The 57,671-nt window shown below is 62.7% G+C and carries 48 protein-coding genes (1 of these 48 running past the window's edge); 15 read left to right on the forward strand and 33 right to left on the reverse strand.

The features are described 5' to 3' along the window. A partial coding sequence (locus HHL24_RS30445) for an IS3 family transposase (protein WP_169489046.1) occupies positions 1-265 on the forward strand: 265 nt, incomplete at its 5' end. 216 nt (positions 266-481) lie between these two features. Here HHL24_RS30445 and rpsT read toward each other — a convergent pair. Continuing rightward, complete coding sequence (gene rpsT / locus HHL24_RS30450; RefSeq protein ID WP_054034306.1) at positions 482-760, reverse strand: 30S ribosomal protein S20; 279 nt, start codon at positions 758-760, stop codon at positions 482-484. A 566-nt stretch (positions 761-1,326) separates the two neighbouring features. On the opposite strand from rpsT, the gene murJ reads away from it, so the two are divergent. Both murJ and HHL24_RS30460 read left to right on the forward strand, forming a co-directional pair. Next, complete coding sequence (gene murJ / locus HHL24_RS30455; protein ID WP_169489047.1) at positions 1,327-2,877, forward strand: murein biosynthesis integral membrane protein MurJ; 1,551 nt, start codon at positions 1,327-1,329, stop codon at positions 2,875-2,877. Between the two features lie 5 nt (positions 2,878-2,882). Then, entirely contained in the window at positions 2,883-3,725 is an 843-nt protein-coding gene (locus tag HHL24_RS30460; protein ID WP_169489048.1) for a SirB1 family protein, read from the forward strand. A 179-nt stretch (positions 3,726-3,904) separates the two neighbouring features. Here the strand turns inward: HHL24_RS30460 and HHL24_RS30465 are convergent, their stop codons facing one another. From HHL24_RS30465 to lpxK, 5 genes are all read right to left on the reverse strand, one after another. Then, complete coding sequence (locus tag HHL24_RS30465; protein ID WP_169489049.1) at positions 3,905-4,663, reverse strand: 3-hydroxyacyl-CoA dehydrogenase; 759 nt, start codon at positions 4,661-4,663, stop codon at positions 3,905-3,907. Positions 4,664-4,979: 316 nt separating this feature from the next. After that, positions 4,980-5,645, reverse strand: coding sequence for an adenylate kinase (gene adk, locus HHL24_RS30470; protein ID WP_169489050.1), 666 nt, complete (start codon positions 5,643-5,645; stop codon positions 4,980-4,982). A 213-nt stretch (positions 5,646-5,858) separates the two neighbouring features. Further along, the gene (kdsB, locus tag HHL24_RS30475; RefSeq protein WP_169489051.1) at positions 5,859-6,659 is read right to left on the reverse strand and encodes a 3-deoxy-manno-octulosonate cytidylyltransferase; all 801 of its coding nucleotides are present in this window, start codon (positions 6,657-6,659) and stop codon (positions 5,859-5,861) included. A gap of 155 nt (positions 6,660-6,814) precedes the next feature. After that, positions 6,815-7,018, reverse strand: a complete 204-nt coding sequence (locus HHL24_RS30480) for a Trm112 family protein (RefSeq protein ID WP_006050060.1) — start codon at positions 7,016-7,018, stop codon at positions 6,815-6,817. After that, entirely contained in the window at positions 6,999-8,015 is a 1,017-nt protein-coding gene (gene lpxK, locus HHL24_RS30485) for a tetraacyldisaccharide 4'-kinase (protein ID WP_169489052.1), read from the reverse strand. Before lpxK ends, HHL24_RS30480 begins: the two co-directional genes overlap by 20 nt. A 581-nt stretch (positions 8,016-8,596) precedes the next feature. On the opposite strand from lpxK, the gene xseA reads away from it, so the two are divergent. Both xseA and HHL24_RS30495 read left to right on the forward strand, forming a co-directional pair. Beyond that, positions 8,597-9,976, forward strand: coding sequence for an exodeoxyribonuclease VII large subunit (gene xseA / locus HHL24_RS30490; protein WP_169489053.1), 1,380 nt, complete (start codon positions 8,597-8,599; stop codon positions 9,974-9,976). A 219-nt stretch (positions 9,977-10,195) separates the two neighbouring features. Continuing rightward, on the forward strand, positions 10,196-10,774 hold the full coding sequence (locus HHL24_RS30495; protein ID WP_074282384.1) for a superoxide dismutase: 579 nt from the start codon (positions 10,196-10,198) through the stop codon (positions 10,772-10,774). Positions 10,775-11,078: 304 nt separating this feature from the next. Here the strand turns inward: HHL24_RS30495 and HHL24_RS30500 are convergent, their stop codons facing one another. Both HHL24_RS30500 and HHL24_RS30505 read right to left on the reverse strand, forming a co-directional pair. After that, positions 11,079-14,648 carry an efflux RND transporter permease subunit gene (locus HHL24_RS30500; protein WP_169489054.1) on the reverse strand — a complete coding sequence of 1,190 codons (3,570 nt, stop codon included), beginning with the start codon at positions 14,646-14,648 and terminating at the stop codon, positions 11,079-11,081. A 257-nt stretch (positions 14,649-14,905) separates the two neighbouring features. Next, entirely contained in the window at positions 14,906-15,196 is a 291-nt protein-coding gene (locus tag HHL24_RS30505; RefSeq protein ID WP_169489055.1) for a hypothetical protein, read from the reverse strand. 359 nt (positions 15,197-15,555) lie between these two features. Between HHL24_RS30505 and HHL24_RS30510 the strand changes: the two genes are divergently transcribed. Then, a complete protein-coding gene (locus tag HHL24_RS30510) occupies positions 15,556-16,134 on the forward strand; it encodes a glycine zipper family protein (RefSeq protein ID WP_169489122.1) in 579 nt (192 codons plus the stop codon). Positions 16,135-16,426: 292 nt separating this feature from the next. Next, entirely contained in the window at positions 16,427-18,223 is a 1,797-nt protein-coding gene (locus HHL24_RS30515) for a PQQ-binding-like beta-propeller repeat protein (protein WP_206003087.1), read from the forward strand. 118 nt (positions 18,224-18,341) lie between these two features. Here HHL24_RS30515 and HHL24_RS30520 read toward each other — a convergent pair whose 3' ends face one another. Both HHL24_RS30520 and clpP read right to left on the reverse strand, forming a co-directional pair. Then, the gene (locus HHL24_RS30520; protein ID WP_169489056.1) at positions 18,342-19,772 is read right to left on the reverse strand and encodes an NYN domain-containing protein; all 1,431 of its coding nucleotides are present in this window, start codon (positions 19,770-19,772) and stop codon (positions 18,342-18,344) included. 167 nt (positions 19,773-19,939) lie between these two features. After that, positions 19,940-20,587 (reverse strand): ATP-dependent Clp endopeptidase proteolytic subunit ClpP, encoded by a 648-nt coding sequence (gene clpP / locus HHL24_RS30525; RefSeq protein ID WP_169489057.1) that lies wholly within the window; start codon positions 20,585-20,587, stop codon positions 19,940-19,942. A gap of 380 nt (positions 20,588-20,967) precedes the next feature. Here clpP and HHL24_RS30530 point away from each other — a divergent pair, with 380 nt between their 5' ends. Further along, entirely contained in the window at positions 20,968-21,942 is a 975-nt protein-coding gene (locus tag HHL24_RS30530) for a sigma-70 family RNA polymerase sigma factor (protein WP_169489058.1), read from the forward strand. Here the strand turns inward: HHL24_RS30530 and HHL24_RS30535 are convergent. The 3 genes from HHL24_RS30535 to HHL24_RS30545 form a co-directional block, all read right to left on the reverse strand. Next, on the reverse strand, positions 21,898-23,172 hold the full coding sequence (locus tag HHL24_RS30535; protein WP_169489124.1) for an EAL domain-containing protein: 1,275 nt from the start codon (positions 23,170-23,172) through the stop codon (positions 21,898-21,900). The genes HHL24_RS30530 and HHL24_RS30535 overlap by 45 nt on opposite strands. A 440-nt stretch (positions 23,173-23,612) precedes the next feature. After that, the gene (gene mdtD, locus HHL24_RS30540) at positions 23,613-25,082 is read right to left on the reverse strand and encodes a multidrug transporter subunit MdtD (RefSeq protein ID WP_169489059.1); all 1,470 of its coding nucleotides are present in this window, start codon (positions 25,080-25,082) and stop codon (positions 23,613-23,615) included. 106 nt (positions 25,083-25,188) lie between these two features. Continuing rightward, positions 25,189-26,607 (reverse strand): aminotransferase-like domain-containing protein, encoded by a 1,419-nt coding sequence (locus HHL24_RS30545; RefSeq protein ID WP_169489060.1) that lies wholly within the window; start codon positions 26,605-26,607, stop codon positions 25,189-25,191. A 216-nt stretch (positions 26,608-26,823) separates the two neighbouring features. Between HHL24_RS30545 and HHL24_RS30550 the strand changes: the two genes are divergently transcribed. Next, positions 26,824-27,129, forward strand: a complete 306-nt coding sequence (locus tag HHL24_RS30550) for a DUF2917 domain-containing protein (RefSeq protein ID WP_169489061.1) — start codon at positions 26,824-26,826, stop codon at positions 27,127-27,129. Positions 27,130-27,257: 128 nt separating this feature from the next. Here HHL24_RS30550 and HHL24_RS30555 read toward each other — a convergent pair whose 3' ends face one another. Continuing rightward, positions 27,258-28,493 carry a citrate/2-methylcitrate synthase gene (locus HHL24_RS30555; protein ID WP_169489062.1) on the reverse strand — a complete coding sequence of 412 codons (1,236 nt, stop codon included), beginning with the start codon at positions 28,491-28,493 and terminating at the stop codon, positions 27,258-27,260. 125 nt (positions 28,494-28,618) lie between these two features. On the opposite strand from HHL24_RS30555, the gene HHL24_RS30560 reads away from it, so the two are divergent. Continuing rightward, positions 28,619-30,010, forward strand: coding sequence for a CoA transferase (locus HHL24_RS30560; protein WP_169489125.1), 1,392 nt, complete (start codon positions 28,619-28,621; stop codon positions 30,008-30,010). A 151-nt stretch (positions 30,011-30,161) separates the two neighbouring features. On the opposite strand, the gene HHL24_RS30565 is transcribed toward HHL24_RS30560, so the two are convergent. Next, entirely contained in the window at positions 30,162-30,908 is a 747-nt protein-coding gene (locus HHL24_RS30565; protein WP_169489063.1) for a GntR family transcriptional regulator, read from the reverse strand. A 217-nt stretch (positions 30,909-31,125) separates the two neighbouring features. Here HHL24_RS30565 and HHL24_RS30570 point away from each other — a divergent pair, with 217 nt between their 5' ends. After that, entirely contained in the window at positions 31,126-31,971 is an 846-nt protein-coding gene (locus HHL24_RS30570) for an aldo/keto reductase (protein WP_169489064.1), read from the forward strand. An 82-nt stretch (positions 31,972-32,053) separates the two neighbouring features. Here the strand turns inward: HHL24_RS30570 and HHL24_RS30575 are convergent, their stop codons facing one another. The 12 genes from HHL24_RS30575 to HHL24_RS30630 all read right to left on the reverse strand — a co-directional run bounded on the left by HHL24_RS30575 (position 32,054) and on the right by HHL24_RS30630 (position 46,477). Further along, positions 32,054-32,548, reverse strand: a complete 495-nt coding sequence (locus HHL24_RS30575) for a hypothetical protein (RefSeq protein ID WP_169489065.1) — start codon at positions 32,546-32,548, stop codon at positions 32,054-32,056. A 333-nt stretch (positions 32,549-32,881) separates the two neighbouring features. Next, positions 32,882-33,796, reverse strand: coding sequence for a hypothetical protein (locus HHL24_RS43665; protein WP_206003088.1), 915 nt, complete (start codon positions 33,794-33,796; stop codon positions 32,882-32,884). A gap of 439 nt (positions 33,797-34,235) precedes the next feature. Beyond that, on the reverse strand, positions 34,236-36,416 hold the full coding sequence (locus HHL24_RS30585; RefSeq protein ID WP_169489066.1) for an ABC transporter ATP-binding protein: 2,181 nt from the start codon (positions 36,414-36,416) through the stop codon (positions 34,236-34,238). Then, positions 36,413-37,291 (reverse strand): ABC transporter permease, encoded by an 879-nt coding sequence (locus tag HHL24_RS30590; RefSeq protein WP_169489067.1) that lies wholly within the window; start codon positions 37,289-37,291, stop codon positions 36,413-36,415. Before HHL24_RS30590 ends, HHL24_RS30585 begins: the two co-directional genes overlap by 4 nt. Next, positions 37,288-38,298, reverse strand: a complete 1,011-nt coding sequence (locus tag HHL24_RS30595; protein WP_169489068.1) for an ABC transporter permease — start codon at positions 38,296-38,298, stop codon at positions 37,288-37,290. The genes HHL24_RS30590 and HHL24_RS30595 overlap by 4 nt, the downstream gene beginning before the upstream one ends. 120 nt (positions 38,299-38,418) lie before the next feature. Further along, positions 38,419-40,083 carry an ABC transporter substrate-binding protein gene (locus tag HHL24_RS30600; protein ID WP_169489069.1) on the reverse strand — a complete coding sequence of 555 codons (1,665 nt, stop codon included), beginning with the start codon at positions 40,081-40,083 and terminating at the stop codon, positions 38,419-38,421. A 334-nt stretch (positions 40,084-40,417) separates the two neighbouring features. Beyond that, positions 40,418-41,437 carry a HoxN/HupN/NixA family nickel/cobalt transporter gene (locus HHL24_RS30605; protein WP_169489126.1) on the reverse strand — a complete coding sequence of 340 codons (1,020 nt, stop codon included), beginning with the start codon at positions 41,435-41,437 and terminating at the stop codon, positions 40,418-40,420. 18 nt (positions 41,438-41,455) lie between these two features. Next, positions 41,456-41,971: a cupin domain-containing protein gene (locus HHL24_RS30610; protein WP_097390236.1), complete on the reverse strand. Its 516-nt coding sequence runs from the start codon at positions 41,969-41,971 to the stop codon at positions 41,456-41,458. Positions 41,972-42,185: 214 nt separating this feature from the next. Then, positions 42,186-44,291 carry an elongation factor G gene (fusA, locus tag HHL24_RS30615; RefSeq protein ID WP_169489070.1) on the reverse strand — a complete coding sequence of 702 codons (2,106 nt, stop codon included), beginning with the start codon at positions 44,289-44,291 and terminating at the stop codon, positions 42,186-42,188. Between the two features lie 313 nt (positions 44,292-44,604). After that, the gene (locus tag HHL24_RS30620; RefSeq protein WP_169489071.1) at positions 44,605-45,111 is read right to left on the reverse strand and encodes a DUF192 domain-containing protein; all 507 of its coding nucleotides are present in this window, start codon (positions 45,109-45,111) and stop codon (positions 44,605-44,607) included. 145 nt (positions 45,112-45,256) lie between these two features. Next, positions 45,257-45,454 (reverse strand): hypothetical protein, encoded by a 198-nt coding sequence (locus HHL24_RS30625; protein WP_074282411.1) that lies wholly within the window; start codon positions 45,452-45,454, stop codon positions 45,257-45,259. Positions 45,455-45,907: 453 nt separating this feature from the next. Beyond that, on the reverse strand, positions 45,908-46,477 hold the full coding sequence (locus HHL24_RS30630) for a pseudouridine synthase (RefSeq protein WP_169489072.1): 570 nt from the start codon (positions 46,475-46,477) through the stop codon (positions 45,908-45,910). Positions 46,478-46,816: 339 nt separating this feature from the next. Between HHL24_RS30630 and icd the strand changes: the two genes are divergently transcribed. Both icd and HHL24_RS30640 read left to right on the forward strand, forming a co-directional pair. Beyond that, a complete protein-coding gene (gene icd, locus HHL24_RS30635) occupies positions 46,817-48,073 on the forward strand; it encodes an NADP-dependent isocitrate dehydrogenase (protein WP_169489073.1) in 1,257 nt (418 codons plus the stop codon). 302 nt (positions 48,074-48,375) lie between these two features. Further along, positions 48,376-49,188: a hypothetical protein gene (locus HHL24_RS30640; RefSeq protein ID WP_169489074.1), complete on the forward strand. Its 813-nt coding sequence runs from the start codon at positions 48,376-48,378 to the stop codon at positions 49,186-49,188. Between the two features lie 122 nt (positions 49,189-49,310). Here HHL24_RS30640 and HHL24_RS30645 read toward each other — a convergent pair whose 3' ends face one another. Then, positions 49,311-49,517 (reverse strand): cold-shock protein, encoded by a 207-nt coding sequence (locus HHL24_RS30645; RefSeq protein WP_007180614.1) that lies wholly within the window; start codon positions 49,515-49,517, stop codon positions 49,311-49,313. A 554-nt stretch (positions 49,518-50,071) separates the two neighbouring features. On the opposite strand from HHL24_RS30645, the gene clpS reads away from it, so the two are divergent. Then, the gene (gene clpS / locus HHL24_RS30650) at positions 50,072-50,386 is read left to right on the forward strand and encodes an ATP-dependent Clp protease adapter ClpS (RefSeq protein WP_028197902.1); all 315 of its coding nucleotides are present in this window, start codon (positions 50,072-50,074) and stop codon (positions 50,384-50,386) included. Then, a complete protein-coding gene (clpA, locus tag HHL24_RS30655) occupies positions 50,383-52,680 on the forward strand; it encodes an ATP-dependent Clp protease ATP-binding subunit ClpA (RefSeq protein WP_169489075.1) in 2,298 nt (765 codons plus the stop codon). Before clpS ends, clpA begins: the two co-directional genes overlap by 4 nt. Before the next feature lie 129 nt (positions 52,681-52,809). Here clpA and dut read toward each other — a convergent pair whose 3' ends face one another. The 5 genes from dut to ileS form a co-directional block, all read right to left on the reverse strand. Beyond that, a complete protein-coding gene (gene dut / locus HHL24_RS30660) occupies positions 52,810-53,256 on the reverse strand; it encodes a dUTP diphosphatase (RefSeq protein WP_169489076.1) in 447 nt (148 codons plus the stop codon). A 7-nt stretch (positions 53,257-53,263) separates the two neighbouring features. Beyond that, positions 53,264-54,295: an LLM class flavin-dependent oxidoreductase gene (locus HHL24_RS30665; protein WP_169489077.1), complete on the reverse strand. Its 1,032-nt coding sequence runs from the start codon at positions 54,293-54,295 to the stop codon at positions 53,264-53,266. Positions 54,296-54,370: 75 nt separating this feature from the next. Next, a complete protein-coding gene (gene coaBC, locus HHL24_RS30670) occupies positions 54,371-55,585 on the reverse strand; it encodes a bifunctional phosphopantothenoylcysteine decarboxylase/phosphopantothenate--cysteine ligase CoaBC (RefSeq protein WP_169489078.1) in 1,215 nt (404 codons plus the stop codon). Positions 55,586-55,804: 219 nt separating this feature from the next. Then, positions 55,805-56,311, reverse strand: coding sequence for a signal peptidase II (gene lspA, locus HHL24_RS30675; RefSeq protein ID WP_169489079.1), 507 nt, complete (start codon positions 56,309-56,311; stop codon positions 55,805-55,807). Beyond that, positions 56,311-57,671: the 3' end of an isoleucine--tRNA ligase gene (gene ileS / locus HHL24_RS30680; protein ID WP_169489080.1), read on the reverse strand. Its footprint extends 1,477 nt past the window's final position; the window shows 1,361 of its 2,838 coding nt (coding positions 1,478-2,838); its start codon lies off the right edge, out of view; it ends in the stop codon at positions 56,311-56,313. The genes lspA and ileS overlap by 1 nt, the downstream gene beginning before the upstream one ends.

Consider the following 57,671-nt stretch of genomic DNA (forward strand, 5'->3'; position numbering starts at 1 on the left):
GATGCGCGCTTACCAGGCACTGCTCTCAGAGCGCAACCTGCCGCAAAGTATGTCGCGCAAAGGCAACTGCCATGACAATGCCACCATGGAAAGCTTCTTCGGCACCCTTAAATCTGAGTTCTTCTACCTGAACCGGTTCGAGAGTGTCGAGGCGCTGCAGGCTGGCATCAAAAAGTACATTCACTACTACAACCACGATCGCATCAAGATGAAGTTAAACGGGCTGAGTCCTGTCATGTACAGAACCCAGCCCTCTCGGCCCTAGCCGAAAATCGTCCAACTTTCCGGGGTCAGTTCAAGCAGCGGGTTTTTTTACGGCTGAGGTCGAGGCCTCAGTGAGCAGTCCGTCATTACGAGCGCAACGCGACAAGTGACGCGGTTCAGTGCGGATCTGTCAGTTCCAAGCAAAAAAGCCCGCCGAAGCGAGCCTTTCTGTTGCAGCGGAAACAGGAGGTAGCCCGCCGAAGCGGGCTGACCGAATTTACTGCGCTGCGGGCGCCTGCAGACCCTTGAGGGCTGCAGCCAGACGGCTCTTGTTGCGAGCTGCCTTGTTCTTGTGAACGATTTTCTTGTCGGCAATGATGTCGATGGTCTTCGACGATGCCTGGAAGATCTCGACGGCCTTGGCCTTGTCGCCGGCTTCGATTGCCTTGCGGACAGCCTTGATAGCCGTGCGGAACTTCGAGCGCAGTGCCGAGTTGTGCGAGTTTGCCTTGGCGGCCTGGCGGGCGCGCTTGCGTGCTTGTGCGGAGTTAGCCATGACGGTTCCTTATCCTGTTCCTGTTTCCAGTACCTGACCTTCAAGTGGTGAGGTGCTGCTTTTAGATCGAACTCTTGGAAGCGATTGCCCAAGAGCGCAAAAGTGTCGAAATAATCGATCGGACTACGCGAAGGCGGGCCCGTGTTCCGGTGTTTTTCGAGGCTGGTTGGCGCTTCAGTACGGCCTGCGCGCTGCTGGAGCGACGCTTGCATACTGCGTGCCTGAACCCCGTCCGAAAATTGAGCGAGCTTCGAAACCGGCGATTATAGCAACAAAATCAGGCACGTGGCAACGGAGAATCGCCAATTCTGATGCGCCGGGTTGTCGCGCAAGGTCCAGGATTCTGTCAGCCCTAACGGCGAAGGGGCCGGGGAAGGGGCGGCCTGCGGACGTACCGGCAACTGCGCAACGGCCGGGCGCACGGCGGCCTCGGTACGCAAGGCGTGCGGCAAGCAACAAAAAACGGTCCGATCCACTCATCCGAACGAACGTCTGCCGCGCAAATCGGTCCGATTCGCGTTTCGGCTCGTCGTCCGCGCCTGCGGCACCCGTATAATAAGCGCCCCATGAATCTATTCCGAGCCCTGCTGACGGTCAGCGGCTTCACGCTGCTGTCGCGCGTGACCGGTCTGGCCCGCGAAACGCTGATCGCTCGCGCGTTCGGCGCCAGTCAATATACTGACGCGTTTTACGTCGCCTTCCGCATTCCGAACCTGCTGCGGCGCATTTCCGCCGAGGGGGCGTTCTCGCAGGCGTTTGTGCCGATTCTCGCCGAGTTCAAGAACCAGCAAGGACACGACGCCACCAAGGCGCTCGTCGACGCCACGTCGACCGTGCTTGCCTGGGTATTGGCGGTGCTGTCGCTGATCGGGGTGGTGGGAGCGTCGGGCGTGGTGTTTATCGTCGCGTCAGGGCTTGCGCATGAAGGCCAGGCCTATGCGCTCGCGGTCACGATGACGCGCATCATGTTCCCGTACATCATTTTCATCTCGCTGACGTCGCTGGCGTCCGGCGTGCTGAATACGTACAAGAACTTTTCGCTGCCCGCGTTCGCCCCGGTCCTGCTGAACGTTGCTTTCATCGTCGCGGCGGTGTTCGTCGCGCCGCGCCTGCAAACGCCGGTTTATGCGCTCGCGTGGGCGGTGATTGCTGGTGGCGTGCTGCAATTCATCGTGCAACTGCCAGGTCTGAAGAAGATCGACATGCTGCCGCGCATCGGCCTGAATCCGCTAAAGGCGCTCGCGCATCGCGGCGTAAAGCGAGTGCTATCGAAGATGGTGCCGGCGATGTTTGCCGTGTCGGTCGCACAGATCAGCCTGATCATCAACACCAATATTGCGTCGCGCATCGGCCCGGGCGCCGTCTCCTGGATCAACTACGCCGACCGGCTGATGGAGTTTCCGACCGCGCTGCTCGGCGTCGCACTCGGCACGATCCTGTTGCCGAGCCTGTCGAAGGCACATGTGGACGCCGATCCGCACGAGTATTCGTCGCTGCTCGACTGGGGGCTGCGCGTCACCTTCCTGCTGGCCGCACCGAGCGCCGTTGCGCTATTTTTCTTCGCTCAGCCGCTCACCGCGACGCTGTTCCACTACGGCAAGTTCGACGGCAATTCGGTGGTGATGGTCGGCCGCGCGCTGTCGGCCTACGGCATCGGCCTGATTGGCCTGATTCTCATCAAGATCCTCGCGCCCGGTTTCTACGCGAAGCAGGACATCAAGACGCCGGTGAAGATCGGCGTCGGCGTGCTGATCGTCACGCAGCTGAGCAACTACCTGTTCGTGCCGATTTTCGCGCATGCTGGCCTCACGCTGAGCGTCGGGCTCGGCGCTTGTGTCAATGCGCTGTTCCTGTTCCTCGGCCTGCGCAAACGCGGCATCTATATGCCGTCGAGCGGCTGGCTGAAGTTCTTCGTGCAGTTGTTCGGCGCCTGTCTGGTGCTGGCCGGCACGATGCATTGGCTCGCGATCAGCTTCGACTGGATCGGCATGCATAGTCGGCCGGTTGACCGCATCGTGTTGCTAGGGGCGTGCCTCGTGCTGTTCGCCGCGCTATATTTCGGTATGCTTTGGCTGATGGGCTTCAAGTACGCGTATTTCAAAAGGCGAGTGAAGTGATCACGATGACGCGAGTTCTCGACTATTTCAGCACGCTGGTTGCCGACGATGACAGCCTGCCGCTGACCGAGGCGGCGCTCTCGCTCGCGCAGGACGCTTATCCCGATCTCGATTTGCAAGGCACGCTGGCTGAGATCGACGAGTTGGTCGTGCGTTTGCAGCGCCGCATGCCGGACGATACCGACATCAGGCAGAAGGTCGGCATTCTGAACCGGTTCTTCTTCCGCGAGCTGGGTTTTGCCAGCAACCTCAACGATTATTACGATCCCGACAACAGCCATCTGAATGTGGTGCTCAAACGGCGCCGCGGCATTCCGATTTCGCTGGCGGTGCTATATCTGGAGATGGCCGAGCAGATCGGCATTCCGGTGCGCGGCGTGTCGTTTCCAGGCCACTTCCTGTTGCGCGTCACAACACCGGATGGCGACGTGATGCTCGATCCCACCAACGGGCATTCACTGTCCGAATCGCAAATGGTGGATATGCTGGAGCCGTATGTGGCGTCGGCGGGCGAGTCGGTGAGCAGGGCGCTGCGCATGTTGCTGCAACCGGCCACGCGCCGCGAGATCATCGCTCGCATGCTGCGCAATCTGAAGTCGACCTATCTTCAGACGGAACGCTGGCAGCGTCTGTTGGCGGTGCAGCAGCGTCTCGTGATTCTGTTGCCGGAAAGTATCGAGGAAGTGCGCGATCGCGGTTTCGCCTATGCGCGGCTCGATTATCTGCGCCCGGCGCTCGAGGATCTCGAACGATATCTCGGCGACCGGCCGGATGCGGAGGACGCGACGGTGGTGGAGTCGCAGTTGCATGAACTGCGTCAACGCACCCAGTACGACGACCGCGACTAAAAGCGCTTTGTCAGCCAACGGATCGGGCTCGTAGCGCCAGCAGCGACGGCAAGGAATGAGCGGCGGCGTCCAGCTACGGTTGATGAGCACAAACCGCTCAAAACAGAACGCCTGCACGTGACTCACGCGCAGGCGTTTTCATTTGGCGCAGCCGCGTAAGCGGCACGCTGGATACCCCGTTACTTCGGCTGCATCCGGATCGCGCCGTCCAGACGAATCACTTCGCCGTTGAGCATCGGATTGTCGAAGATCTGCTTGGCCAGCATCGCGTACTCTGCCGGTTTGCCGAGACGCGGGGGGAACGGCACCATCGCGCCGAGCGCATCCTGCACTTCCTGCGGCATGCCGAGCAGCATCGGCGTTTCGAAGATGCCCGGTGCGATCGTCATCACGCGGATCGCGTTGCGCGACAGGTCGCGTGCGATCGGCAACGTCATGCCGACCACGCCGCTCTTGGATGCCGCATACGCAGCCTGGCCGATCTGCCCGTCATACGCAGCCACCGATGCCGTGTTGACGATCACGCCACGCTCGCCATTCGCATTCGGTTCGTTCTTCGACATGGCCGCGGCCGCGAGCCGGATCATGTTGAAGGTGCCGATCAGATTGATGGAGATGGTGCGTGCAAACGACTCGAGCGGATGCGGACCGTCTTTGCCGACCGTCTTGATGGCGGGCGCAACGCCCGCGCAGTTGACGAGGCCGCGCAGCGTGCCGAGCTTCGTGGCGGCTTCGACTGCTTGCGTGGCGTCGTCTTCGCGGCTCACGTCGCATTTGACGAACACGCCGCCGAGTTCCTTTGCGAGCGCTTCACCCGCATCCACATTCAGGTCGGCGAGCACCACCTTGCCGCCGTTCTCGACGAAAAGGCGCGCTGTGGCCGCGCCGAGGCCCGATGCACCGCCGGTGATCAGGAATACGTTGTCACGAATCTCCATGTCTTCTCCTTTGCTTCAGTTCAGTAATGTATCAATCGAATATTTTTTCGATGATCGATTGTAACGGCTGTGCTGCAGCGCGGAAAGCGAAGTGACGGGTGGGGCGGCGGTAGGGCGTGGCGCGGCCTTCCGCCTGTAAACCGCTACGGATGGCTAAGCAATATTGAAACTGGCGGAAAAAGGAGAGCGCGCAAGAACACGCAAGAACACGCAAGACGGGCAATTGCGCCCAAGAACGCGCGCCGTGCGACGCGCCATAAAAAAAACCCGCCGGAATCAGGCGGGTCTTTCGAACAACCAACGCTGATGCGGCGAATTACTTCAACGCATCAAACGCGCGGTCGCGAATTTCGTCGACCGTGCCGAGGCCCGAAATGCGGCGATATTGCGGCGCCGTCAGCGGGGTCGACGCATCGCCGTTTTGCGCCCAGGTGTTGTAATACTCGATCAGCGGCTTGGTTTGCGCAACATACACATCGAGGCGCTTCTTGACCGTTTCTTCCTTGTCGTCGTCGCGCTGGATCAGCGGTTCGCCCGTCACGTCATCCACACCTTCAACCTTCGGCGGGTTGAACTTGACGTGGTACGTACGGCCCGACGCCGCGTGCGAGCGGCGGCCGCTCATACGCAAGATGATCTCGTCGAACGGCACGTCGATTTCCAGCACGTAGTCGATCGCGACGCCCGCCTGCTTCATGGCTTCAGCTTGCGGAATGGTGCGCGGAAAACCGTCGAACAGGTAACCGTTCGCGCAATCCGGCTGCTGCAGGCGTTCCTTCACCAGGTTGATGATCAGTTCGTCCGTGACCAGTTCACCGGCATCCATGAAGCGCTTGGCTTCAAGGCCGAGCGGCGTGCCTGCCTTAACGGCTGCACGCAGCATGTCACCGGTGGAAATTTGCGGAATGCCGAATTTTTCCTTGATGAAGGTCGCCTGAGTGCCCTTGCCCGCGCCGGGTGCACCCAAAAGGATCAAACGCATGTGATATCTCCAGATCTATGTGAATTCTATGGCTGCGCTGCAGCCATCCCACGATGCGTCGAGGGACCCGCATCAGCCGCCGTTTCGGTCTCGCGCTGCACGTCGAAAACGACGGCGCTGCAAGGCGAACACGGCGCGACCGGGGCAAACCCTGACTCTCGCATTTAACGGGAGGCGCGCACAACCGTCTGATTATGCCATGGGTTTTTACGCTCAAGCCCCGAATAAAGCCTGCACGCGCGCGAGATCGGCGGGCGTGTCGACGCCGGGCAGCGGCGCATTCTGAGTGACGAGCACCGCGATTCGCTCGCCATGCCACATGGCGCGCAGTTGTTCGAGCGCTTCGACCTGCTCGATCGGCGAGATCGCGAGACTCGGATACGTGCGCAGGAATTGGGCGCGATACGCGTACAGGCCGATATGCCGGTGGACGACTGCCGGGGCCGGCGGCGTGGGCATCGACGCTACGTCGGGCCAATGCGGCTGATACGCGTCGCGTGCCCACGGAATCGGCGCGCGCGAGAAATACAGCGCGACGCCGCGCGCGTCGAGCACGACCTTGACGACGTTCGGGTTGAAAATTTCCGCGGGCTCGGTGATCGGATGCGCGGCGGTGGCGATCGCGCAACCGCGGCTTGAAGCGAGGTGCGACGCCACGCCGCACACGAGCGCCGGGTCGATCAGCGGCTCGTCGCCCTGAACGTTCACCACGATCGTCTCGTCGCTCCAGCCGAACTGCGCCGCCACTTCAGCCAGACGGTCGGTGCCCGACGGATGATCGGCGCGCGTCAGCACGGCTTCGAAGCCGTGCTCGCGGGCCACATCCAGCACCGCTTGCGCGTCCGAGGCGATCAGCACCTGTTGCGCGCCCGATTCGCGTGCGCGTTCGGCGACCCGCACCACCATCGGCTTGCCGCCGATGTCGGCGAGCGGTTTGTTGGGCAGACGTGTCGAGGCGAGCCGGGCCGGCACGACGGCGACGAACGGGGGAGTGGTGGCGTTAGCGTTGGTCATCGGAAAGACGAGCGGCGATGAAACCGGAAGAAAGCGCTCGCAGGTGCACTGCGGGCGCTGATGGGAAAGACGGCAAATGCGGACGGCAAATGCGGATCAGAGAGGCGAGGCGCGCCGAATGGTCCCGCACCCGCCTCGCATCGGGCAAAGCTGACTCAGGCGACGGAGCCCGGATTCAGATCGACCGGCGTGCCTTCCACAGTCTGCCGTGCCTCGTCGACCAACATGACGGGAATGCCGTCGCGGATCGGATAGGCAAGCTTGTCCGCGTTGCAGATCAGTTCCTGCGCAGAACGGTCGTAGCTGAGCGGGCCCTTGCAGATCGGGCAGACGAGAATTTCAAGCAGGCGAGCGTCCACGGACTTTCTCCACAACTAATGCAATGAGGCGATGATCGAGCGCGGCTTCGACAGGGACAACCCAGATGCGCGCGTCGTGCCAGGACCCTAATTTTACCGCATCCTTTTCGGTTATCAGGATGGCGTCCGCGTCGACGTCGGTAAAAGGATTGCGCTCGAACGCGTAGTGATCCGGCAAGGCGCGGGTGGTGGGCGTTAGGCCGGCCGCGCGCAACGTCGCGAAAAAACGCTCCGGCGCGCCGATGCCGGCTGCGGCCAGCACACGTTCGCCGCTGAATTGCGCGAGCGGGCGGCGCAGACCGGGGTTGTCGAGATGCCAGGCGTCGGCGGGCGCGAGTTGCAGCGCGAACGTGTTCGGCCAGGGGGGCAGTGTGCGGGCGTACGGATCGTTGATCAGCGTCGCATCGCGGCGGCGCGACAGCGGCTCGCGCAGCGGACCGGCCGGCAGCAGAAAACCGTTGCCGCCGAGCCGGTGATCGAAGACCACCAGTTCGGCGTCGCGCGCGAGGCGGTAGTGCTGCAAGCCGTCGTCGCTGACGATCACGTCGACTTCGCGATGCGCGGCGCACAGCGCCTGCGCGGCCGCGACGCGATCCGGGCAGACCCACACCGGTGCGCCGGTGCGGCGCGCGATCAGCAGCGGTTCGTCGCCGCCGACGCTTGCCGCCGAGGTGGAGAAAACCGGCGTCGGCCCCTTGACGCGCGCGCCATAGCCCCGCGACACCACGCCAGGCTTAAAGCCGGCGGCACGCAAGGCTTCGACCAATGCGATGACGGTCGGCGTCTTGCCGGTGCCGCCGACGGTCACGTTGCCGACCACCACCACCGGCACGCCAACGCGCACGGATTTCAGCCAGCCGAACGAGAAAGCGGCTCGACGCGCGGCGGCAACCGCGCCGAACACACACGCGAAGGGCGTCAGCGCCCACGCAAGCGGGCCGCGCTGCTGCCACTCACGCGCAAGGCGTGCTTCGAGACGGTCGTTCAGTTCGCTCATTGGCGAGCCGCAAGGACGGGCGATGCACCGCACGCCCGAAGAGTGCGGGACGGCGGCGTGGAAGTGCCAGGTGCAATACGCGGGGCAAGCATCAACGCGGTTCTCCGGACAATCGAAAAGTGAAGCGAAAAGGTGAAGCAACGGCGGCATCCGATGCGCTCGCGCAACGTGCCGCCAGTGTGCCGTAACCGCGAGCGCTGCGGGGCGCTCGGCATGCTGTCGAACCCGCCACTCTAGCGCGCGTGCGTCCCGCCCGGCAAGTCGCGCGCCCCGCGCTGCGCGGCAAGCTGCTGCTCCGGACGATGCGCACAGCCTGTGGATAACTTTGTGGAGAACCTGCCCGTCGATGGGCTGGGAGGGCCGCGCCGAGCCCTCCGTATCGGCAATCGTTCTCTTTAACGAGATGCAAACACCATATAAATCAACGACATGCTTCCAATTTGCGCGGCTTGGCGGGCGATCTGGCGGCATTCGTCTAATGGGTCCCGACATGTGGACACTTTTAACAATTTCTCCGCCGCGCTGGACGCCGATGGCCGCTCGGTCTATCGTCTGTCCGGCCAGTCACAGATATTCCTCGCATGAATCCCGAAAGCCCCTTTTCTTCGTCGGCTACACCCGGCGGTGAAGTCGTCGTCCCCGTTTCCGCGCTCAACCGTGCGATTGGCACGATGCTCGAACGCTCGTTTCCGCTCGTCTGGGTGGCGGGGGAAGTGTCGAACTTCACGCGTGCCGCGAGCGGCCACTGGTATTTCTCGATCAAGGACGCTCAGGCGCAGATGCGCTGCGTGATGTTCCGCGGTCGCGCGCAATACGCCGAATTCACGCCGCGCGAAGGCGACCGCATCGAAGTGCGCGCGCTGGTAACGATGTACGAACCGCGCGGCGAGCTGCAACTGAATGTGGAAGCGGTGCGCCGCACGGGGCAGGGGCGTCTTTACGAAGCCTTTCTCAGGCTGAAGGCGCAACTCGAAGCTGAGGGTCTCTTTGCCGCGGAACGCAAACGGGCTTTGCCGGCCCATCCGCGCGCGATCGGCATCGTGACATCGCTCCAGGCCGCTGCATTGCGTGACGTCTTGACCACCTTGTCTCGTCGCGCGCCGCATATTCCGGTGATCGTCTATCCGGCACCGGTGCAGGGCGTGGGCGTCAGCGCGAAGCTTGCAGCGATGGTCGACGCAGCCAACGCGCGGCGCGAAGTCGACGTGCTGATCGTGTGCCGCGGCGGCGGCTCGATTGAAGACCTGTGGGCGTTCAACGAAGAAGTGCTGGCGCGTGCGATCGCTGAAAGCGCGATACCGGTGGTGAGCGGCGTGGGTCACGAAACCGATTTCACGATCGCTGACTTTGCCGCCGACGTGCGCGCACCGACGCCCACCGGCGCCGCCGAACTCGTCAGCCCGCAGCGCGTGTTGTTGCTGCGCGAGCTCGATCATCGGCACGCGACGCTCGCGCGCGGTTTTGGCCGCATGATGGAGCGGCGCGCCCAACAACTTGACTGGCTCGCGCGCCGGCTCGTGTCGCCGGCTGAGCGGCTCGCGCGGCAGCGCACGCATTTGCAGCAATTGAGCGTGCGGCTGGCATCGGCGGGCGCGCGACCCGTGCGCGACGCTCGAGCGCGGTTTTCTCTGCTACAGATGCGCTGGCAGCGCTGGCGCCCTGATCTCGCCGCGCATCAGGCGAAGCTCGGCAATCTCTCGCAGCGTCTGGACGCTGCATTGTTACGACAGCATGAACGCCAGACCGCGCGTATCGACACGTTGGCCGCGCGGCTCGAAGTACTGAGTCCGCAGCGCACACTGGAGCGTGGCTATGCCGCCGTGCTCGATGCACAGAGCGGCCGTGCGGTGCGTGCGCCGTCGTCGCTGAAACCGGGCCGGCGCCTCACGGTGCATCTCGCCGAAGGGGCCGCGGACATTGCCCTCGCCGATGTGCAACCGCGCCTGACCGACGGTTTCTGACACTTCGCCGACAACACGACCGGGCGTACTTTTGACCTTCGCATGGGGCAGGCACAACCGATGCGGAAGCACTAATTACGCTAGGTGTGCGGCATGTTTGGCGATGCCGGGCATAAAGTCCGTTGGTTTGCGGGGTTATTCCAACTCGCCTACAATCGAGTGCTCAATAGCGTTATCCGCAGACTCCCCCACAACAGATACAGACAGAAGGAAAGCACCATGGAACATACGCTCCCGCCGCTGCCGTTCGCAAAAAACGCACTCGTTCCGAACATGTCGGAAGAGACGCTCGAGTATCACTACGGCAAGCACCACCAAGCCTATGTGACTAACCTGAACAATCTGATCAAGGGCACGGAGTTCGAGAACCTGTCGCTTGAAGAAATCATCAAGAAGGCATCGGGCGGTGTGTTCAACAACGCTGCTCAAGTGTGGAACCACACGTTCTTCTGGAACAGCCTGTCGCCGCAAGGTGGCGGCGCACCGACCGGCGCACTGGCTGACGCGATCAACGCCAAGTGGGGTTCGTTCGACAAGTTCAAGGAAGAATTCGCCAAGACCGCAGTCGGCACGTTCGGCTCGGGCTGGGCATGGCTGGTGAAGAAGGCCGACGGTTCGCTCGACCTGGTGTCGACGAGCAACGCTGCTACGCCGCTGACCACGGACGCGAAGGCGCTGCTGACGATCGACGTGTGGGAACACGCGTACTACATCGACTACCGCAATGCGCGTCCGAAGTTCGTTGAAGCGTACTGGAACATCGTCAACTGGGAATTCGCGTCGAAGAACTTCGCGTGAGATTGCTGGTTGCTGTAGCGTGACAAGATAGTTCGGATTTCCAACAAAATTGGAGATCCGAACGGATCGCTGCAATGAAGTCTGGAAAAGTAGTAAAGCAGAAAGCCCTCCTTCGCGAGGGCTTTCTGTTTATTGTCCGCCGATTTTTGGCGACGCCACGCGTCTTCAACAAGTTTCTGGCTCGTGCACGGCAGTGGGTACGCAATCGGCCGCGCCTGCGCGAGATGCGTGGGAGCCTCCAGGCACGGCTCGCGGCTTCGCTGTTGATGGACGGCGCGCGTTTCGCGCGTCACGTCGAGGCTGTTTACGGCGACGTCTGGCTGGCGTGGTGCGAACTCTCGCCAGCCGCGCCCAGTTTCAGGCGCAAACGGTCCACATAGAGATAAATCACTGGTGTCGTATAAAGCGTCAGCAATTGGCTCACGATCAAACCGCCCACAATCGAAATGCCCAGCGGCCGGCGCAGATCCGCGCCTTCGCCGCTACCGAGAGCTAGCGGTAGAGCACCGAGCAGCGCCGCGCAGGTCGTCATCATGATCGGCCGGAAGCGCATCAGGCTCGCACTGTAAATCGCGTCGCGCGAGGACATGCCCTCACGCGATGCCACGATCGCAAAGTCCACCATCATGATCGCGTTTTTCTTCACGATGCCGATCAGCAGGATCACGCCAATCAATGCCATAACGGTGAATTCGACGTGGAAAAGCATCAGCGCGAGCAACGCACCGACGCCGGCCGAGGGCAACGTCGACAGAATCGTCAACGGATGCGCGTAACTCTCGTACAGCACGCCGAGGACGATATACACCGCGACCAGGGCGGCGAGGATCAGCAACGGTTCGTCCCGCAGTGACTGCTGATAAGTCCGTGCCGTACCCTCGAAACTACCGTGAATCGAAGGCGGCACACCCAGTTCGGCCATGGTCCGGTCGATGGCTGTCACAGCGGTCGATAACGGCTCGCCAGGCGGCAGATTGAACGAGATCGTGGTAGCGACGAAGTTGCCCTGGTGGTTGACGCCGAGCGGCGTATGTCCTGGGCTAAAGCGCGCGAACGCGCTGAACGGAATCATCGTTTCCAGTGAGGTACTGACCGACGCGCCGGCGGATGCGCTCGAATGACCGCTGGCCGCGATCGAGTTGATCGCGAGATTGCGGGCGGAATCTGCGGCGACCGAAGCGGCGGTCGTACTCGCCGTGCTTGAGGCGGTACCGCCGCCACCCGCGGCCGATCCGATCGTCGCAAACGGCATCGCGCCGATGACTGTCGTCGGCGTGGAGAGCGCGCTCGTACCACTTGCTGCCGCCGGCGCTAGCGCGCTCGCTGTGCCACTGGCGAGCGTGGCGGTCGACGCAGGCGGTTGAGTGGGAATCGCCGTTCCCCCGGCGCTCACCACCGCTCCCGCGCCGCTCGGTGGCATGGCGGGGTTCGACGCGCCGCCTGTGCCTGTGTTCGTCGTACTCGCCAGCGTGACGGTGCCCGCCACCGCGTTGGTGGATTGCGTGCCACTCGGGCTGCCGGCGGAGGTGCTCACGTACAGATCGTTCAGGGTTTGCGGTTGCTGCCAGTAGCGCGGTGCGACCTCCATGACGACATAGTACTGATTGAGCGGGTTGTAGATGGTCGAGACCAGCCGCTGGCCATAGGCGTCATAGAGCGTGTTGTCGAGTTGAGCCGGCGTGACGCCGAGTCGCGCGGCAGTAGCCCGGTCGATATCGATGTCGGCCTCGAGTCCGCCCTGCTGCTGGTCGGAATTGACGTCTTCCAGTTCGGGCAGCCCTTGCAGCGCCCGCGTCAGTCGCGGCGCCCATGCGTACAGTTCCTTGCTTGAATCGCCAAGCAAGGTGAACTGATACTGCGCATTGCTTTGCCGTCCGCCGACGCGGATATCCTGCACCGATTGAAGATAGAGCCGTCCCCCCGGCACCGCATTGAGTTGCGGACGCAGACGCGCGATCACTTCGTCCGCCGTTTCGTGACGCTCGGACAACGGCTTGAGCGCGACGTACACGGAACCGGTATTGGTCTGCCGTCCGCCGGTAAAGCCGACCACACTGTCCACCGCCGGGTCGGCGCCGATAATCTTCATGATCTGCCTGAGCTTCGGCTCCATCGCCTGAAACGAGATGCTCTGATCGGCCTGAATGCCGCCGATCAGGCGTCCGGTGTCCTCCTGCGGAAAGAAGCCCTTCGGGATTGCGATGTACATATAGATGTTCAGGCAGATCGTGGCGACGAGAACGGCGAGCAACATCAGCGGATGGCGCAGGGACCACTCGAGCGAGCGTGCGTAGCCGTCGTGCAATGCTTGCAGCGGCCGACCCAGGAAACGGAGCCAGCCCTTGCGAGCGTTGCCGTTGTTTTGATCGCCGCGATGGGCGGATGCGTCTCCATGCGTGCGCAGCAGACGCGAACACATGACGGGCGTGGTGGTCAGCGACACAACCAGCGACACGGCGATCGCCAGCGACAGCGTGATCGCAAACTCGCGAAACAGCCGTCCGACAATGCCGCTCATCAGCAGAATCGGAATGAACACGGCGATCAGCGAGATCGAAATCGACAGTACGGTGAAGCCGACTTCTCGTGCGCCGACCAAGGCCGCCTGCATGCGCGGCATACCGTTTTCCATGTGACGCGAGATATTTTCCAGCACGACGATCGCATCGTCGACCACGAAACCTGTCGCGATGGTGAGCGCCATCAGCGACAGGTTGTCGATCGAATAGCCGAGCAGGTACATAAAGCCGAACGTGCTAATGATCGAGACCGGCACGGCCGCGGTCGGAATCAGGGCCGCGCGACCGCTGCCGAGAAACACGAAGACAACCAGAATCACCAGTCCGACTGCGATCAGTAGTGTGGCTTCGGTGTCGTGCAGCGAGGCCCGGATGGTGGTCGAGCGGTCGGAGGCTTCGAGCACGTCGACGTCGGCCGGCAACGCGGGCTTCAGTTGCCTGATCAGCGCGCGCACGCTGTCCACCGTGCGAATAATGTTCGCGCCCGGCTGCCGGTACAGCATGACCAGTACGGACGGCTGGTTGTCGCGCGAGAGGCCGAGATTGCGCAGATCTTCGACGGAGTCGTCGATCTCGGCGACGTCGGAGAGTTTGACGCCCGCGCCGTTACGGTACGCGATGATCAGATCCTTGTACTGGTTGGCGGCGCGCGCCTGATCGTTGGCGTAGAGCTGATAGCGCGCGCCTTCGCTTTCGATGATGCCTTTCGGGCTGTTGGCATTGGCGGACGCCAGCGCGGCACGTACGTCTTCGAGACCGATGCCGTAGTGATAGAGCGCGTTGGGATTGAGCTCCACCCGCACGGCGGGGTTGGCGGACCCGTTCACGTCGACCTCGCCGATGCCGGGCAACTGCGAGAGCGCCTGGGAGAGGATGGTCGAGGCGAGATCGTAGAGTTTCGCGCGCGGCAAGGTATGCGAGGTCAGCGCCAGAATCAGGATCGGGGCGTCGGCGGGATTGACCTTGTGATAGGTAGGATTGCTTTTCAGGCTGGACGGCAAGTCGGCGCGCGCCGCATTGATGGCCGCCTGAACGTCGCGCGCCGCACCGTTGATGTCGCGATCGAGACCGAACTGCAAGGTGACACGGGCTGTACCGACCGAGCTCTGCGAGGTCATTTCGGTCACGTCGGCAATCTGCCCCAAGTGCCGTTCCAACGGACTCGCCACGCTGTTGGCGACGGTCTCCGGGCTGGCGCCGGGCAGGCTTGCCTGCACGGAAATGGTGGGAAAGTCCACCTGAGGCAGCGGCGCGACCGGCAGGCGGACGAAAGCGAACACGCCGGCGAGCGCGAGACCCAGCGAAAGCAGGGTGGTGGCGACGGGGCGGTCGATGAAGGGACGTGAGAGGTTCATTAGCGATTGTCAGCGCTGCAACAGGCGCAGCTATGACGATGCTAGGTAAAGCCGTCGGAGGTTGGGTTACGCGTGTTTTTCTGGCGGTTACGCGGTAACGGCCGGGAAACAATTGTCAGGTCGGCGCCTGCAGGGTCGACTTGGGGCGCAAGCTTTGTCACAGTTGGTAACTGCGGCGAGGTCGGCGGACCGGCGTTCCGCACAGATTCGGACCTTGAGCGCGGTCTTTCACGCGGTCATTTACTTAACTTATTTAGTTAAGGCTCAGTCGATGCGGCGCCGGTCGTATCGGAATCCGCCGACATCTGCTTATGCCGATGGCCGCGCCCGCCGCCGGTGGACGCCACCGAACTGGCCAGCGCGGGTGGGGGCGGCGGATGATTCATGTACTGGAAATTTTGCGCAATTGAGGCGCTGGGAAATGCTGTCGTGGACGGGTGGATCAGAACGCTGCTCGGGACGGTCGTGTCGGACTGCGCGAAAACGGGCGGTATGCACGATATGCAGGCAGCAGAAGCCGCCGCCACTACGAAAACAAGCCGGTTCATCGAGTCATCCTCTGTTTCTTTCTTTGACGGTTACGCCCCGAACCGATGGGTGAACGCAGGCCCGGTCGAGTTGCCGTGCGACCTGAGGTCGAGCCCTTTTTGGGGCGACACGGATGCGCGGCGTTGGAGGCGTCCAGTTTAGGACGTGAGACGTGAAATCAGATTGCTGCTTCGCTTACAAGCGTTACCCGATATAACGCCGTGGCGCAGGTGATCAAGGCCCCATTCTTTTATTGCACGGGACAGTGCGCGGCTCGCTGCGCAGATGTAAGCGAAAAACTTTCTGTAACCATCTGGTAACCAAGGACGGTGCCGATTGGCCTAACGTTTAAGTTCCAATGTCTCTGAAGCGTACCAACATGATCTCCAGCACCAAGTCGATAAGCATCGCCATACCCGCTGCCGTCATCGCGCTCGCGCTCGGCGGTTGCGCGGTGATGCCGCCGAGCGGTCCGAGCGTGGTCGCGCTGCCGCGCAGTGGCGAGCCGCTCGGTCAGTTCCAGCAGGACGACTACGCATGCCGCGACTACGCGAACCGCTCGACGGACCCGAACGCGGCAGCCCAGGCGGCGACCACGAACAGCGTAAACAGCGCGGCGCTGGGCACGCTCGGCGGCGCCGCTGTCGGCGCACTGATCGGCGCGGCGGCGGGCAATGCCGGCGCGGGCGCGGCGATCGGCGCGGGCAGCGGGCTGTTGATCGGCGGCGCGAACGGCGCGAATGGCGCGCAGTATTCCGCCGCAGGCCTGCAAGCGCGCTACGACGCTGCGTACGCCCAATGCATGACCTCAAAAGGCAACACGATCTCGCAGCCGCCGCAGCCGGCCTACTATGCGCCGCAGCCAGCCTATTACGCACCGCAACCGTACTACTATGCGCCGCCGCCGAGGTACGTCGCGCCGCCTCCGGTGATGTACGCGCCTTACCCGTATTACTGAGGTTGACCGGCGGCAGCTTCGCTTCGCCGGAACGAAACGTTCGTGTTAGGGAGCAGGCAAGCTTGTTGCTGTAAAGCTTTTGTCATCTCTGGCGGAAAGACACGAAACGATGGCGGCAAGCCGCCCGGCAAAGGGCGTAGTTTGGATCGAGGGCTAAGGACGCCGGTTGTCTGGCGGTTCTGCACAGCCCGAAACTTCACTCCATCCCTGTCGGCACCCGCCGTTTCTGACTTCGCCGTGCGACGTAGCCCGACGTACGGAGTTGGCCGGACATCGTGCAAACGAGGCGACTATGCAGCGACCGCAAACCGGCACGTTCAATCCGCGTGTGTGGTCCCGTGTGTGCGAGTGGCTGGCGATTGTATTCGTCGCCGGCTTCTTCCTTTCTTGCGGCGGTGGCTCGGGTGGCGGATCCGGGACTGCGTCGGGTTCGGCGGCCGGGGGCGGCACCACCAGCGGTGGCACTACCAGCGGAGGCAGCACTAGCGGTGGCACCACCAGCGGTGGCACTACCAGCGGTGGCACGACAACCGGCGGCGGTATCGGCTCGACCGGTTCGAGCAGCATGGTCATGGGAACGACGGCCTACCCCACCGACGTGCTGATGCATCACAACGATCTCGCCCGCACTGGCCAGATGCTTGCCGAGACGACGCTGACGCTCGCGAACGTCAACTCAGCGAGCTTCGGCAAAGTCGCGTTTCTCGCCGCGGACGGCAGAGTCGATGCACAGCCGTTGTTCGTCACCAGTCTGCCGATCGGCGGCACGTCGCACGATGTGGTCTACGTCGCGACCGAACACGACAGCGTGTACGCCTATGACGCCACGACCTTCGCACAATTGTGGAAGGTCTCGTTGGTCGGCAGTGGCGAAACGCCTAGTGACGACTTTAGTTGTCCGGACTTCACGCCGGAAATCGGCATTACGTCGACGCCGGTCATAGACCGCAATCGTGGTACAAACGGCGTCCTGTACGCCGTGGCGATGACCAAGGACAGCAGCGGCGCCTATCATCACCGTCTGCATGCGCTCGATCTGACTACGGGTGCCGACGTACTGGGCGGCCCGACCGAGATCGCCGCGACCTACCCGGGCAACGGTGCGGGCAGCGTCAACGGTCTGATTACCTTTAATCCTTCGTCACATACGGAGCGCGCGGCGCTCACGCTGGTCGGCGGCAATATCTATATGGGCTGGACCTCGCATTGCATGTCAGGCGCGTACACCGGCTGGCTGATGGCCTATAGCGCCGACACGCTCAAACAGACTAGCGTGCTCAACATCACGCCGAACGGCAGCCAGGGATCGATCTGGATGGCCGGTTCGGGGATGGCGTCGGACGGCACCTCGATTTATGTCGTGGATGGCAATGGCACGTTCGGCACCACGCTCAACGCCCAAGGCTTTCCGATCGACGGCGACTTTGGCAATTCACTGATGAAGCTGTCGTCAGGAAATCTGCAGGTCACCGATTACTTCGCCATGGATAACGTCGTGGCCGAGGCAAACGCCGACAACGATTTCGGCTCGGGCGGCGTGATGCTACTGCCGGATCAGACGACCACGGGCGGCGTCGTCAAACACCTGGCGGTCGCGGCAGGCAAGGACAACCTGATCTATGTCGTCGATCGCGACTCGATGGGTAAATTCAGTCCGACAGCGAACAATATCTGGCAGGTGTTAACCGGCACGCTCGCGGGCGGCATTTGGGGTTCGCCTGCTTACTACGGCGGTGTGGTGTATTACGGTGGCTGGAACGATAACCTGAAGGCGCTGCCGGTCTCGGGTGCGTTTCTCGCGACTACCGCTGCGTCGAAGAGTCCCACCACGTTTGCCTATCCCGGCGCGACACCGGCCGTGTCCGCCAACGGTACGAGCAACGGCATCGTCTGGGTGGCGGAAAACGGCACGACGGGCGCCTTGCATGCGTACAACGCAAGCAATCTCGGGAACGAGTTATACAACAGCAATCAAGCTGGCGCGCGCGATCAATGGGGCGCGGGCAACAAGTTCATTACGCCGATGATCGCGCGGGGCAAAGTGTATGTCGGTGCGACTAATGGGGTGGCGGTGTTTGGTTTGCTGTAGGCGCCGCGGACCGGAAATGGAAAAGCCCCTGTTCATCGGAACAGGGGCTTTTTGTTGCAACGGAGTGCGTACTGCTTCACTTACATTGCATCAGTACGCGTCACGCAATGGGGGACGCTTATTCCGCGTCGCTCGTTGCCGCTGTCTTACGCGGACGGCGACTACGTGCGGCCGTTTTGCGCGCGGCCTTTTTGGCGGCCACGGGCGCTTCCCCTTCGGTGACAGATGCCGCCGGTGCTTCAGCAGATGCCGCGATCTCCGGTACCTCATCGATCTTTCGCGGCGTTGCCTTCTTCGTTTTCTTCGCGGCTGTCTTGCGCGGTGCGCGTTCCTTGCGGCGCTTAGGTTGAGTGCCGTTCGTTTCCTCTGCTTCTTCGCCGGCTGCCGCGACCGGTTCAGCCGCAAAGGACTCTGGTTCTACCCAAGCCGCTTCTGGCTGTTCGAAAACGGACTCGCTGGCCGATGGCGCATAGGTGTGCGCCGCTTCCGCTTGAGCCTGCGCGTGGTGGCCATGCTCGACTGCCGCGCGTTCTTCCTGCGCGCTTTCCTGCTGGCCGCGACCGGACTTGCGATTGCCACGGCCTCTGCGGCGCGACTCGTGCTTGCCGCCCGACTCGGCGACGACTGTTTCGGCAACCTGTGCCTCGACCATCGGTTCTGCCGATTCGCCGGCTTCGGCCGGCTCGTTCACATTTTCGGCACCCACATTCGCGGTCGTGCCCCGATAAACGTACGCGCCTGACTTCTCATCGCGGCCGAATTCGAGCAGCCCGCGCGCCTGCGCCTCTTCCAGCAGATTGCCGAATGCGCGAAAACCGTAGTACGTCTCGTTGAAATCCGGCTTGCGGCGCTTGATCGCGTTCTTGAGCACCGACGCCCAGATCTTGCCGCTGTCGCCACGTTCGGACGCGAGCGCGTCGAACGTCTGCACCGCGATCTCGACCGCTTTGGTGCGGCGCTTTTCGAGGTCTTCCTTGCTGCGCGACTTTTCTTCGTCGGGCGCACGTTTGGCCGTTTGCTGCGCGGCCTGCTGCGGGCGCGACGACTCGCGTTTGGCGACCGTGCGCTGACTCTCGCGCACGAGGTCGTCGTAAAAGAAGAATTCGTCGCAGTTCGCAATCAGCAGATCGGAGGTGGATTGCTGCACGCCGACGCCGATCACCTGCTTGTTGTTCTCGCGCAGCTTCGACACCAGCGGCGAGAAGTCCGAGTCGCCACTGATGATGACGAAAGTATTGACGTGCGATTTCGTGTAGCAGAGGTCGAGCGCGTCGACCACGAGCCGGATGTCGGCCGAATTCTTGCCCGATTGGCGGACGTGCGGAATCTCGATCAACTCGAAATTGGCCTCGTGCATCGCGCCTTTGAAACTCTTGTAGCGGTCCCAGTCGCAATACGCTTTCTTCACGACAATGCTGCCCTTGAGCAGCAGACGTTCGAGCACCAGCTTGATGTCGAACTTGTCGTACTTCGCGTCGCGCACGCCGAGCGCAACGTTTTCGAAGTCGCAGAATAGCGCCATGCTGACGGTTTCGTTGGATGACGCCATGAATATCTCCATTGAAGCGATCGTCAAATTCGACGAATCGCGACCATGATAGCGATTCCTACGGAGGTGATCAGCTTTTGTGTTCCTGGCGCACCGATACGGCAGGAAAAAAACGGTCCGGGGCGAGGACCTTTCTGGCTGCGCGCGGGGTTGGCGGCGTTGCCGCGCTACAAGTCATGGTGGCGAGCCGGGTCACTTAGCGCCGCGCGTGTTTCCAGTACCTCGTCGACGAGGCCATAGGCCTTTGCGCCGTGGGCCGACATGAAGTTGTCGCGGTCGGTGTCGCGGACGATCTCCTCGATGCTGCGCCCGGTGCGCTCGGCCATCATCGCGTTAAGGCGTTCGCGCTGGTAGAGCACCTCCCTGGCCTGGATTTCGACGTCGGCAGCGGTGCCCTGGCTGCCGCCCGATGGCTGGTGGATCATGATGCGCGCGTTCGGCAGCGCGTACCGTTTGCCACGCTGGCCGGCGGTCAGCAAAAACGTTCCCATGCTGGCGGCAAAGCCGGTGCACAAGGTCGACACCTCGGGCTTGATGAATTGCATCGTGTCGTAGATGGCGAGGCCGTCGTACACCGAGCCGCCCGGCGAATTGATGTAAAAAGAAATATCCTTGTCGGGATTCTCGGATTCCAGAAACAGCAGTTGCGCGACGATCAAACTGGCCGACTGTTCGTTCACCGGACCGACCAGAAAAACGATCCGCTCGCGTAGCAGACGCGAATAAATGTCGTAGGCGCGCTCGCCGCGGCCGGACTGTTCGATCACGGTGGGCACAAGGCCCAGACCGGTGATGCTGGGATAGTTGGAATGCATGTTTGCCTCGTTTTAGGCGGCGCGTTGCCGGTTCTCGATAGCGGTGGCCGATTCGAACAACCGCGCACCGGTCGTGGGGTTGTTGTCCTTATGACGAGAGGACGGGCGGCGGTGTGACAGGAATATTTTTTCGTTCGGCTGTCACATCGACGGTTACCCGAGCGTCAAGCTGAAAAGGATGCAGATTGCAGTGCATGCCCGGACAATGTCGCAGGCAGCAGGCAGCAGGCAGCAGGCAGCAGGCAGCAGGCAGCAGGCAGCAGGCAGCAGGCAGCAGGCAGCAGGCAGCAGGCAGCAGGCAGCAGGCAGCAGGCAGCAAACCGGGCAATCGGCACGCAACGCGCCGCGCTTTTCATCACGCACGATCTGGAGGTCTACGCATGGCGGAACTAGGAATCGACAAGGCATCCAGCTTCGAGGCCGTGCGCGCCCGCCTGCTCGCGCTGGCGTACCGGATGCTCGGCAGCCGCGCCGAAGCGGAAGACGTGGTGCAGGACGTCTGGCTCAAATGGCATCTCGCCGATACGCAAGAGGTGCAGACACCGGCGGCGTGGCTCACCACGATCACCACGCGCGCGGCTATTGACCGGCTGCGTCATGTGCAGCGCGAACGCGCATCACAGGCCGCCGGCTGGTTGCCGGAGCCTTGGCTCGACGAGGTGGCGCCATCGGCGGAGGAACTGGCCTTGCGCGCGGCGGAGATGTCGTACGGCGTGATGCTCCTGCTCGAACGTCTGAAGCCGGATGAGCGGGCGGCATTCGTGCTGCACGAAGCTTTCGATTGTGACTACGCGGAGATTGCGAGAATCCTCGACCGTACGCCGGCCAGTTGTCGTCAGATCGTCCACCGGGCCAAGGGGCGTTTGCAGCGCGCGGGTGCGCCGCTGGAACGGCCCGATCCTGCCGCCCATGCGCGGATCGTGGAGCGCTTGCGCACAGCGTTGGAGGCGCAGGATCGGGTTGGTTTGCTGCGTCTCTTTAGCGAGGCGCCGGAGGTTGTCAGCGACGCGCCGGTGTGCACGCAAGAACTGGCGCCGGTGGCCTGGATGGAGACGGTGACCGCGCTCGCGCATCAGGCGAGCCATGCAGAAGTGGTGTCGGTCGAAGGCGCAATGTGTATTGCCTTGCTCTTCGAAGGCGAGGTTGTCGGGGTAATCGACGTGTCCACGCAAAGTCTTGCGGACGGTTCGATGCAGATCGTCGCGTTGCGCGCCGTCACCAGCGCGGCGCGTTTGCAGGCAGCGAACCGCTTGCTGGGTCGCGCGGCCGTCATGAAGCTGCTCGCGCGGATCCAGCAGAACACCCTTGCCTCAATTACGATGCGCAGCGACTTCCCAGTTGATGTCGACGCATAGCACCTGTGTGCCGTGCGGCGTATGCGCGGCGATCGAGGCTGTCACGCACAAGTGCGCTTCGTTGATCGACAGGTAGGGCGGCGTGAGGTGCACCTGGCCGGGCACGCGCATCGCCTGAATGAAATACGGCCGGCGTTCCCAGCTTGCACCTTCCGAATGCAGCAACGGCCGGAAGCGCTTGGCGCGTTGCGAAGCACGCCCCGGCGGTAGCACGTTGTCGCCGATTTGACGGCCCGAACCGTCGAGCACGAAGCAGCGTGCCGTTTCGCCGAGCGTGAGTAATGGCGCGGTCGCCTGGGTCACCGATTCCCCGGCCACGAGTTGGGCAGCCGCCGTTTCCAGCGCCGTGACGTAGGGTGCGAGCCGCGCGGACTGTGCGCGTTCGCGCGTAGCGACCCGTTCGCGTAGCGCAGCGGAGAGCGAGTCCATCAGGCCGGCCGCCGCCTGCGGTTTCACTGGCTCGACGCTCGGGCCCGCGAAGAACGCGCCCTGCACAAAGTCGACGTTGCATTCGAGCGCGATCAGCGCATCGCGCTCGGTGCTCAGGCCGCCCATCAGCACGAGCTGGCCGGATTCGTGCAGCAGCGAGACGAGGCCCGGCAGCACGCGTTCGATATGCGAGTGCTCGCTCGCTTGCGCGAGGATGCAGCGGTCGAGCGTGACGATGTCCGGACGCAGATTCCACACACGATCGATGTTCGAATGCTTCGCGCCGAAGCCGTCCAGCGCGATCAGGAAACCGGATTTGCGCAACGCGTCGATGATTTCGGCGAAGCGCGTGGTTTCACCGCCTGCCTGCTCGGACACTTCCAGCACCACCCGTTGCGGCGGCAGGCCCAGCGCCTTGAGGCCGGCGAGCAGTGCGTCGCCGTAACTGGTGTCCATCAGCGCCGCCGGGTGCAGGCTCAGGAAAAGCCATTCGTCGTGGCTGTCGAACGCATTGAAATTGCCCAGATGCAGCGATTCGGCGAGCCGCCCGAGTTCCAGCAGGTCGCCGCGCCGCGCCGCCTGCGTGAAAACCTCGTGCGACGGCACCTGCAGCGCATGTTCGTCGTGTGCGCGCAGGGAAGCGTGATAACCGATCGCGCGCCGGTGCGACACCGAGAAAACGGGCTGGAACACGCTGAAAACAGTGTAGCCGCCGTACAGAACGGTGCGCCGGGAGCCTTCGTCACCGGCCATCGGGCGCGGCGGCTGGAAGCCGGGAGGATCGAGTTCGATCATGCTCATCATGTCAGTCGTGTCAAGGTGGCGGCGCGCTTGCATTCGACCCGAGTGGGCACGCGCAAAATGTGAGTTTACAGGATAGATGAGCAAGAACTATGCGCGTGCGGAAACACACTGCGCGCGCTCGGTTACCGCTGTCTGTACGACGATTGTGCGCCAGCGCGAGCGCGAAGGCGATGATTAGCACTTCGGTGGTGCGGTCCGCGCCCCGTTGCGGGTCAGCGACGGGGCCGTGGCGGGTTACGGCGAGGATGATTGCAGCCGTGACTGCAGGGCGGCGGCGAGTCACGGTGAAGTCACGGCGAGTCACGGCGAATCACGGCGAGTCACGGCGAGTCACGGCGACGTCACCGCGAAGTCACCGCGAATCACCGCGAATCACCGCGAATCACCGCGAAGTCGCGGCCAGGTCACCGCGAAACCACGGCAGCCCTGCGCAAAACTCAGGTCCGCTCTGAAGGGTCGGTCTTCTTGGCCGGCGTGCGAATATCCGGCGACAGTTGCGCGAAGATCCATGACGAGCCCGCGGTGATGATCCCAACACACAGGAACGTCGCATGGAACGCGGGCAGCGAGTTGGCGGCCGTCACGCGCGGCAGGAGGCCGGTGAAAGTCGCGAGCATCGCGCCGGCGACCGTCACACCGAGACTCATCGACAGCATTTGCACCAACGAGAACAGACTGTTGCCGCTGCTCGCGCCGCCGGTGCCGAGGTCCTTGAGCGTCAGCGTGTTCATCGCGGTGAACTGCATCGAGTTGACGCCGCCGAAGAACGCCAGTTGCACGAGCCTCAGCCACAGCGGCTGGCCGGCGGTGGTGAGCGCGAAGCTCGCCATGGTCAGACCCACCAGCACCGTGTTGACGATCAGCACGCGTCGGTAGCTGTACTTGATGATCAGCGTCGTGACGAGGCGCTTGGCCGCCATGCCCGCGGCCGCTACCGGCAGCATCATCATGCCGGCTTCGAAGGCGCTATAACCGAGACTCACCTGTAATAGCAGAGGGATCAGATACGGCATCGCGCCGCTGCCGATCCGCGCAAACAGATTGCCAAGCAGGCCGACGCTGAAGGTGTGAATTTTGAACAGGTCGAGCGAGAAAATCGGTTCGGGCTCGCGCACAGCGTGCAAACCATAGGCGACGAAGCAGGCGAGGCTCAGGATCAGCAGCACCAGCACGGTGGCATGCTGGATGCCAAACTCTGTGCGGCCGTCGAGCGCGAATGAAATCGCCACCATGCCGAAAATCAGCAGCAGATAGCCTTTCAGATCGAACTTGCCGGTGTGCTCGTTACGGCTATCCGGCATAAAGATAAACGTGGCGATGCAACCCACGATCCCCACCGGCACATTGATCAGAAAGATCCAGTGCCACGACGCGATCTTCACGAGCCAGCCGCCGAGCGTCGGGCCGATCAGCGGTCCGATCAGTCCTGGAATCGCCACGAACGACAAGGCCGCCAAATAGCGTTCCGCCGGGAAGGTGCGCAGCACCGCGAGCCGTCCGACTGGCAGCAGCATCGCTCCGCCCACGCCTTGCACAATGCGGAAGATCACCAGTTGATTCAGCGTATGCGCGTTCGCGCACAGCAACGAACCGACCGCGAACACGAGGATCGCGCTTAAGAACACGAGCCGGGTGCCGAGTTTGTCGGCGAGCCAGCCGGACACCGGGATCATCACCGCCATCGTCAGCGAGTACGCGATCACCACCGATTGCATGCGCAGCGGCAATTCGCCCAGGCTCGTCGCCATCGCAGGAAGCGCGGTGTTGACGATGGTCGAGTCGAGCGTCTGCATGAAGAAGCCGGTGGCGACGAGCCACAGCATCACGGTGAGCGAACGGGCCGAGGGGGCCGACGTGGTGGCGGGGCCGGCGGGGGCGGAGGCGGGCAGGGTCGGCGGCGTGGACATGGAGGGCGGCTGGGCGCGCAGGGACGGGGCTGGGACTCGCTATTCTAGGGAAAAGCGCGGCCCGGCGCAGCGGATAGGCCTTGAGCGCGAAGGCAGAGTGAGCCGCTCAGACCGAAGCAGGCAACGCCGCGGCAGCATGGAAAAATGCCTGCGCGCGCGGCTCGTTGCCGAACGCCGCGTGAATCCTGATCCACGGGCTGACTTCCATGTTCGGCCGGAAATAACTGCCGGGCACCACCGTTACGCCGAGCGGTGCGCCGCATGCCACCAGCCGTTCGGCGTTGTCGACATGGGGGACGCGCGCCCATACGAACTTGCCGCCGACGGGCTTTTCGAACAGCTCCCAGCCGGCGTCTTCGAGTATCTGGATGGTCGAGCCGAGCGCGTCGCGCATGCGGCGGCGCAGCCGCTCCAGATATTTGCGGTACGCGCCGCGCTCCAGCAGCGATACGGCGACCGCCTCGGCAAAGCGCGAACCGCCGATGCTCGTCAGCATCTTGATGTCGACCAGATCCTTGATGATCGCGTGGCTCGCCACCACGCAGCCGATCCGCAATGACGACGACAGCGTCTTCGACAAGCCGCCAACGTAGATCACGTGTTCGAGCTGATCGAGAGTCGCGAGACGGTCGGTGACGTCGGTCTGGAAGTCAGCGTAGATGTCGTCTTCGATGATCGTGAAGCCGTGTTCGCGCGCCAGTTGCAGCAGCCGGAACGCCACCGGCGGCGCGACCGTGGTGCCGGTCGGATTGTGGAACACCGTGTTGATGAACATCAGCTTCGGCCGATGCAGTTGCAACTGCGCCTGCAACACATCGAGATCGGGGCCGTTGCGGGTGCGGGGAATGCCGATCAGCTTCACGCCGTGCAGCTTCAGCAGACCGTACAGGTTGTAGTAGCCGGGGTCCTCGACGAACATCGTGTCGCCGGCTTTGAGCATGTAGCGCATCAGCAGATCGAGCGCCTGGCTCGCGCCGTTGGTGATCAGAATCTGTGAGGCGTCCGCTTGAATCCCCAACTGGCCGATGCGGCTTTGCAGATGTTCGCGCAAGGTCAGATTGCCGAGCGGGGTCGCGTAATCGACCATGCTCGCGGTGTCGGTGCGCGACACGTGGCGGATCGCCTGCGCGAGGCTATCCAGGTCGCGCCAACCATCGGGAATGAAGCCGCTGCCGAGCTTGAGAGTCTCGCCCGGGTGGTTGAACTGCTGGAGGATGTGCCCCGATTCGTCCTCGGCGCGGCGCGGGTCCGAAGTGCCCTGGCAATGCGTGCTTGCCGGCTGGCGGTCGGCGACGTAGAAGCCCGAACCGTGGCGCGAGTCGACATAGCCGAGCGACACCAGCCGGTCGTAAGCCTCGATTACCGGAAAACGGCTCACGCCGTAGTCGGCGGCGAACTGACGGATCGACGGCAGCTTCGAGCCGGGGTGAGCGGTGCGCGAACGAATCCAGGCGGTGACGCCCGTGACGATCTGCTCGGTGAGCGGTACGCCGTTATCCCGATCGAGTTGGATTTCGAGTTTCATGCGATTCATTTCCTTCGCCGGGCCGCCCGAACGCCGAACTGCCGAACCGTCGGCACGGCGCGCGCTGCAATCGCATTCATAAAGCGCGATTGCCGCCAACTGTCCGTTTTTTCGACTGAACAGTTCCGATGGAAGTGTTCGGAACTGTGCATGGGTATTCGATGATCGCACGTCAATAATCGCTACAACAGGAAAGTTCTTCGAAGGAGAAAAGCGATGCGTGAAGTCCGTATTTTCGAAATGGAACATGACGAGCCCGCGGCGGCCTGGCGTGTCGCGCGTCCGTCGATCTTCAAGGTGATCTCGGGCGAGATCTGGTTGACCGTCGAAGGCGACAACGTGGATCACTGGCTGGCAACGGGTCAATCTACCGAGTTGCCGCGCGGTGCGGTGGCGTGGGTCAGCGCAGGGCAGGCCGGTGCGCGTTTCGCGCTGGCTAGCGGGTCAGAACGCGCTGCAACGCGGCCACTGCGAGGTTTGCCGGTGTTGAACTGGCTGCCGCGCTGGTTCGGCGTGGCGTGACGGGCAGTTGTGATAACCGTGGCCGCTAAGATCGCTGTGGCCCGTATCGCTGGTGCGAGATTCATTTGCTTGCACCCGGCGCAGGCGGTACGTGCTGTATCTGCTTTGTTGTCGGCGTGCGCGGCGCCTCAACCGGCCGCCTCATACTCCCCGATATAGCGCGCGCGTGGCCGGATCAACCGGCCGTCGCGCGTCTGTTCCATTGCGTGGGCGATCCAGCCGACCACCCGGCCGATCGCGAATAGCGTGAATGCGGCGCCGGCCGGCAGGCCCAGCACCCGTTCGATGGCCACGAGCGCAAAGTCGACGTTTGGCTCCGCGCCGGTCGTGTCGCGCACCGTGCGCGCGAGCGCATGCACTTCGCCAAGCGGCGAGCGGGTCGGCGCGCAGTCGGCGAGCATCTCGAGCAGCAGGCGCGCGCGCGGGTCGCCTTCCGGATATAACGGATGGCCGAAGCCCGACAGCACCGGCCCATGCGTGCCGTGTTCGTGGCGCGCGAGCCGGTTCGCCAGATAGCGATCGAGATCGGGGGCACGCGCAGCTTCATCGAGGAGCGCGGCAATCCTCACTGTCTCGCCACCATGCCGCGGCCCGGCCAACGCGGCCAGACCGCCCGCCACTGCGCCGAACAGATGCGTCCCCGTTGACGTGATGCAGCGAACCGTGAAGGTCGACGCATTCAGCTCATGATCCGCGCATGCCACCAGCGCCGCGCGCAGCAGCCCTGCCTGCTGACGGTTGCGCACGTTCCACGCCGCAGCCAACTGCTTGTGCAGCGGTTCGTTCGACGGCGCCGCGGAGACCATCGCGGCGGCCAGCAACCGCATGACCGCGCAGGCGGTATCGAGTTGCGCATCGCGGCCGAGCGCCCATACCCGCGGCATTTGCGCCGCGGCGGCCGGTAGCAGGACGAGCGCGCGGTCGAGCGGCGTGCTGTCGCTCCAGAGCTTGAGCCACGCCGCCCACTGAGCGGCGGCGAACGGGACTGCCGGTGCGTCGGCGATACGCCTCGCACTGCACTCCCACAACAACGCCGCGACATCTTCCAGCGATGCCGTGCGCGCCAGTTCCATGGCGTCATGTCCGCGATATAGCAGGCGTCCGTCGGCCACCAGCGTGATCGACGATTCGAGCACCGGCACGCCCCAGTCCAGCACCTTTTGCGCAACTTTGCCGGCGCGCTTGCCGTCTTCCTTGCGCCGCGCGAGCCGCCGCACTTCGCCGGCGTCGTAGAGCCGGTGCTTGCCTTGCGCATCCGGCGACGAGCTCAGCATGCCGCGGCTGACATACGCGTACAGTGTAGGCAGGCTGATGCCGAGCGCAGCGGCGGCTTCGGCAGCGGTGAGGGAATGGGAGAGCGGCATGGAAACGTCTGGAAACCGAAGAAATCAATATATATTGATTATCATAATCAAGATTGATTGCGGCATGGCGGAATTCTAGACTCGGTTCACTTTCTTCCTGTTCCAACACGAACCACATGAGCACCATGACGCCTGAACTCGCTCTCAAACATATCTGGACGACAGCGGAATGCGACCCGACCGCGTTGAGGTCCGTTTCGCTTGCCGGCACCGATCCGGGCTTGCCGTCGGTCTACCGGGTCGGCACGTTGGCTTCGGCGACCATCGCCGCGACCGGCCTTGCGGCTGCCGAATACCACCGCTTGCGCACGGGGCACCGGCAACACGTCACGGTGGAGATGCGGCGCGCGCTGGCCTCGTTTCGCAGCGAGCGCTATCTGCGCATCGACGAGGGTCCGCCGCCCGCTTTGCGCGATCCGGTGATGGGTTTCTACGTGACGCGGGACGACCGCTGGATTCAACTGCACACAAACTTTCCGCATCATCTCGAAGGGGTGCTGAAGGTGCTCGGCTGCGCGAACGATCGCGCGGCGGTGGCCGAGGCGATTCGCGGCTGGGATGGCGGGACGCTTGACCAGACGCTCGCCGACGCCGGCTTGTGCGCCGCCCTGATTCGTACGCCCGACGAATGGGCCGCGCTCGATCAGGCAAAAGCGATTGCGGGGCTGCCGTTGTTCGAGATCGAGCGCATCGGCGACGCGCCGGTCGAGCCGCCGCGCCGGAACGGTGCGCAGCGTCCGCTGGCCGGCGTGCGGGTGCTGGATTTGTCGCGCATCATCGCCGGGCCGGTGGGTGGGCGCGCGCTAGCGCAACATGGCGCTGAGGTGTTGATGGTCAACGGTCCGCACTTGCCGAACATTGCGCCGCTGGTGATCGACAACGGGCGCGGCAAGCGCTCGGCTGTTGTCGATTTGCGCGACGCAGCCGGGCGGGAAACGTTAAGTGGTCTTGTCCGCGATGCCGATGTGTTTTTGCAGGCGTATCGGCCGGGGGCGCTGACGGCACGCGGGTTTGGTCCCGAGGAACTGGCGCGGGTGCGGCCGGGGATCGTCTATGTCTCGGTTTGCGCTTATGGGCACAAGGGACCTTGGGCTGAGCGGCGCGGCTTCGATAGCCTGGTGCAATCCGCGAGTGGGATTGCTTTTACTGAGCGCGAGGCAGCCGGATGGGTTGAGCCGAAGCATTTACCTTGTCAGGCGCTGGATCACGCTACGGGGTATCTGGCCGCATTCGGCGCGATGGCCGCATTGGCGCGGCGAGCCACCGAAGGTGGGAGCTGGCACGTGAGGGTGTCGCTTGCGCAGACCGGGCGGTGGTTGCAGTCGTTTGGATTGCTTCCCGACGGCTGGAAGGCGCCCGATGTTTCGATCGACGACGTGCAGGATTGCCTTGAGACGGTTCAGTCCGAGTTCGGACGTGTTCTCGGGGTTCTGCCGGCCGAGCGTCTGGATGAGACCCCTGCCTATTTTGAGTTGCCGCCGGCACGGATCGGGGCGCACGAGGCGAAATGGGCGTAAAGGTATTAATGGCCGAGGCGGTGGCGCCTGCAGTAGGCTCACCGCATGAACCATTGCCAGTCTTGTCTGCCGAGGCGGAGTGTTGTGTCAGTTCGACCAAGATTCGCCGCAGACACTCCCCCAGAAGCGCCGCGAAGGACAAAAACTGCGGCTACTTCCTCAACTCCGCCACGAAATCGTAGTAATCGTTCCGGCAATAGGTATCGGTCAGCTCGATCGCCCGCTGATCCGCCGTATACCCGACGCGGGTGATCAGCAACAGCGCTTCGTTGGGCGCAATGCTCATCTGCTGCGCGATCTCTTCATTCGCGTTCACTGCGCGAAAATGCTGCAGCGCGCGCACAATCGTCAGCCCGCGGTTTTCCAGGTACGTGTACAACGAATCGCCAATTGCCTGTGGATCGGGAATCACCGCAGCGGGGAAGGTGGAATTCTCCACGGCCATCACGATGCCGTCGGCGAGGCGCAAGCGGCGCAGGCGGGTTACGGCCGCCGCCGGCGACAAGCCCAGTTGAATCACCTCGTCGCGGTTAGCCGGCGAAATTTCCCGCGACAACCACTTCGAACTCGGCGTAAAACCGCGTCGACGCAACATTTCGCTGAAACTCGACAGACGCGACAGCGGATCTTCATAGCGCGGCGTGATGAAGCTGCCCGCGCCTTGGGTGCGGCGGATCAATCCCTGTTCGACCAGTAGGGCAATGGCCTTGCGCGAGGTGATCCGCGATACGCCAAGCGCTTCGGACAGTACGCGCTCGGAGGGCAGCGCCTCGCCCGCGTTCCAACGGTTTTCGTGAATCGCAGTGCCGAGCTTGCGAGCGAGTTGCAGGTACAACGGCGTGTCGTTTTCCGGGTCCGGGCGCAGGTCGCGCCAGCGGTCTTCCGAGGCAGAGGTCATGGGGCTCACGCAAGAAGGGCAAGCGGCAATTCTAAGACATCGGCGCGCTCCGTTATAGCGGGCTTTTGCGTGGGACCCGATCCGATGCCCGGGCAACCGCTAAACTCGCCCCTATGATTCCCGTTGCATTGCCGCGCATTCGCCTGCGCCGCCGCATCAACGTACACGCGCTGCCCCACGCGCGTGGCCATCCGTATAGCCACTTCGAGGAGAAAGCATGACGACCGATATCGCAAGCGTAAGCCTGCCCGACGGCGAGCGTATTCCGAAACTGGGGCAGGGCACCTGGGAGATGGGCGAGCAGCCGGCGCGCCGCGCCTCGGAAATCGCCGCGCTGCGCTGTGGCATCGAACTGGGCATGACGCTGATCGACACGGCGGAAATGTACGGCGACGGCGCCACCGAATCGCTCCTGGGTGAAGCGCTGGCGGGGCTGCGCGATCAGGTATTTCTTGTCAGCAAGGTGTATCCGCATAACGCCAGCCGGCGCGGCGTGATCGCGGCCTGCGAGCAGAGCCTCAAGCGCCTGAAGACGGATCGCCTCGATCTGTACCTGCTGCACTGGCGCGGCTCGGTGCCGCTCGCGGAAACCGTCGAGGCATTCGAGGCATTACGCAGCGCGGGCAAGATTCGCCACTGGGGCGTCAGCAACTTCGATACGGACGACATGGAAGAACTCGTGGCCGCACCCGGCGGCGACGCATGTGCAACGAATCAGATTCTCTACAATGTCGCGCGTCGTGGAGCGGAATTCGACCTGTTGCCGTGGCTCGCCGCGCGCAAGATGCCGGCGATGGCATATAGCCCGGTTGATCACGCGCGCTTGCCGAAGCGCTCGCCGCTCGATGACATCGCCGACGCACGCGGCGTTTCGGTGTTTCAGGTGGCGTTGGCGTGGGTGTTGCAAAAGCCCGGCGTGTTCGCGATTCCAAAAGCGGGCCGCGTCGAGCATGTGCGCGACAACCATCGGGCGTCGCAACTGCAACTCGGCGCTCATGAACTCGCTGCCATCGACACTTATTTCAAACCGCCGCGCAGCAAGCGGCCGCTCGAAATGCTGTAAGCCCAGTGGCGGCCGCTAGCGAATTGCAGCCGGGCGTGGAATCGGCGTGCTTACACTGCTGCGGCTTGCTGCGCCGGTGTCATTAATTGCAACCGTGGTGCATGTGCACGGAACCCAGAACGGCGACTTCAGCGGGCGTGTGCTTGAGCGAATCTTCGTTGACCTGGGCGGCGTCGGCGACGAATTCGTCGACGATCGACGACACCTGCGTATTGCGCAAGCACAGCGACACCCGCTGCGTTTCGTTGGGCGGGAGCGACGCGCGCTGACCGAGGAACAGCACACCGTACTGATAACCGTGGATGATGCCGCGGATTGCGCCAACGCATTGACCTTGCGCGACGTTGTCGTTTTTCTGTTTGCAGGTTTGCGCGAGTGAATAGGCGGAGAAGGTGGGATCGACCGGCGGGGCGGCTTGCGACAGGGTTTGTGGCTGCGGCTGGGCCGACGTAGCCGCGGATTGCGCCGGTGCTTGCGCCGCGGTTTGCGCATGAGCGAGCGATGCGAGGCCCAGAGCGGTGACCATCAGCAGGCCGGTGGCCGTGCGCGCCATGGAGTGGGGGACGTTTCGTTGCATGTTGTGATGCCCTCATATCGAACGTTGAATCTGATATGAGGCAATCGCTTTGGTTTGGTTCCGGTCACGCACGACGCGATCGATTGCATGTGATCTTGAGCGTGTGCAAGCGTCGCCTGTCAGCGATTCGCAGCAGTATGTGCCGTTTTGCCGGACCGCCCGCGAGTGCTGCCGACTCCGACCGGCTGCGGGCGACCGGCTGCGGGCGGTGACGCTCGACCGGGGGATCGAGGCATCACCGCCGTTGCCGGGGGACTGCGGACTGGATACGGAAGTTTGTCGTTAGCGACGGGTAGGGCGCGGGGGCCCCCCAACCCGAGAAGCAGGCGACTGCTAGTGCCCGTTTCCTCCGCCATTGCCACCACCGTTACCGCCGCTACCCTTGCCTCCGTGGCCGCCGCCGAAGCCTCCGCCAAAGCCGCCGCCGAACCCGCCACCGAAGCCTCCGCCAAAACCACCACCGGGGCCGCCGCCGCAACCGCAGCCGCCGCTCCCGCTGCTGCCGCCACCGCTGCTTCCACCGCCACTGCTTCCACCGCCGCTGCTGCCACCGCCGCTGCTGCCACCGCCGCTGCTGCCACCGCCGCTGCTGCCACCGCCGCTGCTGCCACCGCCGCTGCTGCCACCGCCGCTGCTGCCACCGCCGCTGCTGCCACCGCCGCTGCTGCCACCGCCGCTGCTGCCACCGCCGCTGCTGCCACCGCCGCTGCTGCCACCGCCACTGCTTCCACCGCCGCTGCTGCCGCCACCGCTGCTGCCACCGCCGCTGCCACCGCCGCTGCTTCCACCGCCATTACCCTTACCGCCGCCACCGCCCGAGCCTGCTGCCCCACCGGCGCCGCCGGCACCATTGCCGCTCGCACCGCCGCCACTGTTGCCCGCGCTCGCCGCGCCGTTGCCGTTGCCGCTGCCGCTGCTGCCGCGATGCGGCGCGCACCCCCCGACACTGGTGCTTGCGCAGTCGCGCGGACTAAACACCAAGGCCGCGTCGTCGGCAGCGGTCGGTTCGTCGGGCGCGCTGCCGGTCGCCGTTGCGCCTGCTGCCGCACCGTCGTCCTGCGCGAGTTGCGTCGTGCTGTGCACGTCGTTGTTTGCAGGCAATGGTGCATCGGCATGAAAGACCCATTTGGGGATCACATCGGTTGACGCTGAATACGCGACCTGGGTCACCAGCGCAACCACGCCAGCCGCGATCGCCGCACCTCGTATAACCCCAAAGTAGTACTGATTGAATTTTCTGGTTTTCATCACGTCTCTCCCGAGGGAACGCCGACACCTCGCTGCCGCCATTTCCCACGCTGATTCACCGACGGCGTGCCTGTCTGAACGCGGGCTTCGTCGCCCCCCGAGTCTGATTTGCGGATGCAAGTCAAACACCATCGCCGTCTTCCCGGCTCCGTAGCCGGTGCGCTGACAAGCGCTTGCATGCGCTTCAGCCGATACCGTTCGGGCGCGCTTCGTCACGGATCGCTTCTTGCCACAACGATTCGCTCAAGCGGCGCTTCCGACTCTCTCCCGATCTCTTTAGCTTCGAATGGTTGGACACTACTTAGCGATATCCATGCCATTGCCCGCAAAGCCTTGCGGCAATGGGCGTCGAATAGGGCTGTGTGATGCCCGCGAGGAAAAAAAGCACGAAAACGTTTCGGCGATGAAACGCAGGGCCGGAAAGCCGCGCTATTGCGCGTTATTCGTTACGCGCGGCGTTTTCCGATGCGTTTTCAGAGCCGTTGCCGGAGGCGTTGTCGGCGTTGTCGGCGTTGTCGGGCGAGACCGCTTGCAGCGCGCGCAGTTCGTCGACGGGGATATGGCAGCGGATGCGATGCGCGGACGGCTGGGCAGCCTCGCCGCTGCTGGCTTCGAGGAAGGGCGGGTCTTGCTGCTCGCAGATCGCGCCGAGCTTGCGCGGGCAGCGCGTATGGAACACGCAGCCGGACGGCGGCGATGCGGCGCTCGGCAGATCGCCGGATAGGCGTATGCGGGCTTTGCTGTCGTGGGTGTCGAGTGTCGGCACCGAAGACAGAAGCGCTTCGGTGTAGGGATGATGCGGTCCGCTGAAGACTGCGGCTGCCGGTCCGATCTCCAGCAGCCGCCCGAGATACAGCACTGCGATGCGATCCGACAGATAGCGGACCACGTGCAGATCGTGCGAGATGAATACGTAGCTCACGCCGCGCTCGCGTTGCAGATCGGCGAGCAGGTTGAGAATCGCGGCCTGCACGGAGACGTCGAGCGCGGAAGTGGGTTCGTCACAGACCACCACGCGCGGCTCACCGGCAAACGCGCGCGCAATCGCCACGCGCTGCTTGAGTCCACCGGACAAATGACGCGTGCGCGAGCCGAGATAGCGCTCGGGCAAACGCACGGCGGCCGTCAGCGTGGCGAGCCGTTCATCGATCGCGGCGCCACGCAACGCGGTGAGGCGCGACAACGCACGGCCGATCAGCCGCTTCACCGAATGCGCGCGATTGAGCGCCGAGTCCGGATTCTGGAACACGATCTGCAGCGACTTGACCTGCTCGTCGTTGCGTCGCGTGACGCGCGCGGCGAGCGGCGTGCCGTCGAGTTCGAGCACGCTGCCCGCGTCCGGCGTGAGCAGGCCGAGCATCAGTTTCGCGAGCGTCGTCTTGCCGCTGCCGGATTCGCCGACAAGGCCGAGCGTTTCGCCACTGGCGAGATCGATCGAAACGTCGTCGACTGCGCGCAGCGGGGCGCCGGATACATGGAATGTCTTCGAGAGTTTTACCGCGCGCAGCACGAGAGCAGGGCGCTCGCCGTCACGCAACACATCGTCATACTGAGGCAACGCTTCCGCGGACGCACGCGGCAGTTCGACGGCGCGTTCGTGATAATGGCAGCGTGACATCTGATCGCCATGCGCGGCGCTCACGCGATACGGCGGCGGCGCTTCACGGCGGCAGCGGTCGTCGGCGAGGCGGCAACGGTCCGCGTAAATGCAGCCTTGCGTGACCGAGCCTGGCAAGGGCAGATTGCCCGCAATCGTATCGAGCCGCTCGGTGTCCTTGCTGCGCCCCACGCTCGGCAAACAGCGCAGCAGTCCAACCGTATAGGGATGACGTGGCCGCGCGAACACGTCCTGGGTTGCGCCTTCCTCGACCAGCTTGCCGGCATACAGCACGCCGACGCGCTCGCACATCCGCCCGATCACCGCGAGGTTGTGGCTGATGAACAGCACGGCCGTGCCGAGTTCTTCGCGCAGTTGCGCCACGAGGTCGAGCACTTCGGCTTCGACGGTGGCGTCGAGCCCGGTGGTCGGTTCGTCGAGAATCAGCAGGGCCGGGTTCGAGGCGAGCGCCATCGCGATCACCACACGCTGCTGCATACCACCCGACAACTGATGCGGATAGCTGTCCATCACGCGCTCGGGTGACGCGATGCGCACACGCTGCAGTATCTCGACCGTGCGCTGCACTGCTTCGTCACGTGAGACACCGGCTGCTTCGAATGCTTCCGTGACTTGCCGCGCGATCGTCAGCGACGGATTCAACGCGCGTCCGGGATCCTGATAGACCATCGAAATCGCGTTCGCACGCATCGAGCGCAATGCGTCAGCGTCAAGCTTCTGCACGTCCTGGCCGGCGATGATGATCTTGCCCGCCTTTACCTTGCCGTTACGCGGCAGATAGCGCAGCGCCGCCATCGCGACCGTCGATTTACCGCAGCCCGATTCGCCGACGAGGCCATACGCTTCGCCACGCCGCACGCGAAACGATACGTCTTGCAGCACTTCACGATCGCGGCCGCGCATCCGGTACGTGACCGTCAGGCCCACGACAGTCAGCGCATCCGTGCGATCGCTCTTCGATACGTCGAAGGCAGGGAACGAGGCGGGCGGCGGGCCGTTCATCGGTCGAGCACTCCTTGCACGCTATCGGCGATCAGATTCACGCCGACCACGAGCGAGGCAATGGCGCCGGCCGCGAACACGACAGTCCACCACGCACCGCCCGCCATCAGCGTGTACGACTCGGACAGCGCGAGCCCCCAGTCGGCGGAAGGCGGTTGAATGCCGAAGCCGAGAAACGACAGCGTGGCGACCGCGAAAATGGCATACCCGAGTCGCACGGTCGCTTCGACGATGATCGGCGGCAGGACGTTCGGCAGAATCTCCGCGAACATGATGTACGGCGCGCGTTCGCCGCGCAGCTGCGCAGCGGCGACGTAGTCCAGATGCCGTTCGGCGAACACGGCGGCGCGTACCGTACGCGCGGTGATCGGCGTGAAGGTGATACCGATCACGAGGATCACGGTGAGGTTCGATGCGCCGACCGCCGCCAGCGCGAGCAACGCGACGATCACGAGCGGCAGCGCGAGCACGGCGTCGATCGCGCGGCCCACTACGTTGTCGACCCAGCCCTCGAAGTAGCCGACGATCAATCCAAGCGCCGTGCCTGCCACCGTACCCAGCAGGGTCGCCAAAGGCGCGATGGTCAGGATGTCGCGTGCGCCGATGATTACTCGCGAGAACACGTCGCGCCCGAGCTGATCGGTGCCGAACCAATGCGTGCTGTCGGGCGGCGTGAGTGAGTTGAGCGGATCGGATGCATACGGGTCGATCCGCACGATCCATTGTCCGGCGATCGCGCAGACGATCCACCATCCAACGATCAACACGCCGACCACAAATGTGGGCGAGCGCAGCAGCACGCGCAACTGGTCGAAGCGCGGTTCGGTAGCCGGACGTGGCGTAGGCGGCGCGGCGGGCGGAACGAGGGTGCTCATTCGGCGCTCCTCACTCGCAGTCGCGGATTGAGCAGGACATGCAGCGCATCGGCGACGAGATTGGCGACGGTGTAGACCACACCGATCGTCAGCACGCCCGCTTCGAGCATCGGAAAATCCTTCGCCTTGGCGGCGTTGTAGATCAGCGAGCCGATGCCCTGATAGTGGAACAGTGTCTCGACCACCACGAGACCGCCGATCATATAGCCGAGCTGCGTCGCGGCGACGGTGATGGTCGGCAGCAGCGCATTGCGCAATACGTGCCGCCAGATCACGGTACGGCGCGGCAAGCCTTTGAGGATCGCGGTGCGGGTGTAGTCCGCATCGAGCGCTTCGACGGTGCCCGCGCGCGCCATCCGCGCGATGTAGCCGAAGAACACCAGCACCAGCGGCAGCACCGGCAGAATCAGATACCGCAATTGTTCGAGCGCGCTCGCTTCCGGCGGATACGACGCTTCGATCGGCAGCCAGCGAAGCCACACGCCGAACACCAGAATCAGCACGATCGACGAGACGAACTCCGGCACCACGGTCGCCGACAAACCGGCGATGCTGATGGTGCGGTCGAGCCAGCGCCCCGCGTGCATGGCCGACCACACACCGCCCGCTATGCCGAGCGGCACCACGACGATAAACGCGAACAGGCCGAGCTTGGCCGAATGTGCCAAAGCGTCGGCGATAAACGGCCCGACCGGTTCGCGGTACGCATAGGAGAGCCCCATATCGCCGCGCGCAAAATGCGAGATCCATTCGGCGTATTGCGTCATGAGCGGCCGGTCCGCGCCGAGCTGATGATTGAGCGCGGCGACCGCGCGCGCATCGGCGAGCGGCCCGAGCACCGCGCGGCCGATATCGCCTGGCAGCAACTGGCCGCCAGCGAACACGATCACTGACAGGAGCCACAGCGTAATCAACGACAAACCGACCCGCGTCGCCAGAAACCGCATGACGCGGCCCGCGTTGCCGCTCGGGACCGGGGAGGCGGAAGGGGTCACCGTAGTCGACATCGTGATCTCCTGCCAAAGAAGCGCCGTGTGCTGATGCGTTCAACGGCTTTTGCGTTCACGGCGTTTGTGTTCACCGTTTTTGCGTCCACCGCTGTTGCGTTCAACGCTTTTGCGTTCACATTACGCGCTCAACACCGCGCGGTCGAAATAGAGTTGCGCGAGCGCGGTGAAACGCACGCCGTTCACGCCCTTGCGCATGGCGATCAGTTGATCGTAGAAGAACGGAATGATCACGGGCGTTTCGTCGAGCAGCAGCGTCTGGATCTGTCCGGAGATTTTCTTCTGCGTGCTCAGGTCGATCGCCGCGACGAACTGCGCCACCAGTTGATCGTATTGCGGATTCTTGAAGTGCGCGGCGTTCCACGTGCCGGTGCTGGTGAGCGGCGCGTTCAGGAACACGTTCGGCACGCCGCGATGACCGTAATCGGTGATGCCGAGCGGCGAGTCGAGCCAATCCGATTTGCCCGGCGTGCCCGCGCCGTAGTACAGCGACTGGCTTTCCACTTTCAGATTGATACGCACACCGATAGCCTTCGCCGCGTTCTGCACGACCACCGCGAGATCGGGAATCTCCATGTACTTTTCGGTGGTCAGCGTGACGTCGAAACCGTTCGGCACACCCGCTTGCGCAAGCAGTTGCTTCGCTTTCGCGATATCGATCCTGCGTTGCGCGACACCTGCATCGGAAGACGGAAACACCGGCGCGAACGGGCTGTCGTTGCCGAGTTGCGCGCGGCCCTTGAACAACCCACGTACCAGCACGTCGCGATCGAGCGACAACGCCAGCGCCTGACGCACGCGCTTGTCCTTGAACAACGGATTGTCGTTGCGCATATGAATCTGGCGATGCGCGCTCGACTTTACGCCGACCGCCTTGAAATCCGGATTGTTCAGAATGCCGGCGCCACCCTGCACGGTGAATGTGCCCATCACGTCGGCCTGATGGCCTTGCAGCGCGAGCAATTGCGCCTGTTCGTCGGCATAGAACGAGAACTGTACGCGTTGCGGTAACGCTTTGTCGCCCCAGTAATCGGGATTACGCACGAACGATGCGCCGACCTTCGCCTGATACTTTTCGAGCTTGAACGGACCGGTGCCGATGAAGCTCTTTTCATAACCACCCGCATAGTTTGCGGGCAGGATCACGGCGTTGTAATTGTCCGAAGAAACGTAGTAGGGGAAGTTGCCGTTCGGTGCATCCAGATGGAAGGCGACCGTGTGTTCGTCGACCACCTTCGCACCGCCTTTCGACAGTACGCCCTTGAGCACCGAGAGCGCCGCCGAACCACTTGCCGGATCGGCGAGGCGATCGAAGGTGGCAACGACGTCTTTGGCGGTGAATGCCTGGCCGTCGTGGAATTTGACGTTCGGGCGCAGCGTGAAGGTCCACACGTCGCCCTTGTCGTTCGGCTTCCACGACAAGGCAAGCGCCGGCTTCAGCACGAGCTTTTCGCCGTCGTCGTCGATCAGGAATTCGCCGGTCTGGTTCAGCAGCGCGAGACTCGCGGCATCGGTCACGGTGAGCGGATCGACCGCGCCGGCCGGCGTCAGATGGGCCACGCGGATGGTCTGGTTAGACGGGCTCGGCGCGCCTTGCGCCCGGGCTCGCGGCGCATTCAGAACGCCGCCGCCAATCAGCGACAAACCGATCACGCTCGCATAGCGCAACAAATCGCGGCGTGTGATGCGGCCTGCGATGAATTCGTCGATGGCGTGGTTGCCGTAGCCGTCGGCGGTGTGGCGGGCTAGGTCGAGCTCGGGAAATCGGTCCGCGGGAGTCTTCATCGATGGGGTGTCCAGTCCGTTCTGCTGTCGGTTCTAAAGGGCCGCGCTGGATGCACGCGACAGGGCGACTTTTTGCAATGACGAAAAGCTGCAGCGGGCTGCAGTGGCGAAAAGCGGTTTCAGTGTAAGCGATTGCCCACCGGTTCGGCGCACCCGCTGCGCGGACCGGTTCCCGTTTGGCGGATAAAAGGGGCGGCGTGTGTCGTCATCACAACGCTCGCGGGCTACCTCGCATGACCCGTGCGAAAGCGCAGGATGCCGCAGCGCGGAAACCGCCGTTGCGCCGCTGCCGTCGTGGAAACCTTACCGATCTCGCGCGCGAGGCGAGTTGGATTTACCGCGCAACCGCGCCTGGGCGGCGCCAGCGGTGGAACAGCACCGAGCCGATCCAGCACGCCATGAACGTCGCGACGATGCTGTAACCCAGCACGCCGAAGTGCTCGTTGATGCTCGCCACCGCGTCCCATACGCCGCCGTTCAGACCGAGTTTGTCCGATAGCAGTCCCAACGCTTCGACGCCGCCAATGACGATCGCCACCACCGCCGAGACGAACGTGATGCTCGCGTTGTAGTAGAGCTTGCGCTTCGGATCGTCCATGGCCCAGCCGTAAGCGTGGACCATCAGCACGTTGTCGGTCGAATCGACCAGCGTCATGCCGGCGGTGAAGAGTGCCGGGAACACGAGGATCGAATACAGCGGCAGACCTTTGCCGGCTTCGGACGCGGCAATCGCCAGCAGGCCGATCTCGGTCGCCGTGTCGAAGCCGAGGCCGAACAGCACGCCGACCGGGTACATGTGCCAGCTTTTCGTCACGAGCCGGAACATCGGCCGCAGTGCGCGCGACAGCAGACCGGCGGGCGCGATGCTGGCCGTCGCTTCAGCAGCGAGTTCGCCGCCGCGTTGGACGTGGCGATAGCGGCGCCACACGTCGCGCAGAATCACGAGGTTCACGCCCGCCAGCACAAGCAGAAACAGCGCCGACACGACGGTGCCGATCGGGCCGCCTACCGCCTTGAAGGTTTCGAAGCGGCCGTGCAGCGAATGCGCGGTCCACGCGATGCCGATCGTCGCCACGATCACGATCGTCGAATGGCCCAGCGAAAACGACAGGCCCACGCCGAGCGGCCGCTTGCCCGCCTGCATCAGCTTGCGCGTGACGGCGTCGATCGCGGCGATGTGATCTGCATCCACCGCGTGGCGCAGACCGAAGCCATAGGCGAGCAGCGCGGTGCCTAGCAGCAGCGGATAGTGGCGAAACGCGATCAGCGCCCACGCCCATGCGCCGAGATTGGCGGCGATCAGGACGGCATACAGCGTGATGAGGCGAGGGCGCAGCGAAGCGGTCGGCGTCATGAGTTGCATGAAAGAGGTTTAGTGATCGTGCGGATGTTTGTGAATCGGATCGACCCAGAAAACTGTTTCCGGTGCTTCTACCGCGTCGATATTCAGATTCACCACCACCGCTTCATTGTCGCTGCGCACCAGCACGCATTCGAGCGGATCGTCGGTGCTCGCGTTGATTTCCTGATGCGGCACGTAGGGCGGCACGAAAATGAAGTCGCCCGGGCCGGCCTCGGCGGTGAACTCGAGATGCTCGCCCCAGCGCATGCGGGCCTGGCCACGCACCACGTAGATCACGCTTTCGAGCGCGCCGTGATGATGCGCGCCGGTCTTCGCATTCGGATGGATCGTCACGGTGCCGGCCCAGATTTTCTGCGCGCCGACGCGCGCCGCGTTGATCGCCGCCGCGCGATTCATGCCCGGCGTTTGTGCGGTATTGCTGTCGAGCTGGTCGCCCTTGATCACCTTGACGCCGTGCTCGCGCCAGTCGATCGGCGCCGACGGTTGCTCATCCTTGTAATGCGGGTGTTCGTGATCCTGGCTCATGATGTGTCTCCTCGTGGGCGTTAGTCCGGGCGATCGGCACGGCGCCGTTTGGCATTTTTGCACGTTCAAAAAACGTGCGTGTTGCCTGCAACTGTAGGCGGCGTTGCTGACGAAAAAAAGCCCATCCACAGGGGACGGGCTCTTTGCTGTTTGCGTTCATTGCCTTTTGTTGCACAGAGGGTCGCAGCACATGGCGTGTTGCAACCCTCGGCGCTTACTTCTGCTTCGCGTTGATCACGGCTTCCGCGACGTTGTTCGGCGTTTCAGCGTAGTGCTTGAACTCCATCGTGTAGGTCGCGCGGCCTTGCGTGGCTGAACGCAGTGACGTCGAATAGCCGAACATCTCCGCGAGCGGCACCTCGGCGCGCACCAGTTTGCCACCGCCGCCGGCGATGTCTTCCATGCCTTGCACCATGCCGCGACGGCTCGACAGATCGCCCATCACGTTGCCCATGAAGTCTTCAGGCGTTTCCACTTCGACCGCCATCATCGGTTCGAGCAGCACCGGCTTGGCTTTGCGCATCGCGTCCTTGAACGCCATCGAACCAGCCATGCGGAACGCGTTTTCGTTCGAGTCGACGTCGTGGTACGAACCGAAGGTCAGCGTCACTTTCACGTCGACCACCGGATAGCCCGCGAGCACGCCGGCCTTCAGCGTTTCCTGAATGCCCTTGTCGACCGCCGGAATGTATTCACGCGGAATCACGCCGCCCTTGATCGCGTCGACGAACTCGTAGCCCTTGCCTTGCGGCGCCGGTTCGAGCGTGATCACCGCGTGGCCGTACTGGCCGCGGCCGCCCGACTGCTTGACGAACTTGCCTTCGACATCTTCGATCTTGTTGCGCACCGTTTCCCGGTAAGCCACCTGCGGCTTGCCGACGGTCGCCTCGACGCCGAACTCGCGCTTCATCCGGTCGACCAGAATTTCCAGGTGCAACTCGCCCATTCCGGAGATGATCGTCTGGCCGGATTCTTCATCCGTTTGCACGCGGAACGACGGGTCTTCCTGCGCCAGACGATTGAGCGCAATGCCCATCTTTTCCTGGTCGACCTTGGTCTTCGGCTCGACGGCCTGCGAAATCACCGGCTCCGGGAAGATCATCTTTTCAAGAATGATCACGTGCTGCGGATCGCACAGCGTGTCGCCCGTGGTCGCTTCCTTCAGGCCGACTGCCGCGGCGATGTCGCCCGCGTAGACTTCCTTGATTTCCTTGCGCTCGTTCGCATGCATCTGCAGGATCCGGCCAAGGCGTTCCTTCTTTTCCTTGATCGCGTTGTAGACCGTGTCGCCCGAATTCACCACGCCCGAATACACGCGGAAGAAAATCAGCTGCCCGACGAACGGGTCGGTCATGATCTTGAAGGCGAGGGCGGAGAACGGATCGTCGTCTCTCGGATGACGCTCGATTTCCCTGTCGTGTTCGTCGTGACCGGTAATCGCGGGGATGTCGAGCGGCGACGGCAGATAGTCGATCACCGCGTCGAGCATGGCCTGCACGCCCTTGTTCTTGAACGCGCTGCCGCACAGCATCGGCACGATCTCGTTGGCGATGGTACGCACACGAATGCCGTGCTTGATTTCCTCTTCGGTCAGCGTCTCGCCGCCCAGGTATTTATCGAGCAGTTCCTCGCTCGCTTCGGCGGCGGCTTCGACCATCTTGTCGTGCCATTCCTTCGCGGTGTCAGCGAGTTCAGCCGGGATGTCCCGGTACTCGAACTTGATCCCCTGGTTCTCTTCGTCCCAGTAGATCGCCTTCATCTTGACGAGGTCGACCACGCCCTGGAAATGATCTTCCGCACCGACCGGAATCTGGATCGGTACCGCGACGCCCTTCAGACGATCGCCGATCTGCCGCTGCACGCGGAAGAAGTCCGCGCCGACGCGGTCCATCTTGTTGACGAACGCGATGCGCGGCACCTTGTACTTGTTCGCCTGGCGCCACACCGTTTCGGACTGCGGCTGCACGCCGCCGACCGAGTCGTACACCATGCACGCGCCGTCGAGCACGCGCATCGAGCGTTCAACTTCAATCGTGAAGTCAACGTGGCCCGGGGTGTCGATGATGTTGATCCGGTGTTCGGGATAGTTGCCGGCCATGCCCTTCCAGAAGGCGGTGGTAGCCGCCGACGTGATGGTGATGCCGCGCTCCTGCTCCTGTTCCATCCAGTCCATCGTCGCAGCACCGTCGTGAACCTCGCCGATCTTGTGGGTCACGCCTGTGTAGAACAGGATGCGCTCGGTGGTGGTGGTTTTGCCGGCGTCGATGTGAGCGCTAATGCCGATATTCCGGTAGCGCTCGATGGGAGTCTTGCGGGGCACGTGAACCTCCTTGGAATGGCGCGCCTGAAACGCTTGCCGGGCGGCAGTCTGTGCTGCCCGGGGAGCCTGGGTGCTGCTTTACTAAGATTACTAGGATAGCGCGTCGGCCTGTCTTTTGCAGGAATCTTGCCAGCCGCGCGTGAAGGCCTGCTGGTATGGGCTCACGGCGCGGCGCGGGCTTCTGCCGCCACGGTGCCGCATGGGTCTGCCCCGCACAGAACGCAAAAAAGCCGGCGCCCCGTGAAAGGCACCGGCTTTTTTTCGAAAAGCGGCCGCTGAAGAAGCGGCGGGATATCGCCGTGACGGCGCGCTTTTATTGCGCGGCCGGCAACCCCTGGATTTTCATCCCAGGTTTGATGCCTTTCGACGAGAACCAGCCCTTGCTCATTTCCAACGCATATACGCCGTTGTTCTTCGGGCAGTGATTGTTGGTGGTCTCGGCCTGCATTTCGTCGATGTCGGTGACCGTGCCGTCGGCGCGCATGAATGCGATCGACAGCGGGATCAAGGTGTTCTTCATCCAGAAGCAATGTACGGCGGTTTCATTGAAGACGAACAACATGCCTTCATTCGGCGCGAGGGTCGTGCGATACATCAGGCCTTGTTCGCGGTCCGCATCATTAGCGGCGACGGCTGCGTCGATCACGAACATGCCCGCGGTCAGCTTCGCGCGCGGAAAGTCGCCGGGCTGCTTCGCGCCGGCCGGCATGTCTTGCGCATGAGCGGGGGCAGCGTTAGTCGCGACGAACGACATCGCGGCGAGCGGCAGTGCAACGGCAACAGCGAAACGCGCAATCAACGAGCGCATGGGAAATCGCACGGCATGACTCCTTGCTGGAAATTAACCCGCGAATGTTACGCGAGCGCGTCAAAAACAAAAAGGCAGATCGCCTTTCGGTGACCTGCCTTTCAACGCCGTAAGAACGGCAATGAAGCTAGTTCTTGACTGCGTTTTTACAACAAACTTACTCCGAAGCGCCCGAAGCTGCAGCAGCTGCTGCTGCCTTCTTGTGCGACTTCTTGTGTGCTGCCTTCTTCGTGGTCTTCTTTGCCGACGAAGCTGCTGCAGCCGGAGCTGCCGATGCTGCCACCGGTGCCGAAGCTTGTGCGAATGCTGCCGTTGCGAAGAGGCCAGCGACCAGAGCGGCGATCAGTTTGTTCATTTTGTAAATCCTCAGCTTGAGTTAATTAACCAAATGACCCGGTTATATGTAGAGTCATGTCGGTAAACGTGCCATCCACCTTTCGGTTGACAGCCGCATCGACATTTTTTCGACGCGTCTGCTTAGCGCTCAGACTCCCCGTACTCACCGCGAGAGCGGCTTGTGCAAAGGCCCTTAAGGCTGAATGCCGGATAGCTTTGGTCGGCATCTGCGTCGAATAACGCGTGAGCTCGCGCACCGGTTGACGTGTTTTTTGTGGAAAATTTATATGCCGATCTGCTGACGCAAATGAATGGCTGCGCAGTGATCGTGAACGCAATTGTTTCACGGGTTTTTCATGTTGGTTTCACGCGCTAATTTGTTTGCGGATACAACGAGTTAGCTTTTTCGCTACGGGTCAAAATGCAGGGTTGATGTTGGTTCGATGCAGACATGGCGCGCAGGCAAACGCGTTCAGACGATGCCTTCCCATGGCGCCTTCAGCGGCAATTCAACACACTCTCCCGGCTGTAGTCCGAGCGAAAAAATATCGAGTGCGCCGATACCGGCGCGCACGAGCCGCAACGTCGGAAAACCTACCGCAGCGGTCATGCGGCGCACCTGACGGTTCTTGCCTTCGGTGATGGACAATTCGATCCACGTGGTCGGAATCGCGGCGCGATAGCGGATCGGTGGCGTGCGGGCCCATAGCGAGTCGGTCGGCTCCACGTATTCGGCGCGGCACGGCCGCGTCACGTAATCGCCGAGATCGACGCCGCGCGCGAGCTTCTTCAACGCGGCATCGTCGACCGCGCCTTCCACTTGCGCCCAATAACGCTTGACGAGTTTGTGGCGTGGCTCGGCGATGCGCGCTTGCAGCGCGCCGTCGTCAGTGAGGAGTAGCAGCCCTTCGCTATCGGAGTCGAGCCGGCCCGCCGGATAGACGCCGGGCACTTTCACCCAGTCGGCCAGCGACGCCCGCGTTTCGTGCGGCGAAAACTGACAGATGGTGCCGAACGGTTTGTTCAGGGCGAGAAGTCGCATATGGGAATCGATGAAGGCCGAGCGGCGCCGGCTGCGGCGGGGACGTGCCACGCAGGCCGGCAGAGGCGCTGGGCCGGTAGTAAATGGCGGAATAATAATGCATAATGAGCTGCTGCAAGTCTTATGTCTTATATAAGACATAAGAATAATCGGCTTTCTGATTTTGATTTCCGACAATGTTGGAAAACCCCAAGCCGCTACGGGCTCGGGACTGCGTCGGCGTGGGCTAGAATAGACGACCAGGCCGCTTGCGGGCGTCCGGCATTGCGCGCAGCGAGGAGCACCCAGTTTCCGCAGTCTCCCATCAGCTTTCAGCACAGCATTCACTGGAGTCCGATCATGCCGTATCAGCACATCAAGGTTCCGACCGGCGGTGACAAGATCACTGTCAACGCAGATTTCTCGCTCAACGTTTCCGACCAGCCGATCATTCCGTATATCGAAGGCGACGGAACGGGCCTTGACATCACGCCGGTGATGTTGAAAGTGGTGGATGCCGCAGTGGAAAAAGCCTACGCCGGCAAAAGGAAAATCCACTGGATGGAAATCTACGCCGGTGAGAAGTCGACCAAGGTGTATGGCCCGGACGTGTGGCTGCCGGAAGAAACGCTGCAGGTGCTGAAGGAATACGTCGTCTCGATCAAGGGTCCGCTTACCACGCCGGTCGGCGGTGGTATCCGGTCGCTCAACGTCGCGCTGCGTCAGGAACTCGATCTGTATGTTTGCCTGCGTCCTGTGCAGTATTTCAAGGGTGTGCCTTCGCCGGTGCGCGAGCCGCAAAAGATCGACATGGTGATCTTCCGTGAGAACTCGGAAGACATTTACGCCGGCATCGAATGGCCTGCTGAATCGGAACAGGCCAAAAAGGTCATCAAGTTCCTGCGCGAAGAAATGGGCGTGAAGAAGATCCGCTTCCCGGAAACTTCGGGGATCGGTATCAAGCCGGTGTCGCGCGAAGGCACGGAGCGCCTGGTGCGCAAGGCGATCCAGTATGCGATCGACAACGATCGCCGCTCGGTCACGCTCGTGCACAAGGGCAACATCATGAAATTCACGGAAGGCGCATTCCGCGACTACGGTTATGCGCTGGCGCAGAAGGAATTCGCCGCGGAGTTGATCGACGGCGGTCCGTGGATGAAGATCAAGAACCCGAAAACGGGTGGTGACATTGTGCTGAAAGACGTGATCGCGGATGCGTTCCTTCAGCAGATCCTGCTGCGTCCGGCCGAATATGACGTGATCGCTACGCTGAATCTGAACGGCGACTATATTTCGGACGCGCTGGCCGCGCAAGTCGGCGGTATCGGGATTGCGCCGGGCGCGAACATGTCGGATTCGGTCGCCATGTTCGAAGCTACGCACGGCACTGCGCCGAAGTACGCTGGCAAAGACTACGTGAACCCGGGTTCGGAAATTCTCTCGGCTGAGATGATGCTGCGTCACATGGGCTGGACTGAAGCGGCCGACCTGATCATCAAGTCGATGGAAAAGTCGATTCTGCAAAAGCGGGTCACGTATGACTTCGCGCGCTTGATGGAAGGCGCCACGCAAGTGTCCTGTTCGGGCTTTGGTCAGGTGTTGATCGAAAACCTGTAAGCGATTCGCGCTGGCTTCTCCAGCTCGAATTTAAAACCCCGGCACCGTGAGGTGGCCGGGGTTTTTCGTTTGGTGTGTCCAAACCGCATGCATGCCAACTGCAAATTCCCGACGTCCTCGGTCAAATATCTGACCTTTGTTGGAGAAATTTCGCGTCCTCGCTTCGGACCGATATTGAGGCGTTCGCCGCGCAGTGTCAGGTACGTTACGCCCGTCGAAAAATCGCGTCCTGCCGGACGACGAGGCGCGGCATCCCGCCTGACTACTCAAATCCAAGTTCCCTGCCTGCGAGTGACCAAACGATGACTCATAAAGATACCGTTGCCAATGTGTATGTCGCCACCCCCAGCTATGGCGCCGTCGTGACGACGGACTACACGCTCGGACTTCTCGATCTCTACGACGAGGCGGCTCAACGTGGCTTCGGCATGCAGGTCAGCTTCAACAGCTTCGACAGTCTGATCACTCGCGCGCGCAACACCATGGTGGCGGAATTTCTCGCCGACGCCCGTTTCACGCATCTGATGTGGATCGACGGCGATATCGGCTTCAAAGGCGCGGATGTGGTTCGCCTGTTGCAGGCGGACCGTCCTGTGGTGGCCGGTGTCTACCCGCTGAAAATTGACGGCTGGCCCGCGGCGGGTCTCGAGCAGGGGTTGCCTGCCGGTTCGACCAAAGCCGATTTCCGTGCGCGCTATGCAATGTATCCCGCCGTGGCGCGCAGCGATGACGCACTGGAGCCGGACGCCGATGGCTTTCTCGACGTGCTCTATGCGCCGACCGGATTCATGCTGATCAAGCGAGAGGTCTTTCTTGCGCTGATGGAGCGCTTCCCTGAGCTCCACTGCCGGTCGAAACTTGCGGGCCGTCCGGAGCTCGACGAAGGTACGCCGGCGGCATTCCTGTATGCGTTCTTCGACACCATGATCGATCCTGACACGCGGATGTACCTTTCGGAAGACTATGCGTTCTGTCGTCTCATCGAGCGCATCGGCATTACCCCCGCCGTGGACGTACGGTCGAATTTCCGCCACCAGGGCGTCGCCGTGTTCGAGGGCGATTTGGGGCGCAGTCTCGCTATGCAGCGCGGCAGGCTGGAGCGTGGCGCCGGCTAGTCGACGGCAACGCGAAAGCGCGTCGAAAGGTTGTCGGGCGACCGTTATTTGGGATTTGCCCTATCGGCCAAAAAAGAAACCCGGCACGAAGCCGGGTTTCAAAGGACGGGTAACGAACCGTTTCAGGCAGGTGCCTGGATGTTCGATGCCTGTTTGCCTTTCGGGCCTTGCACGACCTCGAAGGTTACTTTTTGACCTTCCTTGAGGGTCTTGAACCCATTCATCTGGATGGCCGAGAAGTGTGCAAACAGATCCTCACCACCTTCGTCAGGCGTGATGAATCCGAAACCTTTTGCGTCATTGAACCATTTGACCGTACCAGTTGCCATTCCAACTTCCCCTGTAACTCATGTCACTACCACGAGCCCTCGAAAAGCTCGACGACCGCGCGATGCAGCCGCTCCCTCCTCACAAGCTCACCATCGGCATTTTTTCGAATTATGGCTCAGTGAAAAAAGTGCCAGCTTGATTGTTGAGGCTCTTTATTCGAGTGTCAAGAAAATTTTGAGATGCCGTTGTCGCGTTGCAAACAGGCGTTTTCCAGGGTTTTTCCCGCTTTTATTTCGTTATGTGCGGTTGCCCAAGCGGGCTGTCTTGAAAAGTCGCATAATCGACTCACATGCTGTTCTGCGGGTCGCGCACTGCCCGCTGGCCGGGCGAGCGCCTTCAGCCAGCACTGGCAGGTTGTGCGATACTCGATCCGACTGCGGCGCAACACGGCCGCGATGCATCACAGGATAGGGGCCGGCTCCGCAATCGGCTCGTCGAATGACGCAACGCTTTGGGGGTTATCACCCAGCAGGCGGTAGCGAACGGGCTCACCGGCCGGTCGGCCGGGTTTTGACAGGATTGCGGGCCTGTCCTAGTTGTTTAGAATGGGTGTATGGCGATTATCCCGGACAAGCAGGACAGCACCGTACTGGAGCGGCAGGAGAAGAAGCTCAAGCCGCCGTCCATGTACAAGGTGGTGCTGCTGAATGACGACTTCACGCCAATGGAATTTGTCGTGATGATCGTGCAGGAATATTTCAATAAAGATCGTGAAACCGCAACACAGGTTATGTTGAAGGTGCATCGCGAGGGCAGGGGAGTTTGTGGGGTCTATACGCGGGACATCGCGTCGACCAAAGTCGAGCAAGTCGTTACCCACGCACGGCAGGCCGGGCATCCGCTGCAGTGTGTGATGGAGGAAGCATGATTGCCCAGGAACTGGAAGTCAGCCTGCACATGGCGTTCATGGAAGCACGCCAGGCGCGGCACGAGTTCATCACGGTCGAACATCTTTTGCTGGCACTGTTGGACAATCCAACAGCGGCGGAGGTGTTGCGTGCATGCGCGGCCAATATCGAGGATCTGCGCCAGAACCTGCGCAACTTCATTCATGACAACACGCCAACCGTGCCTGGCACGGACGACGTCGACACGCAGCCCACGCTGGGTTTCCAGCGTGTGATCCAGCGCGCGATCATGCATGTGCAATCCACCTCGAATGGCAAGAAGGAAGTGACCGGCGCGAACGTGCTGGTTGCGATCTTCGGCGAGAAGGATTCGCATGCGGTGTACTACCTGCAGCAGCAGGGCGTGACGCGTCTGGATGTGGTGAATTTCATCTCGCATGGCATCGCCAAGACCAGCAGCCCCGACGCCGCGAAAGCGAGCGACGCGAATGCCGAGTCCGACGAAGCCGCCGCGCAGAAGGAAACGCCGCTCGCCCAGTTCACGCAGAACCTGAACCAGATGGCGAAAGACGGCCGCATCGATCCGCTGATCGGGCGCGAGTCGGAAGTCGAGCGCGTGGTGCAGGTGCTGTGCCGCAGGCGCAAAAACAATCCGCTACTGGTCGGTGAGGCCGGTGTCGGCAAGACGGCGATCGCCGAAGGGCTCGCCTGGCGCATTACGCGCGGCGAAGTGCCGGATATTCTGGCGGATGCGCAGGTGTATTCGCTCGATATGGGCGCGCTGCTCGCCGGCACCAAGTATCGCGGCGACTTCGAACAACGCCTGAAGACGGTCCTCAAGGAATTGAAGGAACGTCCGCACGCGATCCTGTTCATCGACGAAATTCATACGCTGATCGGCGCGGGCGCTGCGTCGGGCGGTACGCTGGATGCATCGAATCTGCTGAAGCCGGCGTTGTCGTCGGGCACGCTCAAGTGCATCGGCGCAACCACGTTCACGGAATATCGCGGCATCTTCGAAAAAGACGCGGCTTTGTCGCGCCGGTTCCAGAAGGTCGACGTGACCGAGCCGACCGTCGAACAGACGGTGGCGATCCTGCGCGGCCTGAAGTCGCGCTTCGAAGAGCATCACGGCGTGAAGTATTCGTCGGGTGCATTGTCGGCGGCGGCTGAATTGTCGGCACGCTTCATCACGGATCGTCATCTGCCGGACAAGGCGATCGACGTGATCGACGAAGCCGGCGCGGCGCAACGCATCTTGCCGAAGTCGAAGCAGAAGAAGACCATTGGCAAGAACGAGATCGAAGAAATCATCTCGAAGATCGCTCGTGTCCCGCCGCAAAGCGTGTCGCAAGACGATCGCAGCAAGCTGCAAACGCTGGATCGCGATCTGAAGAGCGTGGTGTTCGGGCAAGACCCGGCCATCGACGCACTGTCGGCCTCGATCAAGATGGCGCGGGCTGGCCTCGGCAAGCTGGACAAGCCAATCGGCGCGTTCCTGTTCTCCGGCCCCACGGGTGTCGGCAAGACGGAAGTGGCGAAGCAACTGGCGTTCACGCTGGGGATCGAACTGATCCGCTTCGACATGTCGGAATACATGGAGCGTCATGCGGTGAGCCGTCTGATCGGTGCGCCGCCGGGCTATGTCGGTTTCGATCAGGGCGGTTTGCTGACCGAAGCCGTCACGAAGAAGCCGCATTGCGTGCTGCTGCTCGACGAAATCGAGAAGGCGCATCCGGACATCTACAACGTGCTGCTGCAGGTGATGGACCACGGCACGCTGACGGATAACAACGGCCGCAAGGCGGATTTCCGCAACGTCATCATCATCATGACGACGAACGCGGGCGCCGAGGCAATGGGCAAGTCGGTGATCGGCTTCACGAATCGCCGGGAAACCGGCGACGAGATGGTCGACATCAAGCGCATGTTCACGCCGGAGTTCCGTAACCGTCTGGACGCAACGATCAGCTTCCGCTCGCTCGATGAGGAAATCATCATGCGTGTGGTCGACAAATTCCTGATGCAGCTGGAAGATCAGTTGCACGAGAAGAAGGTCGATGCGCTCTTTACCGACGCGCTGCGCAAGCATCTCGCCAAGCACGGTTTCGATCCGTTGATGGGCGCGCGGCCGATGCAGCGTCTGATCCAGGACACGATCCGTCGTGCGCTGGCCGACGAGTTGCTGTTCGGCAAGCTGATGAACGGTGGCCGCGTGACGGTCGACGTGGATGCGGAAGACAAGGTGCAGTTGACCTTCGACGAGCATCCGGCGCCGCGCAATCCGAATCCGGAAGCGGTTGAGGTCGAGTAAGTCAGTCGGGTAACGTTTCAGTCTCATCTGAAAGCAGAACGGCGCGGGTTGAACCCCGCGCCGTTCTGCTTTTTGCGTTGTACAAAGCGCTTATTAGAAGCAAGCGACGCTTCAACGCTTATCGGTGTCTTAGTGCTTGCCGGTGCTGCCGAACCCACCCGCACCACGCTCGCTGGTTTCAAAATCTTCGACGATATTGAACTCGGCCTGGACCACCGGCACGATCACGAGTTGCGCGAGGCGCTCCATTGGATTCAGCACGAACGTGGTCGCGCCGCGGTTCCACGTTGAGATCATCAGTTGACCTTGATAATCCGAATCGATCAGGCCAACCAGATTGCCCAGCACGATCCCGTGCTTATGGCCCAGACCCGAACGCGGCAGAATCAACGCGGCATAACCCGGATCGGCGACGTGAATCGCCAGACCCGTCGGCACCAGCGCGGTTTCGCCGGGTTTCAGCGTCAACGGTTCGTCGAGGCAGGCGCGCAGGTCGAGGCCCGCGCTGCCGGTGGTTGCGTAGGCCGGGAGTTGGTCGCGCATGCGCGCATCGAGAATCTTCAGGTCGAGTTTCATGCAGGTTCTAAGGTTTTTGAGGTTGGGGCGTGGCATTCAAACCGAGTTGGAATGCGTCGGCGAGAAGTTCATAGGAGCGCAGCCGGGCGCGGTAGCTGCCCGCTACGGTGAGCACGATCAGTTCGTCGGCCTGGAACTGCTCCTGCAAGGCATGCAGCCGCTCAGTGACGGTTTCCGGCGTGCCAATGATACTGCGGGGCTTCTCGCGGTCGATCACCAGCCGCTCGCGCTCGCCGTACTCCTGCGCGATGCCTTGTTCGACGGTTGGGATCGGCTCGTTCAGGCCGTAGGCCATTTGCACGCGACGCAGGTCGACGGCCTTTTCCAGATCGGCGGCTTCCTGCTCGGTGTCCGCGCAGATCACGAATACGGCGGCGGCCAGATAGGGTTGTTGCGTTTCCGGGCTGGCTTTGAAGCGCTCGCGATAGGCATGCGCCACCTGATGCCCAAAATGCGCGTTGATGAAATGCGCGAACGCAAAGCGGATACCGAGTTGTGCCGCCAGCAGGCCACCGAATTCACTTGAGCCGAGCATCCACAGTTGCGGCCGCGTAGCGATCTGCGGTTGCAGCAACACCCCATGCGCAAGGTGATCTTCGGGCAACGTACCGTGCATCAAACCCACCAGATCGGCAACTTGCTGCGGGAAAATGTCGCCGCGGTTGTAGGCGCCGGCGGCGACCGCTTGCGCTGTGTGCATGTCGCCGCCTGGCGCGCGTCCCACGCCCAGATCGATACGGTTCGGAAACAGCGCCTCGAGCATCATGAATTGCTCGGCGACCTTGAAGGGGCTGTAGTACGGCAGCATCACGCCACCTGAACCGAGGCGGATGCGCTGGGTCACGCTGCCGAGGCGTGCGAGCATCACCTCGGGGCAGGGGTTCGAGACACCGCGCAGGCCGTGGTGTTCAGCGCACCAGTAGCGTGTATAGCCGAGGTCGTCGGCAAGTTGCGCGAGTTCGACGGTGGCGGCGATTGCGTCCGCCACTGAGTGCCCGTCGATCACGGGCGTTTGATCGAGCACGGAAAGTAGCGTCATTGCGGTACTGCTCCAGATAATTCGGTGCGCCAGAGCGGCTGGCGGCGCGTTCAGCGTGCGCCGCCTTGTGCGGTTTCAGCGGATCAGACTTGTGTCGGGCAGACGCTTCGCAATTTCTGCGATCAATGCGCGCGCGAGCGTCTGCTTGTCGGCGCGCGGCAGCCTGGTGGCGCCGGCTGCTTCAAAAAGGATCACTTCGTTGTCGTCGAGGCCAAAGGTCAGCGGGCCGAGATTACCGATCAGCAGCGGTACGTTCTTGCGCACGCGTTTTTCTTCGCCATGCACTTCAAGGTCGCCACTTTCGGCTGCGAACCCGACGGTGAATGGCGGATGGGGCAACTTCGCTACCGACGCCAGAATGTCCGGATTCTCGACGAACGTGAAGGTGGGCAGCGCGCGGTCGGCGGTCTTCTTGATCTTCTGTTCGCTGGCATGATCGACGCGCCAGTCGGCCACCGCAGCCACGCCGATAAAGATGTCGGCGTTCGCGACCGAGCGCATCACCGCGTCGTGCATTTGCTGCGCGGTTTGCACGTCTTCGCGGAACACGCCCCACGGCGTTTCCAGCGCGACGGGGCCGGCGACCAGATGCACCTCGGCGCCCGCTTGTTGCGCGGCGCGTGCCAACGCAAAGCCCATCTTGCCGCTCGAACGATTGGTGATGCCACGCACCGGATCGAGCGGCTCGAAAGTCGGGCCGGCGGTCAGCAACACGCGACGGCCGGACAGGATCTTGGGCGAGAAGAACGAGGCGATCGCCTCAAACGTGGCGGCCGCTTCCAACATCCGCCCGTCGCCGGTTTCGCCGCACGCTTGCGGACCCGAATCGGGGCCGAGCACTTCAATGCCGTCCGCGCGCAGCTGCGTGACGTTGCGTTGGGTGGCCGGGTTCTGCCACATCTGCCGGTTCATCGCGGGCACGACGAGCAGCGGACAATCACGCGCGACACAAAGCGTCGAGAGCAGATCGTCGGCCATGCCGTGCGCGAGTTTGGCGAGGAAGTCGGTCGAGGCGGGCGCAATGACGATCGCGTCGGCTTCACGTGACAGATCGATGTGCGCCATGTTGTTCGGCACGCGAGCGTCCCACTGGCTCGTGTAGACCGGCCGGCCGGATAGCGCCTGCATCGTAACGGGGGTGATGAACTGCGTGGCCGCTTCGGTCATGACGACCTGCACGGTCGCGCCGGCCTTGGTCAAGAGACGCGTGAGTTCGGCGATCTTGTAGCAGGCAATGCCGCCCGTCATGCCGAGGACGAGGTGTTTTCCTGCGAGTTCTGCGGTTGCCAACAAAAGCCTCCGACAAAGCGTGGTGGCCGGTGGTGGCACTATGCACCGCCGCCGGCCTTTAAACCGGACATACCCTCGGCCATGTTCGTGACGACCGAGCGCGGCCTTTAAACATAGCCGCGAGGCGTGCCCCGCAAACGTGACCCCTGAACATCGTCGCCAAGCACGGCCGAGGCGCGGCCCTGATAAACAGACCAGCGCGGGCGCAGGTAAGCCGCGTTAGCGCGTACTCCGCACGCGCCGCAATTCGTCGAGCACGAGCAGGATCGCGCCGATCGTGATCGCGCTGTCGGCGAGATTGAACGCCGGCCAGTGCCAGCTGCGCACGTGGAAATCGAGAAAGTCGATCACATGACCGTACGCGAGCCGGTCGATCACGTTGCCGAGCGCGCCGCCGAGAATCAGCGAGAGCGCCGTGCAGAACATCTTCTGTCCGCCATGACGCTTGAGCAGATAGCAGATCACGAGTGCCGCGACCACGCCGAGCGCGGTGAACGCCCAGCGCTGCCAACCGCCCGCCATCGCGAGGAAGCTGAAGGCGGCGCCACGGTTGTACACAAGGATCAGGTTGAAAAACGGCGCGACCTCATGCGGAACACCGTAGGCGAACACTTTCTGGATCGCGATCTTGGTGAGCTGATCGAACAGAATCACGATCAGCGCGACGCCGAGCCAAGGCGCCAGCGAACTGTTTCCGGCCGACGTTTTCGACATGGTTCTTGCCATTATGCCGCGCTCCTCGTTTCTCCGTTGCCGAACAGATTGCTGAAGCAGCGGCCGCACAGATTGGGGTGCTCGGCGTTGGCGCCGACGTCCGCGCGGTAGTGCCAGCAGCGTTCGCACTTCAGATACTTCGAGGCGATCACTTCGACGCCTTCTTCCGCTTCGCTGTCGACCTTCACAACATTCGCCGCTGACGTGATCAGCACGAACTTCAGGTCGTCGGCGAGGCTCGCGAGCGCGTCGTAACGCGCGCCGCTCGCGCGGATTTCGACTTCCGCCTGCAGCGAGGAGCCGATCAGGTTCGCCACACGCGCTTCTTCCAGTGCCTTGGTCACGTCACTGCGCGCGGCGCGCAGCAGCGTCCATTTGTCGAGCAGGTCGCCCGCTTCCGGTACCGGCGGGAACGCGTGATAGGTCTCGGTGAAAATCGTTTCGCTGTTCGGCGAGAAGATCTTCCACGCTTCTTCGGCGGTGAACGACAGGAACGGGGCCATCAAGCGCAGCAGACCGTGTGCGATGTGATACAGCGCGGTCTGAGCCGAACGGCGCGCGACGGAGTCAACCGCCGTGGTGTAAAGGCGGTCTTTCAGCACGTCCAGATAGAAGCCGCCCAGGTCTTCCGAGCAGAACGTCTGCAGTTTGGCGACCACCGGGTGGAACTCGTATTTCTCGTAGTGCGAGAGGATGTCGTTTTGCAGATTCGCCGACAGCGCCACTGCGTAACGATCGATCTCGAGCCAGTCTTCGACCGGACGCGCGTGTTGCGCGAAGTCGAAGTCCGACAGGTTCGCGAGCAGGAAGCGCAGCGTGTTGCGGATGCGGCGATAGCCTTCCGTCACGCGCTTCAGGATCTCCTCAGAGATTGCCAGTTCGCCCGAGTAATCGGTCGACGCGATCCACAAACGGATGATTTCCGCGCCGAGGCGGTTCGCCACTTCATGCGGGTCGATACCGTTGCCGAGCGACTTGCTCATCTTGCGGCCTTCGCCGTCGACGGTGAAGCCGTGCGTGAGCAACGCGTTGTACGGCGGGCGGCCGTCGAGCATCGAAGCGGTCAGCAGCGACGAATGGAACCAGCCGCGGTGCTGGTCCGAGCCTTCCAGGTACAGGTCAGCCGGGAATTGCAGCTCGTCTTTATGCGAGCCGCGCAGCACGTGCCAATGCGTGGTGCCCGAATCGAACCAGACGTCGAGCGTGTCGCGGTTCTTTTCGTACATGTTGGCGTCGTCGCCGAGCAGTTCGCGCGGGTCGAGCGTTTGCCACGCCTCGATGCCGGCCTGCTCGACGCGTTGCGCGACTTCTTCGAGCAACTCCAGCGTGCGCGGATGCAGCTCGCCGGTTTCCTTGTGCACGAAGAACGCCA

This window comes from Paraburkholderia polaris (assembly GCF_012927345.1).
GTDB classification, from domain to species: domain Bacteria; phylum Pseudomonadota; class Gammaproteobacteria; order Burkholderiales; family Burkholderiaceae; genus Paraburkholderia; species Paraburkholderia polaris.

What these genes read in the sequence shown, in the direction of transcription:
- clpS (WP_028197902.1), top strand. Translation starts at nt 50,072, where the DNA reads ATGGCGATTATCCCGGACAAGCAGGACAGCACCGTACTGGAGCGGCAG.
- HHL24_RS30590 (WP_169489067.1), bottom strand. Translation starts at nt 37,291, where the DNA reads ATGAGCACCCTCGTTCCGCCCGCCGCGCCGCCTACGCCACGTCCGGCT.
- HHL24_RS30600 (WP_169489069.1), bottom strand. Translation starts at nt 40,083, where the DNA reads ATGAAGACTCCCGCGGACCGATTTCCCGAGCTCGACCTAGCCCGCCAC.
- HHL24_RS43665 (WP_206003088.1), bottom strand. Translation starts at nt 33,796, where the DNA reads ATGAAAACCAGAAAATTCAATCAGTACTACTTTGGGGTTATACGAGGT.
- HHL24_RS30640 (WP_169489074.1), top strand. Translation starts at nt 48,376, where the DNA reads ATGACTCATAAAGATACCGTTGCCAATGTGTATGTCGCCACCCCCAGC.
- HHL24_RS30515 (WP_206003087.1), top strand. Translation starts at nt 16,427, where the DNA reads ATGCAGCGACCGCAAACCGGCACGTTCAATCCGCGTGTGTGGTCCCGT.
- HHL24_RS30585 (WP_169489066.1), bottom strand. Translation starts at nt 36,416, where the DNA reads ATGAACGGCCCGCCGCCCGCCTCGTTCCCTGCCTTCGACGTATCGAAG.
- HHL24_RS30510 (WP_169489122.1), top strand. Translation starts at nt 15,556, where the DNA reads ATGATCTCCAGCACCAAGTCGATAAGCATCGCCATACCCGCTGCCGTC.
- HHL24_RS30630 (WP_169489072.1), bottom strand. Translation starts at nt 46,477, where the DNA reads ATGCGACTTCTCGCCCTGAACAAACCGTTCGGCACCATCTGTCAGTTT.
- HHL24_RS30500 (WP_169489054.1), bottom strand. Translation starts at nt 14,648, where the DNA reads ATGAACCTCTCACGTCCCTTCATCGACCGCCCCGTCGCCACCACCCTG.
- HHL24_RS30645 (WP_007180614.1), bottom strand. Translation starts at nt 49,517, where the DNA reads ATGGCAACTGGTACGGTCAAATGGTTCAATGACGCAAAAGGTTTCGGA.
- HHL24_RS30555 (WP_169489062.1), bottom strand. Translation starts at nt 28,493, where the DNA reads ATGCCGCTCTCCCATTCCCTCACCGCTGCCGAAGCCGCCGCTGCGCTC.
- rpsT (WP_054034306.1), bottom strand. Translation starts at nt 760, where the DNA reads ATGGCTAACTCCGCACAAGCACGCAAGCGCGCCCGCCAGGCCGCCAAG.
- kdsB (WP_169489051.1), bottom strand. Translation starts at nt 6,659, where the DNA reads ATGACCAACGCTAACGCCACCACTCCCCCGTTCGTCGCCGTCGTGCCG.
- adk (WP_169489050.1), bottom strand. Translation starts at nt 5,645, where the DNA reads ATGCGTTTGATCCTTTTGGGTGCACCCGGCGCGGGCAAGGGCACTCAG.
- HHL24_RS30460 (WP_169489048.1), top strand. Translation starts at nt 2,883, where the DNA reads ATGACGCGAGTTCTCGACTATTTCAGCACGCTGGTTGCCGACGATGAC.
- clpA (WP_169489075.1), top strand. Translation starts at nt 50,383, where the DNA reads ATGATTGCCCAGGAACTGGAAGTCAGCCTGCACATGGCGTTCATGGAA.
- icd (WP_169489073.1), top strand. Translation starts at nt 46,817, where the DNA reads ATGCCGTATCAGCACATCAAGGTTCCGACCGGCGGTGACAAGATCACT.
- HHL24_RS30520 (WP_169489056.1), bottom strand. Translation starts at nt 19,772, where the DNA reads ATGGCGTCATCCAACGAAACCGTCAGCATGGCGCTATTCTGCGACTTC.
- HHL24_RS30530 (WP_169489058.1), top strand. Translation starts at nt 20,968, where the DNA reads ATGGCGGAACTAGGAATCGACAAGGCATCCAGCTTCGAGGCCGTGCGC.
- HHL24_RS30570 (WP_169489064.1), top strand. Translation starts at nt 31,126, where the DNA reads ATGACGACCGATATCGCAAGCGTAAGCCTGCCCGACGGCGAGCGTATT.
- HHL24_RS30665 (WP_169489077.1), bottom strand. Translation starts at nt 54,295, where the DNA reads ATGACGCTACTTTCCGTGCTCGATCAAACGCCCGTGATCGACGGGCAC.
- HHL24_RS30625 (WP_074282411.1), bottom strand. Translation starts at nt 45,454, where the DNA reads ATGAACAAACTGATCGCCGCTCTGGTCGCTGGCCTCTTCGCAACGGCA.
- HHL24_RS30595 (WP_169489068.1), bottom strand. Translation starts at nt 38,298, where the DNA reads ATGTCGACTACGGTGACCCCTTCCGCCTCCCCGGTCCCGAGCGGCAAC.
- HHL24_RS30550 (WP_169489061.1), top strand. Translation starts at nt 26,824, where the DNA reads ATGCGTGAAGTCCGTATTTTCGAAATGGAACATGACGAGCCCGCGGCG.
- dut (WP_169489076.1), bottom strand. Translation starts at nt 53,256, where the DNA reads ATGAAACTCGACCTGAAGATTCTCGATGCGCGCATGCGCGACCAACTC.
- HHL24_RS30575 (WP_169489065.1), bottom strand. Translation starts at nt 32,548, where the DNA reads ATGCAACGAAACGTCCCCCACTCCATGGCGCGCACGGCCACCGGCCTG.
- HHL24_RS30545 (WP_169489060.1), bottom strand. Translation starts at nt 26,607, where the DNA reads ATGAAACTCGAAATCCAACTCGATCGGGATAACGGCGTACCGCTCACC.
- murJ (WP_169489047.1), top strand. Translation starts at nt 1,327, where the DNA reads ATGAATCTATTCCGAGCCCTGCTGACGGTCAGCGGCTTCACGCTGCTG.
- clpP (WP_169489057.1), bottom strand. Translation starts at nt 20,587, where the DNA reads ATGCATTCCAACTATCCCAGCATCACCGGTCTGGGCCTTGTGCCCACC.
- lpxK (WP_169489052.1), bottom strand. Translation starts at nt 8,015, where the DNA reads ATGAGCGAACTGAACGACCGTCTCGAAGCACGCCTTGCGCGTGAGTGG.
- HHL24_RS30610 (WP_097390236.1), bottom strand. Translation starts at nt 41,971, where the DNA reads ATGAGCCAGGATCACGAACACCCGCATTACAAGGATGAGCAACCGTCG.
- mdtD (WP_169489059.1), bottom strand. Translation starts at nt 25,082, where the DNA reads ATGTCCACGCCGCCGACCCTGCCCGCCTCCGCCCCCGCCGGCCCCGCC.
- HHL24_RS30495 (WP_074282384.1), top strand. Translation starts at nt 10,196, where the DNA reads ATGGAACATACGCTCCCGCCGCTGCCGTTCGCAAAAAACGCACTCGTT.
- HHL24_RS30565 (WP_169489063.1), bottom strand. Translation starts at nt 30,908, where the DNA reads ATGACCTCTGCCTCGGAAGACCGCTGGCGCGACCTGCGCCCGGACCCG.
- HHL24_RS30605 (WP_169489126.1), bottom strand. Translation starts at nt 41,437, where the DNA reads ATGACGCCGACCGCTTCGCTGCGCCCTCGCCTCATCACGCTGTATGCC.
- HHL24_RS30535 (WP_169489124.1), bottom strand. Translation starts at nt 23,172, where the DNA reads ATGAGCATGATCGAACTCGATCCTCCCGGCTTCCAGCCGCCGCGCCCG.
- xseA (WP_169489053.1), top strand. Translation starts at nt 8,597, where the DNA reads ATGAATCCCGAAAGCCCCTTTTCTTCGTCGGCTACACCCGGCGGTGAA.
- HHL24_RS30505 (WP_169489055.1), bottom strand. Translation starts at nt 15,196, where the DNA reads ATGAACCGGCTTGTTTTCGTAGTGGCGGCGGCTTCTGCTGCCTGCATA.
- HHL24_RS30560 (WP_169489125.1), top strand. Translation starts at nt 28,619, where the DNA reads ATGACGCCTGAACTCGCTCTCAAACATATCTGGACGACAGCGGAATGC.
- HHL24_RS30465 (WP_169489049.1), bottom strand. Translation starts at nt 4,663, where the DNA reads ATGGAGATTCGTGACAACGTATTCCTGATCACCGGCGGTGCATCGGGC.
- lspA (WP_169489079.1), bottom strand. Translation starts at nt 56,311, where the DNA reads ATGGCAAGAACCATGTCGAAAACGTCGGCCGGAAACAGTTCGCTGGCG.